The following is a 57,671-nucleotide window of genomic DNA, read 5'->3' on the forward strand; positions in this document are numbered from 1 at the left end:
TGTACGGTATGCCGATATGACGAGACAAGGACAGTACCTCGGCTTCCGCTTGATCTGGGCTTTTTGGGACAAGAACGCTTGATGGCGTCTCCCATCAAGGTCGGACCTCAAGATGTCCATAGCGGCATCGACGCCCTTCGATGTGGGATCAATCTGGAGCTCCAGGAAGGACGTTACAAGGACCCTCTCATCATCGCGTCCAAGTCGGGAACCCAGGATCGGCCGATCATACTGTCCGGGAAAAATGCCACGGTTGGGAAAGGGGAAACCTATGAACACTATCGTAAAACGGCGAACAGGCTGTCAGCCGTTCAAGAGGCCGGCGGCCAATACCCAGGCGTCTACTATGTCGCGGACAATGCAGCGCTCATCTTGCGGGATTGCCAATGGCTCGTCATTGAGGATCTAGTCTTCGACGGCTGCTGGCCGACGGCGATCTATCTCGACAATTGCCAGCATATCACTATACGCGGAGTCGACTTTCGCGGTGGCACCTTTGCGATCGGTGCAACAGGCCCAAATACCCGCCACCTACTCATCGAAGAATGTAGCTGGATTCAGGATATCAGCCGGCATGGCATGACGGACCTGGCGTCAATCCGAGCGAAAGACCGCATTGTCGACGCTGATCCACCAAGCCTGCTGCTTTGGCAGAAGATGGATTGGGAAGATGTGCATCGCAATTTTGCCGAGACGAACAAGCGTGTGAGCGTCAATCACGATGCCCGCGCTTTCGATGGAGACTTCTTCCGGGCCTGGACGATCGCTGGATATGTCATTATCCGCAATAATGTCATCATCGATGCCTTCAACGCCATTCATTTCTTCAATCAAGCGGCTGCATCGACGGTGACCAACTTCTCGCGTAATGTCCTGATCGAAAACAACTGGTTTGTGCGGATCAGGGACAATGCCGTTGAGCCCGAGGATTTTGCCTGGAACTGGACTGTGCGGCACAACAAGTTCGTCGACTGCTATGGTCTGTTTTCACTGGAGATGCAACGGTCGGGATATTTCTACATCTACGGAAATCTTGGCTGGAACCGCTACCGCCCCGGACCGCCGCGGGACGAGCACACGTCAGGTCAATTGTTCAAATTTCCCGTCGCGCATGAGGCCGATGGGCCTCACTACGTCTTCCATAATAGTTGGCTGATCCGGGCCGCGATCACGAAAAAACATCGCTTTAGAAACTTCCATCATATCAACAATGCCATCGGCTACTATGAGGAAGACGGAGAGCGACCGCCCCGAAATGCCCATCCCTTCGGGTCGAAATGGAACAAGCCCGACGAGAAGAATGCGGATGACGAGGCCACTGCAAAAGCGGAGGAGAAGCGCTTCACTCGCGAGTGGCGGAAGCTTGGCATCGAATTTGACGGCGACGTCGTTGATCATCCAGATTTCCCTGAGAACCTGCGCAACGCCGGCTACCCGCTTGGGATCTACGCGCGCCGGCAGCCACTCCTGTTTCATAACGAGAGACCTGGACGGCCGAAGGGGCTAAGATTGTCAAACGCGCCTGTGGCAATTCGCCTCGAACTTCGATTTCCCGATGGCCGTCAAACCTACGTGCGGGAAAACCGCGGCGTCGTTGGAGCCTGGCAAGACGATGGACTTATCCATGTCGAAGATCCTGCTTTCGTTGCTTCATGGCCCGTTGCAAGGGTAGGTCGCCAAAAATCGTCGCGACATGGTTTTGGCAGGAAATAGGCACCAGCGCACTCGAGGCATAGTCGTCAGTGTCGTTCGTGCCCGGCGGCATACGATGCAAAAAAACACGCACTTCCGTGTCGGACCTATTCGTATCTGGAGCAGGATGATTTTCTAATGACGTGAACGTATAGGGAACATAATGGCCGTTGTCGAGACCAAGCGTAGAGCGCACCATCAACAGTCGTGCACCGTTTATTGCCGACTACAAAGATTCCCAATCTGCTTTAACGCAGATATCGAAGGCTAGCGATTGATTGCCCAACCCTCGCCTCACTGATCATCTCGTTTATGCGGCACCGGATCTAAAGAGCGTGACGCAACGGCTCGAGTGGTCGCCGGACTCGCCCGCCTTTACCACCGGCAATGGCAATTCCGAGTTCGATTACGTCGCCCGCTTGGTTGAATAATTGCCGTGCGCTGTTTGCAAGGGCAAACTCAGATGTTCATCGTACCCTGCCCCGCAGGCGCCAACATGCTCGCAATGGTCGCCTTGATGGGAGTCGAACCGTGAGCGCGGCACTTTAATTCACAAGCTACTAAGAAATAACGACTTTCTAGTCGTACAGTTCGTTTTGGAAGTTCGGATATGCTTCAAGCCTAAACCGGCGCCTGTTCTCGTCGGGGTGCCAGAGCAAAGTGCGGTGCTTATGGAAAGATCATGTGCCGCACCGAAACACATCACGTCCGTCACCGTGGACCATTTGAACGCGTTGTCAAACAGGGCATTCCTTAAAGGGTAAATACTCAAGTTGAGTGGTCGAGGGGTCGCCATACAGTGACTGCGTTCCTGTCTTAAGGTCGAAGATCAGCACCGCTTCTTGCCTCTTAACACTCTCAGATTCCGTCACAGTTTCAATCAGTAAACCATAAGATGACGCGTTGTCGGCCAACGTAGGGCCTTGGTTGGGCGTGGCTACATCACTTGCCAACTTGAGAGTCCCGCACACGCGAGCGAAAATATTCGGGTGACCTGCCTTCTGATAAAGCCGAATCCCTGATAGCAGATTGTCGTCAGAAAGGCGCGGAATAAAGAACAGTGGTGCATCGCCGTCGCGGTTGTAGACCTGGATTCGGGCCCCTTCAAAATCGCTCTTTCTAATGCTGGCGTTGCTGAAGCGCACATTTGTCAAATCAGCATTGCGAAACGTGACAGCCGTGAGATCTGAGCCGGTAAAGCTTGCGCCAGGAAGGCGGGATCCCGTGAGGTTCACTTCGTTTAAGCGGATTCCCGAGAGAAACGCGCCGGGAATATCCGAGTAAGTAAAATCGCCCCCGGCGGTTTGGATTGCGCTTAGATCGACTCCTGCAGCGTGGAGTGAGACGAGAAGTTGACCGCGCTCGGGACTGGCCGGCGCGCAATTTAATTGCGCGGCAGTCGAAAGGCTGGTGCCCGACAGCATATCAACCCAGTGAGCAAAAGCAGCTAGCAGCCCATCCGAGGCTTTACGAGTTCCCAAGGGATGATTTGCATAAACCCCTGCGATAAGAGTTTTCGCGCTATCCGCGGGCACGCCGTCATGCGATCCTCGCGGGCCTCTTCCGATCATATTTCCGAGGAGGCTATTATATGCCTCGCTAAGCGCGGGAGATGCGGTATCCTGCGGGCATTGGCCTGGCTCTGCACCCTCAACGGTTAGATATCGATACGGGCGCAATGCTTGGGTAAGGGCCGCAATTCTGCCCAGAGTAGCCTGCGATGGCACGAAAACCGGCTGCGGTTCTTCGGCGACAGGTTGCCGAAAACAGCTTCGCTTTCGAGTATCAGAACAGTAATTGTCAGCGGTCCGTTCGGTGGCTTGCTTTTCCTTGTCAATCTGCTCGAAGATCGCGGTTATCTCGACGACCAAGCTCGCGCGACGTTGTGCCTCAGCAAGCAGATTTTGAATTTCAACTTTATCGTTTTGTATGGCAAGTAGCCGCGACTGTTGGAACGTGACCAAGAGAGTCAGAATCGCCACCAGCCCCACCGCTGCAGTGCCGCCTGAGGGGACAAGACACCAAACAAATGCGGTCAGTGCCGGTGACAATAGGCGCCACCTTTCGTCTCCGGACCGCATGAAGATGACTTCGCTTAAATTTTTCACAGATGCTACCAGCCGATGCTCCTGCCCCATCAATGCGGCTTCGTGATCAATTCGCGACTTCATTATTTCTGCTTCGATCCGGTTGAGCCGAGATTCGAGTGCAGTGTCATCTGAATGTGCGATGGTCTCAAGAGTAGAAACGGATGCTGCCTGGCTGGGATCGATGTTGGGATCGGTCAAGTTTTGCCCCCTGGGCCGACAGCTATTAGCCCCAGTATTGCGCGATATTGTTCGATCCAGTCAATAAAGAGCCTTAGACAACTGGCCAGCGTCCATTCTCTTCAGCCACAAACCCAAGCTTGGCAGCGAAACCCTTCACATAATTCCGAGTTATGTGAATTCAACTCCGTTATGGTTAGCCTAATGGCTCCAATATGCAACCGCATTTTCAGTCGGCAGCAAGGGAGTGGCATGTCACAATACGAAGCCTCGAACGATAGGGCCATACATTGCGAAATTTCCGCCTTTCCTCTCCCGAAATTGCTCATGCGATGGACGCCTTGATAACTGTCGCCGCAGCCGGGGGGGAAGGAGACGGTTCCCATATCGCAGTTCATAGCACATAACTCGGCCGGCTGCGCTGGAAGGACAGTGCTTTGCGCTGGCGCCCAGCGCCCTGGTTTCGAAGACGATGATCGAGATGCTGGCCGATAGTCCTTCTACTGGAAGGCGGGGGTTCACAATGATCTTTGGTCCCGATGGCGCACCCTTGACCTCGACCATTCCAGAGAAACAGGAGGGCATTATGTATGTCGATCTCGGCCTCGTCGGCATCGCCAAGGCTGCTTACGATCCGGTTGGCCATTATTCTCGTCCCGATGTCTTGCGTTTGATGTTCAACAAATCACGCCACGAACGCGTCCAGCAGTTCGAGCCCGACTATGCGAGCGTCGATTGATCTTTAGATCGGTGGACGGCGACGTCATAATCCCAGGCGGGCTTGATCGGCAGCAAATATTGACGTTATGGTTGTGTCGGTGCAGGCGCCGGCGGGGGCATCAAGATCGGTTCGACCGGACTTACAGGAAAATGGAATGATTTTCTTTTCTGGAATTCGAGCAACTGCTGACGCCTTCTCGTCACAATCCCGGTCAAAGGATCCTCAGGTCAATGACGCGGCCCAATTCCTGATCGAACTCGGACATGGCTCGGGCTTGGGATTTTTCGGGCGTAAGGCGACGCCCGATGCAGTCACCACTGCAATTGGACTGCTGCGCGAGCATGGACGCAAGCTCACGCATGAGCAGACCGTTGAAGTCGTCGGCCTCCTTCAAAAGCTCGATGAGACACGCGCGATCAGGCGGCGCTTCGTCGTGCAGGTTCTCGTGACGGCAGCGACCCTGGCGGTCGCCCTGTCCGTCGTGTTCAACATCGTAGACGCCTCAGATGATCTCAAGAAAGTAGGGTACGGGCTGCTGGGGACGATCATTGGATATTGGCTCAAATAGCACTATAGCGCCGGTTCCGGGACCGCCGCCTGCTGCCAGCACGTCCGGGCTGCTGCTCATGGCGCTGCTTGCGGCAGCCGCTTCGTGGTTTGTCTACCTGATGCCCTACGGAGCCTTCGGCCGCGTTTTTGGCGGGAGTGTTCTTGATACTCTCGCAACACTTGCTTCCGTGGCTGCCCCTTTCGCAATCATTGTCATCGCTGCCGCAATTCTTGGAATTCAGCGCCGCCGCGACCTCGCCCTGCTTCGCCATGCTTCGGTGCAGCCAATTGCGCCGGAGAACATTTGGCTCGCGGACCAATTCAGGCAATTCGGGGTGCAGATAGCAGTCCTTGGCGATGTGGTAAGCGTTGTAGATCCCGGTGGTCCGGTCTTGTCGTCGCCACGTCTCGTGGCCACTGGGCTGGGTCAGAACCGAGAATTTTCTATCGTGGTTCCGGCCTTGGCGTACCTGCGCCTGACCGGCGACCGCGGAGCGCTGGACGCCGTCTTGGCGCACGAATATCGCCACATCCTGGGGCGCGATCTATTTTGGTTCGTAGCCTTTGAGCGACTCCTGCAGGTCACGCTTTGGATTGTCCCCATGGTCGTTCTGCTCAACGTCGCTTCGTCGACATTGTATGACGTCGACGCTGGGCAGAAGCTGTTGTCCGCGCTCTCCGCTTCGCTCCTCGGCAAGAGTTCCATCGTCGTCTTGCCCGTTCTCGTGGCGATTTCAATTGCGGTTCTCAACGTCGCTGTCGCCTATCGCGAGGCCGCTGCCGATCACTTCGCAAGATGGGTCGGCGGGTCGGAGGCGCTTGTGCGCGCAGAGCATCTGCTTTCGGGCGGGACTGTCGTCAGCCGGCCCTGGCGCGGCATGTCTGTCGAAAAGATGCGTGCCGACTGGCGTCTGGTTGCGTTGTTCGGGTTTGCGCTTGGGTCCTTCACGAGCTTGATTTCAGGCCCTCTTGCCTATTGGCAAAGTGTCTTGCCGCAGGGTCTGCTTTCCCAAGGCTTGGCGCTTGGCTATGCGCTCGCAGCCGTAGCGATCCCATATGTGGGGGCATTCGCGGTCGGTCGCGTCGTGCTTAGACAGTCACCTAGCGGCATCCTCGGGGCCGCCTCGACGGATATCGGCGTTTTACTCCTGTTTGCCGGCATGGTCGCCGCTGGCTACACCCTGCCGCAAACAGTGCCGGGAATGCTCACGAGCATCCCCCTCCTTGACGACTACCCCAACCTCTTTCGCAGTGACCCATGGCGATTGTTGCTGTCTTCGATTGCCGAGAGCGGCATCATTGCCATCTGCACCACAAGCGCCGGCGCTCTGTTTGCGGCCGCTTCGATGGGCGGGAGGGCGGGATGGTGGTTCGCAGCGGGAACTGCGACCGTGCTTGCGGGGATCGTCGAACCTGTCGTGACGAACGGCTATTTCCTTGGGCTCGCGTGCTTCTTGCCGGGATCGATTTTTTGCCTGCTCGCCATCCGGCGGTGGCGTGCCCAGTTGCGGCCCGGGTCCTGGTCTTTGCTCAGCCGCGCTCTGGTGGCGGCAATCGCTTGTATTATAGCCGCATCCTGGTTTGGGCTGGGTGGCCCAGGTTCGATTGCAATCTCCCTGCAAGCCCGGTCGAATGCGGCTGAAGCGAATGGCGATGGGACCGGCGCTGAGAAATTTGCGCTTGCGGCGACGTATTTTGCGTCGCTGACCGGCACAAGCCATTTCAACCTGGGCAAACTTCAACTCGAGCGAGGCAAACCCTTTGGCGATGCAATTGAGAGTTTTGAGCGCGGTCTGGCTGCACCATTCCTTTCCGATTGGCTCGAGTTGTTCAGCGCCCACACATTGGCAGCTACGGGCTATCTGGAACGACGTGAAGCGGATGACTGGGACAGAGCTGATAAACATCTGGCCACTGCGCGAGAAATGTGGCGGCGCAGCGTGCGGCTGGATCTCCAGGACGCAGTGGTCGTCCAATACAACAGTGCGGTGATAGAATGCAATCGCACGTCGCCAGATGTGCTTGCAGGATTGGTTTTCGTGGCTGAGGCAGCGGCACTGGCGAGCAAGATCGCTGAGCCGCAAGCAGTTGGAGTGGCGCAGATCGCGTTGACGGACGGCGACTTGCTACCGCTCGATTTGAATGCGCCTACAAAGATTAAGGCTGAAACCTTGTCGGCTTTTGGCCAGGTTCGCGGTCGCTTTCAGGAGGCCGTGGATCAGGCTCTCGCTCGCGGAATGCCCCGCGACCAGGCAATCGACTTTCTACGGTCAATGGTCCAGCGCACCGCAGCGACTGGTCCGCATTAGCGTGACCCGAGGTGCCTGTCAGCCGTCAGTTGAAGTATGTCAGAAAGCTTTCTGTGCTGCCCGATCACTCAACCTCCGCTGACTCGGCGAAACGCCTCTTCCTGTTTGAACGAACTGGGAAAACACGGTAGGAACTATTTGCGGCCACAAACCGCGTGGGCGCTCCATTCATGCCGAAAAGCTGTCCCGTTCGGCTTTCGATCTGGTTGCGCTCATGAAGTTCTATGCGAGCCGCAAATAATTGGCCGATCTCGCCAACTGCGCCAAGGTCCGGCAGATCGAGAAGCTGACCTGACGCGGCGTCGAAAAACGTCTCCTCAAGTTCCTTGCGCTCGTTCGGAACCGCACTGACCCACGCTTTTATTGAAGCTTCAGCAATCCTACGCTCATCTTCAATCGCAGTCGCAAAGCGTTCTATCCGGGCGAAGCCAAATTCTTCTGGCAAGCTGGCTGATTTTAAGCGCGCCATCGCTTGGAGTGTGCGAGCTCTAGCGACGCGAGCCGGCCTCTCGCTCGACCTTTCGTTTTCGCAAAGTTTTTCAAGCCAGTCGCGCCAAGCTCCTTTCGCTGAGCGGGCAATCAAGCAGAGTGTTGCATCATCATTCGCCAGAAGAACCATATTGGTCATCACCCCAGCGAGCGCCGCGTCACATGGAAGCATGAATGCAGCTTCCACGAGACGTTCTGGGAGCAGCACGGCGTCATCAGCGTCGGCATTCACATCTGCAAGATGTGCGATTAACCGATCGAGCCCTGTTGCCGCAGCGGCAATGTCGCAAACTCCAATGCCGACTATGAGACCGGACAGAAACTCTATGAGCGATTCATCTCCCCAGAAGGCAGTGCGCACATCCATCAAATCCGAGAACCACTTTATCGCCAATGCAGGGTCAGCCCGTGCAATACGGTGTGCCGCCGTGATCGACATCTCCAATGTTGCGAGTGCCAAGCGGCGATCCGATCCCTTTGGATCAAGGTAATTGCCGGAAGCAGTGCGACCGGTCGGGTACCAATTTTGCGGGATGTCGTCCCTGCATTGCCCGACATGCGTATCAAAATCGTGCAAAACTGCCGGCAGATCGTTCGAGGGAACGGTGTCAATCGCGTCGCAGAGGATCGTCGCGACGATCCGGTCGCGCAGTCGATGATAACCGCCCTCGACCGAACAAAAAGGAAGAAGTGCTGTTGCGGCGTGCATGCTGACGACAGTGTTTGTTTCGAGTTCAGGCAGCCAGCCGGATTGCTCCAGCCATTGAGCGACAGCGAAACTTTTACTCCTGCCGAGGAATTGTGCGACGTCCGCCCGCAGCTCAGGTACACGATCATTGTCGACGAGAACCGCCACCAGCGCTCTTGCGGTTTGTTCTGAAAGATCGAATTTTGATAAGCCAAAATAATTCAGCCATCCGAGGGTGTTACCGAGTTGTTTCTCGTCGCCTAGCGTATTTGCGAGCAACTCGTCGATCGCACTCTCTGGCAATGCGAAACCATATCTGAGCTCATAATTGGTCGGCGATGATGGAGGAGGACTCCTTAGGAATACCGTCCGCAGAAATCCTACCCGCTTTTCCAATGGAAGTGCCACGAGCCTATTTTCCAGCAGTTCGACATGGAAAAGATGAACCTCCTGAACCTGCGGATTCCACCGGCGCTCTAAGAGACGAGGCAGATGCTCGTCAAGCCCCAACCAGTCCTCTCCCAGAGACGGCGGCATGGCAGGAACATGCCCCCGTTCCTCTGCATCCGTCCAAGGATAGTCGCCCGCTTCATCAATGTCGTCCTCGCGGTGCAACCCTCCATCGCCAGAAGAAGCGATTTCGCGATCGAGATCCTGTTTCAGCAGCGTCTCGATAGAGAGCGGATCATCATGCTCGTTGTCGAGTTCCTCGCTGTTGTCCAGAAACTCCGCATCACCGTCGATATCGAGTGGCGATACTGGCGACCGGCTCGCCTCATCGAGAAACATCAACCAAAAAGAAAGATCGGCGTAGCCATCCGGGTCTTGGCGTTCGCGCAATAGCTTTCCGAAAGGGGCGAGATTGTGCCCGGCCAGAATGTGGATCGCCGTTGTGACCAGCTCGTTCGGCGACTCGTCTCCCAGCCAGGACCTTACCGCATCAACGATGCAGGCCTGGTCCGTGCCTGCGCCGTGAGCCGTTCGCAATGCTTCGACCAGCCACGGATCGCGGTCTTCCATTTCTTCCACCGCCTCGACAAAGATCGCAGGATCGGCGCAGGCAGCCACGTAAACCATGCCCCGTACGGTCGGTGCCACATCATGGTTTCGGGCGTTGCGAAGATGGAGAAGATAAACGAGGCAGGCCACTGAAACTGAGGGATTGCGATTAGATTGCAGGCAGGAAGCGAGCAGCGCGGTCGCCACGATGACGCCGGCCGAGTCCGTGTCGGCCATCGGATCGATATCTTCGCCAAGCTGAATTTCAACCGCTTGACGGTTATCTTCTAACGACATGGCCCGGTCGGTAACCTCGACCAGGCGCCTCTGTAAGGACAGACCGAGCACATAGTTCAGCCGGTTTGACGCGATGCGCCATTCCCTGCTGTCATCGCGGTCTCCAGGACTGAAAAAGTCTGACGAGAGCACGTCCTGCAGATCGTGAACAGCATGTTCGACGCCAGCAAAGCGCGCGGCCTCTTGTGAAGCTTTGACATCGATATACAGGGTCCGCTCGCCCTTTAGGAGCCTCAGATTGCTCCATGCGTCGCGCACATGAGCTTTGAGAAGGCTTGCAAACTCATCCGTTTCGATTTGTTTGCCAGCATCTTCTTCCTGTCGATGCCGCCAGTATTCCCAGAAAATTCTCTCCCGTGTCACCGGTGCGCCAGCGAGTGCATTCAAGAGTCCCGCAGCTATTCTGAACAGACGAGGATTGCGAAGGTCCTTCGCGGTTTCCGCATCGAAGGCACTCGCATCAACCCCCTGCCGCGTGCACGCTGCCTTGAATTCGGTTTCGCTGAATCCGAAAACGTCAAAATCAGAGTAGCCGACGGCCTGTTTTTGCAAGATCCGCGCCAGCTGCGGCCAGGGCGAGGCTCTGGTTGTCACTAAAATAGGCGGGTCGCTTGAAAGCGACAGAAGGTTGCGGAGGCCGGAAATGGCAGAGCCCCAATGAGCGCCATCTCGTTCGTTAAATCCGTCGAGGATGACAATAGGGCTGAATTTGTCCGAGCGGGCTTGGCGCAAGGCCGTCAAAAGTTTAGCGACATACCGCTCGTCGCGAAGGCGCGGGTCACAGTCCTTGACGAGCGCAATGGAGCGCAACACACTTTCGACCAATAGTTTCGTGTGACCCCAGTCCCCTGTCGCCGCAAGCTGGAACATATTGCTCGAGATGAAGAGCATGGGCCTGTCCGGCCAACGCTCTACGACATAACGAACGATAGCCCAAGTCTTCCCGACGCCTTCCGGCCCGACAATTGCAAGCACATGATTGCCATTGTCTTCGGCGTTTGCGAGGCTTCGGTCCAGCCGCGTGTTCAGCTCGGGGCGTGAAATGGCGCCCGCAGACGGGGCATAGAAATCGATCCTTTGACCGAAAAGCGCCTTTGAGCTATCGCCGGACTCGTCCGAGAGAGCCGAATTCACTGCATGTACGAGCGTCCGGCGCAATGCATCCGTAAGTGCAAGACCTCGGCCCAGATCTTGAATTTCCCTGCCGACGCGTTCGAGGGTTTTTGCCTGCGATCGGACCTCGGCCAACGCGACGGAAATGTCCTTCCATGCCGCGGGGGCGTTCTCCTCAAACCAATGTAGTGCGACACTCTCATGCTGGTGGACAAGTGCCAATAACCGCGGGCAATCCGCCGGCGCCCAATCTACAATGCCAATTTCGAGCTTGGCCTGTGCGGCCACCTTTTCTAACCGCGCGACTTTCTGTTGGGCGAGTGTGTCGGTGGTTGCAAGGATCCAGAATTCAAGCTCGTGGCTGGCAGCCTTCGCCAGAACCGCTTCTCCAGCAAGTTCGCGCAGGTTCAATTTCTTCTGTCCGTAGCGTTTGGCTTCTGCGGCGACTGTTCCTGCACTCATGTCGCGGCCATCCTGTTCGCCGGAGGACGATAGTCGCAAACTCACGCCCAGGTGGGCCGACAGGAGGCGCTGGATGAATCCTTCAAATCCAGAGTCTCCGGTCTTCTCCAGGTTGACCAGAGCGTGACGCGCGTTGGCGAGAATGCTCGAACGTGAAACGACAATGCCCATTTAGCCTCCGGACCTAAGTTTCGATATATTGCCAACGCTAATAATCAGCGCAAGATTTATCTTTAAAGTTGCAATCGCAATGCTCGTTATACATGATCGAGTAACTAAGAATGGTGAGTGCGAGTTTGCGGGGCATCAGGGCTCAACTGACGGGATGAAGGAAAAGCCCGCTTACACAGGTTTTGATCTTGGGGTTGGCACTTCGGGTGAGCTGTGAGTGTGGCGGGAATGCCGGCTTCTGCAATCGACGCTATTGGTAAGGGGATGGCATGCGAACAGTGCAGAGGACATCAGCCGCGCCCCTTTCGCTGGGCGGTTCCCTGGCAATCGATAGACGACGCTCGTTCCTACAGTACCTGCGCCTGGACCCGGCAAAGCGTGAGCAGACCCGGGTTCCGATCATGGAATTCGACAACCGTGAGGTCCTGCGGGACCTGTCGCATGTCTTTCTCGGAAAATGCGCCTTCTGTGAACAGGCATCCAAGCCCATGTATGTTCATCGTTTCAGGCCGACAAACGATGCGGACCCGATCATCGGAGATGAGCAAGATGGCAGGAACCGTGACGCACATCTCTATTACGGTTGGCTCTCCGATGCATGGATAAATCTCTATCCCATATGCGGGGAATGTCGACCGAAGCGCGCCAACTATTTTCCAGTGTCCGGCCAGCGAATGCCGGTGCCCACCGCAGACGAGTATGAGCAATTTGTGGTGAGAGGCGACGGCACGTGGCCGGAACTCACAATCAACGAAAGTTCGCTCTTTCTCGATCCCTGCGGACCAGAAGAAATCTTTCGGCATCTCGTGCCGCTCGACGATGGTTCGCTGCAAGCTGCGAGCCTCATGGGCGAGGAGACGATCAGGCAATTCAACCTCAACAGGACGCGGCTGAAGAAGAAGCGAGAACAGGCTTTTGCGGACTACGCAGGGTTAAGAGGTGGCGGACCCAACGATACCAATGAATTTATTGGTCTTTGGCGAATCTTTTCGCGGCAGACCCCGGTTAGTGAGGCCGAGCAGGCCGAGATCAGCGCGTCCGCGAATATTGTCGAGGAGGACGATACGCCGACAAGACCGCGGCTGACGGAAATAACGCTGACAAATTTCAAGGCGATCGAGACATTGTCGATCAAGATGCCGGCGGCTCCCGAACCATCGGCGCGTTTGGCGCAAGCGCTGTTAATTCTCGGCGAAAACGCTGCCGGCAAGAGCTCGATCCTTGAAGCGATCGCGCTCGCTCTCGTGCACCCGGATGCCCGATCCGAGCTTGCTCCTAAACCCGATAGTTTCCGCCTGGACCCGAGCTTCATGGGTGCGCCAGAAATAAAGAAAAAGGCTACTGCTCGGGTACGGCTGCGCTACGATGGCAATCACGAATCCACGCTGACCATTCGCGGGAGCAGCTTTTCGCAGACCGGCTCTAGGCATCTCCCATTCGTATTCGGATATGGCGCCTATCGACACTATTTGAGCGATCTTCATCCATGGAGCCCATCACGCCCGGTCATAAGCCTGTTTCATTCGGACCGTCTGCTGACGAACCCGGAGGAATGGTTGTTCAGCCTATCTCCAACCGAGTTCCGGTCGGTCATGCAGGCGCTTGGCGCGATCTTTGGAGCGGGCGAGGAGGTGGACGTGATTTTCCGCGATCCGGTGACCAAGCGGTGTTTTGTCGAAATGCAGATAAATGCCGCCGGAAAGAAGAGCAGGACACCGCTCTCCAACGTGTCGTCAGGGTTTCGAACGATCCTAGCCCTTTCTTGCGACATCATGCGTTGGCTGATGGATCGAAGCGTCAATCCCCATTTCGTTTCCCTAGTCTCGTCGGAAGGGATCGTTCTCATCGACGAGGTCGAAGCCCATCTCCACCCGAGGTGGAAAATCCAGATCATGAAGGGTTTGAGAACGGCCCTCCCTTCCATGACCTTTATCGTCACCACGCATGACCCCTTATGTCTGAGAGGGATGCGAGATGGCGAGGTCGTTGTCCTGAGCAAGGTCGCCGACCAGCGGCCTGGGAGTGCCATTCCTGTCATGGTCGATCGGGTGATGAAATTGCCGGAGGTCTCGACGCTCACCATCGAGCAACTTCTGACATCCGATCTGTTCAGTCTGTTCTCCACGGACGATCCTAGATCGGAGGAAAGCATTGCGCAGCTTGGCGATTATCTCGCCAAGAATGACGGTAGGCCTCCGAGCGAGGAGGTGAAGATGGCGATGGATGCAATCCAACGAAAAGTCCTCGATGCGCTTCCGGTCGGGACCAGCGAAGTGGCTCGCCTCGTGCAGGATGCGATCTCCCTTTATCTTGCGAAGCGCGGCAAGTTGCCGGGACGTCGTCGCGAAAGCCTGCGCCAAAAAACGATCAACCGTATCCTCGCTGCGTTGGAGGGGGTGTGATGCGTCGCGTCGACCGCCTCTCCGTGCCGGCGCCGGACGTTCTTGTTGGGCCGAAAAGCCTGGGCTTGAAGGAACTCGAGAAAGCCAAGAAATTCTTCACCGCACAGGAAGTGGCAGAGGCTGCATTAAGGGCCAAGATAGCGGCAGACGCGGCAGCTGGAGTTGTACCCATAGCGCCCGTCTCGAAGAAAAAAGGCAAAAAGGATGGCTTTTCGTTCAGTGCCTATTCTGACGACGCCGTAAAATATGCGCTGGAGAAACTGTTCTTCGGCAAGTGTGCCTATTGCGAGACGCGATATGCCAGTCAGGCGCCGGTAGATGTCGAGCATTACCGGCCCAAAGGACGGATCGCTGACGTGGCGGACCACCCCGGATACTGGTGGCTGGCGATGGTGTGGGAGAACTTGCTCCCGAGCTGTATCGACTGTAATCGACGACGATGGCAACATCTCCCCGATGTGCCAAGCAGTCTGGAACAACTGTTGAAGTCTCCGTTAATCCAAGGCGGTATGATGCCGCTTGGAAAGCAGGATCTCTTTCCGGTCGCAGGAGAACGGGCGACAGCTTTACACCCGCTGATCGACGAAAAGCCGGACCTCCTCAACCCGTGTCTAGATGTGCCGGACGAACATCTGACGTTTTACATCGACCGTAAGAATCCCCTTGGCCTCGTCCTTCCCATATTGATCGACGGCGTACCCTCCAGGCGCGGCCTGACATCGATTCACGTCTATGGGCTCAATCGGTTGGCGTTGGTTCAGGAACGCACGCGGGTTTTGCGAACGCTCGAATTCCTTAGCGAACTGATCGATGAGATCGATGAAATCTCCGAGATCCTTCTCGCACGTCGTTCATCGAAGGACAAAAAGATGGGCACGCGCTTGAGCCTCCTGAGCGATCAGATCCTGGCAGAAATCAGAGGGATGGCGGAGCCTGAACGACCCTATTCGAGCCTGGTCAAAGCGTGGTCGAATATCTTGAAACCCTAGCCGACGGAGAGTGGAATGAGCACACCGGAACGAAGCTGCGATCTGGTCATGAAGGGCGGCATCACGAGTGGGGTTGTCTACCCGAAGGCGGTCGCCAGGCTGTCGAAAACCTATCGGTTTCGCAACATCGGTGGCACATCGGCCGGCGCCATCGCCGCTGTCGTCACGGCCGCCGCCGAGTACGGGCGAGACCAAGGAGGGTTCGAGAAAATCGAAGCGCTGCCGAAGGCACTGTCGGCGACGCTGCTTGAGAAGTTTCAGCCCATCCCCGAATTGCGACCGCTGTTCAATCTGCTGCTAGCCTTGCTTTCGAAGAAGCCGGCTTCAATCCTTGGCGCACTCTTCAGAGGTTATCCAATGGCGGCGTTGCTCGGCGCCGTCCCGGGGGTTTTTGTAGCACTGATGGCTCTCTTGTCTTGGCATTCCTGGTGGGCAGGGGCGTTATCCCTCAGCCTGCTGGTCTTGCTCCCGCCCCTCGCGTCCGCGATCGCGGCCGTGCTACAGGTCAGGAGTGGGCTGCCAGCAGCCGATTTCGGCATGTGCAATGGAATGACGCAACCCTACACGCCGGCCGGACACCCTGCCCTGACCGAATGGCTTGCGGACACCATCGACGCCGTCGCAGGCCGGGAGATAACCGGGTCGCCTCTCGGTGCTCAAGACCTTAAATCCCGAGAAATCATCGTGCAGACAGTGACGACGGATATCACCACCCATCGCCCCTATGTCCTTCCAATGGAAAACAATCTGCATTATTTCTCGCAGAAAGAGTTTCGGGGGCTGTTTCCGGCGCGTGTCGTCGATGCGATGCTGAGCACTCCTCGAGACGGGAGTGACGGGGATCTCCATCCGTTCAAGGTCGAAAATCTGCCGCTTGTGGTCCTGGCACGAATGAGCTTGAGTTTTCCGGGGCTGATTTCGGCCGTCCCTCTTCATCGTATGGATCACACTTTGATGGGCATTGACGAGCAGCAGCGCATGGTTCGCTGCGTGTTCTCCGACGGCGGGCTGTCCAGTAATTTTCCCGTTCATTTCTTTGACCAATTTCTCCCCTCGCGACCGACATTCGGGATTTCGCTCGGCGAATACAATCCGAAGCAGGAAAAACCAGGGACGAAAGGTGAGACCCGTGTCGTGCTTCCAACTGGCGCCGGACAGGGCCAACTTTTGCCAGTCTACAATTTCAGTGGGCTGTCTGGATTTGTTTTTGCGCTGTTCGACAGCGCCAAAGACTGGCAGGATTCGCTACAGTCTATTCTTGCCGGCTACCGGGAACGCATTGTCACTGTCAATCTGAAGAAGGAAGAAGGTGGGCTGAACCTCGAAATGCCGCCCGCGCGCATTACGCAGCTCACGGAGTTCGGGGATCAGGCCGGCGAACTCATCGCAGACCAGTTCTGCCTCAACGAACATAAATGGCGGCGATACCTGGTCGAGGTGCGCGCCCTTGACGAAATGCTGCAGGGTTTTGCCGATGCCTATGGCGAGCCTCCGGAACCGGGGTCACTCGACTATGCGACAATCGGGACCTCCTATCAGCCTCTTTCTTACGCGCAACTTTCAGCCAGGGAGCGGCAGGTGTTGGTTGAGCGCGCGGAAGCAATTGCTGCACTTGGACGCTCTTTCAAAGCCTTGCAGCAGCTCGACACCTTTCAGGCTCGCCTTCCGAAGAGCCGCAGCAGGATCCGCTCTGTGGCACGGATGGACTGAGGACACCGAACAGAAGGTCTCTGGACATGCATTGATGGCAGAACGGCGTGAGCGACCTGATGCCTGCACAACTCCAGTCGAGTACCTGCTTGGTGATGCGGCAACAGCCGCACCGGCAGCGAACTGGGCAGGTAATTCGCATCTCAAATTCACAATGAGATGCGACGAAAACTTACGTCTTCAACATTACACAAAAGCATACTACCATTAATTGCACGGCTTATCGCACGTCTTGGGGGATTGGCATGCGGAATTCTCTCTCCAAAAATGGTCTAACGGTCCTGGCCGTCGCCGGCACCTATGTGGTTTTGCTGGGCTTTGACCTGAAAAAGCGAGATTGCGCCGGCCTTCTCGGCTTCTCGATTCACCGCACCGACCCTGAAGGAAGAGACGCTCGTTTTCTCGAGGGGATGAAGACGTTTACAGAGACGGATCCCGGCTTCCCGCCGGGCTCGACCTATTCTTCGGAAAAGCAACCGTTTCAGAGCTTTCAATGGGCGGATTATTCCGCCGAGCCCGGCAAGACATATATTTATACGGTCACGGCGCTGAAGGGCACGCCGAGCACGCTGGTGCCGTTCAAAGCCGTTTCCGTGAAGGTGACGACCGAGAGCCCGCAAAGCGGCAACCACGACATCTATTTCAATCGCGGTGTGGCGGCTTCCCAAGAATATGTCCGTCGCTTTGGTGACCGGCTTCCCAAAGACGTGCAAAACGGGCAAGCCTTTATTTGGCTTTCCCGTGGTCTATACGAAGCGATGAAGTCGTTTGTCGAAGATTGCGTTCCCGGCAAGCATCAGCTCCGGATCTCCGCCTACGAGTTGAACTACGAGCCATTTTTGATGGTTTTGAGACAAGCGGCAAGCCGCGGGATCGACATCAAAATCATATTTGACGCCCGCAAGGCGCAGCCCCAGAAGGCAAACCGCGAAGCGATCGCCGCGGTGGATGCCGAGAGACCTGATCTCACTGTCAAGCTCACCGATATCTGTATCGAACGGAAGGCCAATCCATCCTATATCTCGCACAATAAGTTCATGGTGAAGATCGAGAACGGACAGGCGTCCTCCGTCTGGACCGGCGGTGCCAACTTCTCTGACGGCGGAATTTTCGGGCATTCAAATGTTGCCCATGTCGTCGAGGAACCGGCTATCGCCGACCTCTACCTAAAGTATTGGACTGCCATGGCCACGGACGATCCCGGGGTTCGTGAACTCGTGCCGATTGTCGAGCAGTTGACCCCACTTCCTTCGTCGCCACGGCAATCGGGAACAGGTGCGATCTTCAGCCCCCGGAAAACACTGGCCGCCCTCTCCTGGTATGCCGGCCTCGGCAAAGCTGCGAACGAAGGTCTGTTCATGACGTTCGCATTCGGTATCAACGATCTCTTCAAGGATGTATATCGGACTGCGAAGGCACCATTCCGGCTCGCTTTGCTGGAGGCGGCGACACGTCCCATGAAGAAGGGGTCGCCGGAACTGAAGGCGGAACAGGAAGCCGTCCAGGCGCTGCGCAATATGCCGGAGAATACCTTTGCGATCGGATCGATGATTGCCACGAACAAGATCGACGGATGGGTGAAGGAGCAACTCAGCGGCCTCAACGGCAATGTCGACTACATCCACAACAAGTTTATGCTCGTCGATCCACTGTCCGACAATCCAATCGTGGTCGCCGGCTCTGCAAACTTCAGCGATGCATCGACGAAACAGAACGATGAGAACATGATCGTTGTGGTCGGCAACAAACGGGTAGCCGACATTTACCTGGGCGAATTCATGCGGCTTTACACCCATCACGCGTTTCGCGAGTCTTTGGCGTGGCGCAAGCCGAACGATCCGCCCAAGCCTTTAAGAACCGACGATTGGTGGCAGACGTATTTCGGAAACACCGCCCAATCGGCACGCCGGCAGTTTTTTGCGCGATCGAGCCAGGTCTAGGACAACCTGTCTGCAGATATCACCGTTGGGGGAAACATGAATTATCTTAAAATAGCTGTTATCACTCTGCTCTGCGCGGTTGGAAGCTCCGCAACCGCTGCCGATGTGAAGTTGGGCAATTGGAATATTCAGACCCTTACCTTTGCCGGCGATCCGCATACCGTTTTCCCGGACGACTATGTGCGCAAAACCGCCGATTTTTCTGACCTGCGGCTCTGGCGAGATCAAGCGGGCGGGGACGTGTTTTTTCTGCAGGAAGTGACAAGCCCTGCGGCCATCGACGCAGTTTTTCCGGTTTCCGAAGGCTGGCAGCATTGCATCAGTGGCCAATATGCGCTGGATCAAGGCGCCGTCTCGATGCCGGCATGTACCCGCTCCGACGAAACTGCCTCTAAACCTTTAGGTGATTCCCGAAGCCAATATACCGCGGTTGCTTGGCGTAATCAGGCAGGCGTCAATGTTGGTCCGGTTGCGGACTATGCGACCCTGAATGTCAAGTCGGCAGATGGCGACGGAACGATCCGTGATCTCCGTTGGGGGCTCGACGTTACCGTCGTCGCTGGAGCCGCACGTCTGCGTGTTCTGGTCGTGCACATGAAGTCCGGCTGCTTTGACGACCGGATCAATTTTCGCCTGTTTACTGTCGATCCGGCAACTACAGCGCCTCAAAAGGACGCTTGTGACACGCTTGGACGGCAGATGTTTCCGCTCCATGCATGGATCGCGGCGCGAGAGGCAGGAGGCGATGCATGGATGGTTGTCGGAGACTTTAATCGCCGCCTGGATGCTGGGGCAGGACGTAACCAAGACGAGGTCTGGCAAGCGATCACTGCGTATTCTCCGGGATTCGACGGCCACGACCGCGACAGTCGACAAGATATTGTCGTCTATCGCGCCCCGTATAAGGTCGCCGCCACTTGCTGGGCCGATACGTCAAATAGCCTCCCCGCGACCCTGTCGGATAGTGACGACTACAACATGCTTCCGATCGAATTTTTCCTGTTCGGCAGCATAGCGCGCGCAAATCTCGATCCAGCGTCCGAGAGGCAATTCGCTTGGACACCCTCAATCCCGGAAGATCTTAAGCGACTGTCCGATCACTGCCCGAGTACAATCAATTTCCGTGCCCACTAGTTTAGGTCTAGGAATTTCATGCACGATGGATTTCGCCCGTGGCCATCTTCCCCTGTAAAGGAATGCGCGATGAGGAATCGGAAAGAGGGCTGGCGGCGGCATTTGAGAGCGGGGAGCACAAGAGGGTGACGCGGCTGTATCGTAGCGATGACCTGCCAACCTAGCAATGTTGGGTTCGCGGTCCCGGACGTGCCCCGCCTATGCTTAGGCAGCAAGCTCGCAATCATACCGTCGTAGAAACGCTAAATCTGCGGAGATCTTCTGATTTCATGCTGCAGCCGGACGCTGATCCTGCTCTCTACGGTGCGATTATTCAGGGCATGTCCGCACAGGCCTGCGACGGCGCCTGCAATGCGCGACTGAAGCGGCTGATGGATCTCGCACTCACGGCTTGGCCTGGCAAGCGTAGCAGCTAACGGAGAGATCGGCCCTAAGACACGTGAACTGCTCGTGCTGATAATATATAGAAGTGACCTCCCGGTATCAATCATCGCACCAGATCGAGCCTCCAGTGGCAAAATTTGTGATTTGGCCAGCGGCAAGATCAATGACGCTGCAGATGCCGATGGCTGCAGCGATCGGCGGGTAACGTCCCGCAGCTTGCTCTCTACGGTTCTCCGACAATGACAACCGAGGATCGAGGTACTTGGGTAGCGCCATCACCCGGAAAACGTCCACCGCAAAAGGTCTCCAGGTCTTTCAGCATTGCAATGACGCGGCGCACGCTATCATCCGGGTCAATGTCCATATCCGCTTCCTCGAGATCCTTGGTCAGATTGATGCAGCCCACGCTTCTGAGAAAGCCGATACCCGGATGGATAAGAATCTCCGTGCGGTCACCCGTACCGGCAAGGCCGAGCGCCGGCTTTGGCGTTACCGAGAAATCGCAGCTATCGTCGTAGCCAAATGTGGAATAGGCCGCGCCGACATGGGTGACAATTGCATACTCACCTTCTGCAAGCCTGCGACCGTTGCCTTCGGGTGCGTTGGCCCCTGGACCACCGCATTCCACACAAGTGCCGGTCAGATGTGCTCGCGTCACCCCACCGACCGAGACCCAATAGTGCCCTATCGTCCGCACTCTCTTGCCACGGCGATGCATTGAATGACGCAGAATGTTCAGCCGCCAGCCCTCCACTGGACCTTTCACCTCGTCGCTCATGAAACCTTGCCTAGAACAAGAGAGCTTGAAGCCTGGCAAGGACCTGGCCCCTGTCATCGGGATGGTCCTCCAGCCAGGTATGGATTTGATGGCCGGCGTGCGGAATGCGTAGAACTTCGCGATGACGCGCGTGCGGAGCGCAGTCATAATATGTTGAAACAACTTCCTCAGGTATCACGGCGTCCTCGCTGCCCACAACGACGAGCAGGTTTCCTCGAAATTCCCCGAGGCTCGAAAACGCGAGAGAGTCTGAATATGAGCCAGGCTTTCGAATGAATGCGGAGAACGTGTCGTCAAACTTCAGATCCTCCGAGCCTTTCCCATAGGCAGCAGGGCAAAAAAGGATGAGGTTCTTTATAGCTTTGACAGAAGCTAGTTGAGCGGCAACATGGGCACCCATGCTACTCGCAATGATCGTGTCTGGACACGCATCAGAAAAAAATTCACAGGCCGCGTTGGCTTCCGCAAGGCGTGTTTGGAGGCTGGAGCCGGAGAGCAGACCGGTGCTATCGCCGTGGCCCGAGAAATCAAAACACATTGATGACAAACCTTGCGAAGCCAAAACGTCCAGCACATACATAATGCGTTTTCGACTGGCCTTCCCGGCCCCGTGCAGGGACAGGACCGAGACTGGTTTGTCCGGCACAGCAATCAGTCGAGTCGCAGCCAGAGTGTTGCCGTCGACTACAAATGAAAAGTCTTCAACCTTGGTCATGCTTCCTCTCCCTCGACTATCCTTGATCGGGCCTCCGCACGTAGTTTACGGGACCGCCTTATACTTCCGCTGATGTAAATTCGTTTGAGCCACCGCCCGGTTCCATCATATTTCGCCTCATAGGGCGCGCGCCCATGCAGTGTTCGGTAGTTGTCGATGTAAAGAGCGTCGCCTCGCTCCAGGATCACGTCCTGCTTGACTTCATTCAGCTGCCAAACAAGAGCCGCGAGCGCATCGGCGTGCTCATGATCGGTCGTCCCACCCTCCAGGTAATTGAGATTTGCCTTGATGTAGGGCTGACTTTTCGACCCAAACAGAATGCCCTGAAGCACCTTTTCTTCAACGACCGAATGCGCGATATTCGGCGCGATCCTGAAGCTGGGTGAGAAAAGCAGCGGCAAATGCTCGGCCGCTATATCGATGTCGTCGATGAAGCTCAAAATCGTCGAGGCTCGCTCATCGTTGCGCAGACAGTAGAGACCGAAATACTCCCCCGCATTTTCATGGAAAGCATCCTCGGTATGGAGATCGAACAGGTTTTTCGATCCCGAACTGATCGGGAGGGCCTCGTTGCCTTTGATAGGCAAAACATTGTTGATCAGATTGCCGAACTGAATGGTCCGCCAAGTGAATGCGTCTCCAAGCAAGGAGCCGTAGAGCAGATGGAGGATCTCGTCAGCTGACAGGCGCTCTGAGTTGAGATCGGGCAAGATCTGCGGCGGGGTGGGCTTCTCTTCAAATTGCGGGTTGCCTCGGACGATAATCGCCGGATCCTTTTCACTGGTCCGGAATTCGGCAAAAAACTCGCGAACTGGGAACGGCAAGGAGCCAGCGTAAAGCGCAGCCCTTACGGCGAAGTCGAGCGGCAGTAGGCTCTCGTTAGACTTCTGGATCGTTTCGACCAGATCCAAGATGATGTCCCGCTCGGTATCGGCGAGCACAAGAATATTCGGTTCCTTCATCGCTCTTCCTTCGATTGTTTCACTTTGCGGCTTAGCCAAAGGGGCTCTCAAAATCATGCTTGACGGTGTCCAGAGTGAGCTGAGGCATGGCCTCGAGCTCCCTGCGAATAGACTTCATGACCGGGACGGTCGTGCCGTCCGAGGTCAGTTCCTGGAGTAGCCGCTCGGCTTCGGGATAAGACAGCGGATAGCGCGAAAGGATCACCTTCAACTGGTAGATATTGTTCGCATTGGAAATGCCGGTCATGGCGCCGCACATCCCCAGGTTAACCGGGTTCGGCGACGGCACCGCCGGGTCGGTTTTTAGGCGCCGAACGTTGCGCGTCATTGAGGCGTAGACCTTGGACGCAACGCCCTTGGACGAATGCGGGAAATACGTTCGGTAAAGGGTCAAATATTTGACATTACCGGTATATCTGTCCATGACGCCGACAGCAGCGATGTAGACGAACTCCTTCTTGAAGGTGATGTCACCCTTGTAACCGACAGTATCGGTGCCGATACACTCATGCTGGCTAACAGAGATTGATCGAAGATGAACCTTGATTTTCATCTTTGACAGCCGGATCTTCGCCGTTAGATTCTTGCGTTGTGTCAACTCCGGCATGATTGGGAGGTGGTATAGGTAGTATTCGCCGGAGATCCTCCGGATGTCACCGAATTGTTCAGAAAAAAGATACTTCACTGCAAAAACTATGGGATTCAATAAAACCCAACGAAACGGCCACAATATTACAAGCCAAAAATACTTTATAAAATTTATTTTTAGAGCTTCGTTAAATTCTGGGCTGCTTACTATTGAAGCGACGTAACCGGAAATGTCATGCAAAAACTCCATTAACATCTCCTCAAATAGGTTGTCGCTGTCTCGTTGTTGATAATTCCTTACGAATTAATCTAGAAATGCTACGTCGTCCGATGCAAATCGCGGCACGATTTGTTCGTTCTCAAGCCAAGCAGACTGGTAAAACTTGAGGTAATGTTGAAACTCTATTTACACAAGGCGTCGAGGAAAAAATAAATCGCCGCTTACGTGTAGAAACGCTGGGGCCGCCGCAACCCGCGAACATCTCGACCGTCATCATTAGGCTGCAACGACTGACCGATCGGTTATCGATCGATCTAGGCGTTTCGCTATCCGATATTAGGGAAAACCCGTCGTCCGCAAAATACTATCGCAACGGTACCGAGGTCGAGCAGTTCGCGCGAGCTCATGCGGCCAAGTTCGGTAACGGTCTGACGATACTTGCGCCAGTTGTTGAAAGAGCGTGCTACGTTCATGACGTTCCCTTTTCGTGAGGTCTCTTGACGCCAGCAACCATGCTTTGGTTCCAACGTCGTTTCGATGATTGGAATATGGGCTCTTGTCCTCACTTCGATAAGGCCAAGGTCTCAGGTCGGCCATGCACTCAAAGCATGGGTCAAATCAGGCATGGGCTGGAAGGGAGCTATCATGGCCCCGAAGCGGTCGACAATGACCGTCTATACAGGCACGTAATATGGTTTAAGAGCCAAGATGTAAGTCTGGTGTTGCTTTTAACCGATTTACAAGAACGGCAAAGCAAGCTGGACCACATGCGAGTCGACCAGTCCGCGAATTTCAACTTGCTGGACGTGTGCAGGATGCGCAAATGGATTGTCAGCGCAGGCGAGAGATTTAAGCAAGAATTGGACAGGTGACTGATGAACTACGCGAGGCTGCTGTGTGAGGGTGTTGGATCGTGGTTGCAGTTCGAGCACGCCTGTGACCGATCCGGCCTGTTTAGCGAGAAATACCTGACCCAACCCATTGGGCAGATCTTGAGCGCCAGGTCAGGAAATCGTGTCAGGGCGGAATACGTTCATCCGGTCTTGAGCGAGCTTGCAAAAGGGCCGGGGAGGCGTCCAGAAATTGATTTTGTCGTTTGCGATCCCTATCCCTCAATCACGATCGCTGTCGAATCGAAATGGATCGGAAAAACCAAGCCGAGCGTCGACAAAATATTCTGGGACCTGATCCGACTCGAGATGCTTGCCCATCATTCAAAGGCGCGATGTTTTTTCGTTTTAGGAGGAATGCGTTCCGACCTAAATAGCTACTTCAAGCATAAGCTTTTCTCTGGAATAGAGCCCGGCGAGCAGACCCGGCCGCTCTTGCGGACAGATATCAATAATGCACACAGGACTGCTTTGGTGCCGACGCGCGATCATTGCGGTCGAGAACCAACTGGTGCGAGAGGAAGACTGGGCTCATTTCTATCAAAGTGAAATTGATCTGCTGGATGATGCTGCGGAGCGCCTGTTTCCACAACTCCGTCCGTAGTGCGCTGATCAGCCGGGCATCTCAGGGATTGACGGTCTTCAATGCCAGGCTGGATTTGAACTGCCCGCGATATCCAGAGCTTAACGGTGGGCGGGGGGCAGCTGGCTGGCTCTCAGAATGGGCGTCTGGTTTATAACAGACCCCATGCTCGAAACCTCCCCCTCCCCGTCATCTCGCGCAAGCCAAGTTCCAAAACGATCCGCCGCGCCGCTTGCGGCGTGACGTCCAGCGTTTTCGCCACCATGCCGGCCGACACCAACGGCCTAGCCATAACCAGCTCGACCAGCTCCGGCAGTTTCGAAGACGTCCGTCGCCCATCGAGCTTTCGGTCCATCAGTGTTTTCGCCAGCGCCAGACGATCGTGCTCCTTCAGCCCGATCTCGGCGGCCGCGATAAGACCTTGGACGATGGCGAGCAGCCGGGTTTGCCGGTCGCGATGCCTGCGCCGATCGACCGGAATGGTTTTCAGGCCGAGATTGATAGGGGCGAGATGGGCACCAGTGGTAACGCCGGCCTGGCGCAGGATCGACGCCGCCAACAATCGCCCGAGCCAAGGCGCGTGCTGCAGCACCGTCAACTCGTTCCAGGCATCGAGGGCGATGATCGCCTGCAGCACCGCCGGTAGGTTTTCGGTCTGGCGCAGCACGCTGCGCCATTCGTCGAGCCGTTCGTCCTCGTCCCAGTCGAGATCATAGATCATCGGATCTTTGTCTTGGCCACCTCCGCGGCCGGGCCGGCTTGCGTTCTCGATCGCCGCCTTCGATCGGGCGAGCACCGCATCGATGGCAGCATAGTCGACGCCAGGGAGATTCTCGATGTCGTCGATATCTTCCCCCTCCCCTTCCGGATCTGACGCGTCCGCGCGCCGGATGCCGCCGGCCATCTCTCCCTCCTCGGCGTCGCCGGACGTGATCTCTGCGGTTTTTCGCAGTGTCCGAAGTCCGTCGGCGGAAAACGCCCAGCCGGGTGGTTGGGCAGCAACGCGCCGACGCGTGCGCAACACGTCGCGGGCGATTGTCAGCTCATGGGTCGGTGTGCGAATATCCCGCGTGGCATCATGGAGGACGAGGTCTTCGAGATGGACGAGTTCGCCGTCGATCCACAACGAGGCGCAGGCGTCGGCAAAGTGAGTGCGCTCAATAAAGCCCTGGCCGACCGGCGAACGGGCGATGCGCTCGTCGAGACGCGTGAGTACGGTAGCGGTGTGGCTTTTACTTCCAGATTTCAATCCGGGGAATGTCATACGCCAGTTGGGTTCTGGCGCTAAACTGGCGACGATTTTCCGCTAATGATTTCAGCGAGGCCCTTTGCCAAAGCCATTTCACGATCGAAGTTCGCCGGCGGCGCGCCCGGTCTCGGACGAGCACTGGTTGATGGCGCGTCGAATGGCCCGCGAGCTGGACAAAATCCTGGATGGCGGCAATCCAAGGCGGGCTGCCATCAAACGCGCTGCGGCTGAACTGCGGCTCACCACCCGGCAAATCTACAATCTCCTCGCCCGCTATCGCGCCGATCGGACAGTGACCAGCTTGCTTCCTCGCACTGCGACCAGTCGGCGCAAGCGGCTGCCGGAACACGTGGAGGCGATCATCGCCGCCACACTTCGCGAGAAGTGGCTGACGCTCGAGCCGACCCCACTTGCTCCCGTGGTCGACGAGATCCGCGCGCGCTGCGAGGAAGCCGGTCTTGCCGTTCCCTCATATGTGACGGTCGCTCGGCGCATCCCGATGTTGTTTTCGCCTGAAGAGATCGCGAAGAAGCGATCGGCCAATCCAAAGCACTTGCTGCGGCTGAAGCCGCGACCCGGCTATATCCATGCGCCGCACCCGCTCGCCGTGTGCCAAATCGACCATACGCCGACCGACATCAATTTCGTGGAGGTGGTCGATGGCGCCGGTGTGTTCGTCGGCCGACCCTATTTGACTGTCATCACCGACGTGGCGACGCGATCCATTCTCGGCTTCTGCCTCACCTTGGAAAAGCCGTCGGCTCTATCCGTTGCGCTTTGTCTCGCCCAAGCCATGTGTCCGAAAGATACATGGCTTGCAGCGCGCAATCTCAATCACGCCTGGCCGATGTTCGGTCGACCGCAGCTGCTCGTCACGGACTCGGCAATGGAGTTCAAGGGACACGCCTTCCAGCGAGGATGTGACGATTATGGGATCAGGATCCGGTATCGCGATCGAGGCCGTGTCCATCAAGGCGGGGTCGTTGAGCGGCTGCTGGGAAAGCTCAATGCGGTCCTCGCCACCTACCCGGGCTCTTCGGGCCGTTCGGTGGCCCACCGCGACGAATATCCATCCGAGCGGCGCGCCTGCCTGAGCTTCGCCGATCTGGAGCGCTGCGTTGCGCTGGCCGTGATCGATCACAACCTGCAGGAAAATTCCAAGACCCTGAAGGTCCCCATGACGGAATGGCGGCGCAACGCAGCCGCCCTGCCTCGGTTCGACGATGACCCGCAGCGCGTGCTGTTGTCGTTCTTGCCGGGAACGGAAAGGCAATTGTCACCGCAAGGGATCAACATGTTCGCCATGCACTATTATTCGCCGTGGCTGAGCGCCGTCGTTCCCGAGCGTGACCGGCTCGGAAGGCTTGAGGTGCGATACGACCCCCGTGACATCAGCCATGTTTACATCCGCGACCCGGAAAACCGACAGTTTCGGCCGGTCGAGCGACGCAACGGCCAACTGACGTCAGTGACGATGTGGGAGCATGCGGCGGAACGCACCCGTCGGCGTGCGGCAAACCACCGCTCAAGCACTGAGAAGGTGGCGCTCCGCCGCGAGATCGCAGCCATTGTGCAATCGGCGAAACCCTCCAGGCGCCAGTTGCGTGATGCTGTCCGCAAGGCCCATGCCGCCGCGGCGGAAAAGCCTTATGCCATTATGCAGCAGCCGGCACTTCCTCCCGCCGAGCATCCCACGCGTCAGAAGAGCCGGTTGCCGGTGGAGGATTGGTAGCAACAGTGGATCATTTGATCGAGCATGTCCGGCCGTATCTTGATCGTGATCATGAGGCAAGGATCGCTTATATCCGCGCGCCACGGTGGATCGGGCATCATGCCGCCCAGGATAGCCATCGGCGACTTGCCGAGCTTCTGTTACGGCCTCCGTCTTTGCGAACCCAGGGGCTGATGTTGGTCGGCCCGTACGCCAACGGTAAGACGATGATTGCCGAGCGGTTCGCCGTCGAGCACCTGAGAACCTCGCCCAAGCAAAGGGTATGGATAGCCCAGACACGCGAAGGCGCTGGCCTTGGCCATTTCTATGCCAGTATTCTGCAGGCGCTGCGGGCGCCCGGCGCCGATATGTGGAACCTTGGCCGCAAGGCCGAACAACTCGACCATTTGCTGTTCAGCCTCAAACCGAAGGTGCTGATTTTCGACGAGTTTCATAATGCGTTGCGGGGTCGTCCGCGCGACGTCGAAGCCGTTTTTGCATTCCTGCGGCGGATTGGCCGCCAGTACGACATCTCGCCGGTGCTGATTGGCGAGGTGGCCGTCTGCGATTTTATCAACGCCACCAGCGAGATGGCGAGCCGCTTCGACCTGGTCGCAGTTCCACGCTGGCAATATGACGAGAACTATCTCATGCTGCTCGACAGTCTCGAAGCCGCTTTGCCGCTGGCCAAAAGCTCGGATTTGTCGACCGAACCGTTGGCCCGGCTAATATTCAGCCTGTCGGAAGGCTTGATTGGCGAGATAGTCACCATCGTCGCGAAGGCGGCGATCGCGGCAATCACATCCGGGACCGAACGCATCAGCAAAGCCAACATCGACGCGCTGCGCTATGTGCCGATCTCACAGCGGCGCAACTCCCCTCTGCGTCAGAGCCTTCTATGATGGTCATCGATGCTCCCGGCCTGGCAATCGGCATCCGCGAGCGATACCGCGATGTCGTTTCGGAAAAGTGGCCCGTCATCGTCACGCCGCAGGCCGACGAATTGCTATCGAGCTGGTTGCACCGGCTTGCATTTGCGAACGGCATTGCGCCTCGACCGTTCGCCCGCGTACTCGGGCTTAATGCAGGGATGTGGTCGGCCGCCCTGGACCTCAAGCTCCCGGCCGACATTGCAACCCTTCTCCAAGCCCACACCGGGATTTCGGAACACCAACTCTCGGCGATGTCGCTAGCTGGATCGCCGCTGAAGCCGCTCTTGCTGCCATTGCGAAACAACGGACGTCGCGACAGTTCGCGGTGGCTGCAGTTCTGTTCTCGATGCCTGGCTGAGGATGCACAGCCATACTTTCGGCGACGATGGCGGTTGGCAACCAAAGCTTGCTGTTCAAAACATGGTTGCGGGTTGCGCGATCGATGCCCATCGTGCCGCAGCCGTGTTGCGGCTTTCGATCAGACTGAACTCGTTCCGCAACATCATTGCGCCCGCTGCGGCTATGACCTGCGTCGGGCATCGATTGTCGGTGTCGGTCCAGAGGTAAGACGGCTTGACCGCTGCATCGACGATATCTGCCGACTGGAAGCGATAACAGGCTCACGGGCCAGCGTTACCGTCGTTCAGCGCCTACTTGGCATGCCAAATGTTGCCGGCCTCTATGCGACATCGCCCCTGACGAGCCTGTCCACGTCGACGCGAATTCGCTGCGTCGAACGGCTCGCAATAAGATCCAGTGATTGGTTGACGGTCGATGATGATGTTGTGGTCACACATTGGCGACGGCTGATCCTCTCCGCGGGTGGTCACCTTCCTTTGATCACGCTGCTTGCGGATGCCCTCAAACGGCTTGGGCAGCAACCTTCCATCACACGCCCTCCTCCGGCTGCAGACCTCTCAGCGCTATTGTGTGCCTACGCGAGTATCACGAGAAGCCCTCATCGTCGGTGGGCTCGAACTCACCACCAGCCCGGCGATCACCAAGCGGCGGGCGGACAGCGGGGTTAGCGGTGGTCCGGATGCGCGGTTTGGGACTTAAGCGCGAGCTGTCTTTGGTCTATGTTGACGCATGACAGGACTTTGGAAAGTGGACTGCGGCGTTGGCAGGTTGGGACGACACTTCTGAAGAGATTGCGCGGATTCGGCGGCGCTTGGCTGATCTCGATGCTGAGCGTCTGGAGCTCGAGCGTATGTTAGAAATGCTGGAGAAAATGGTCACATCCGATAGCTGCGCGCCGGAACGACCGTCGTCTGTCGATGCCCCTGTTACCAACAGTTCACCGTCAGCCGAGAAAATCGAGTTGTTCCGACGCCTGTTCGCGGGGCGCCCCGATGTTTTCCCAGTTCGTTGGGAAAACAGGAAGGCCGCGCGCTCCGGCTATTCGCCTGCCTGCTCCAACGAGTGGGCAAAGGGGATCTGCGGTAAGCCGAAGGTCAAATGCGGGGAATGTTCGCATCAGGCTTTCATTCCGCCCTCCGAGGATATCATCGAAAAGCATCTTCGCGGCGGCGATTTTCGGTCTGGCGATTTTCGGTCTGGCGATTTTGTTGCCGGGGTGTATCCGTTGCTGCAAGACGAAACGTGCTGGTTCCTCGCAGCGGATTTCGACAAGGAAAGCTGGGCTGATGACACCAGAGCATTGCTGGCTACCTGTCGTGCAAAGGGAATTGCCGCAGCTCTTGAACGGTCGAGATCTGGGAACGGCGGTCATGTCTGGATATTCTTCTCCGAACCCATTCCGGCCCGGATCGCCCGGCAACTGGGCGCTGCCCTGATCACGGAGACGATGGAGAACCGTCCCGAGATTGGCTTCACATCTTATGATCGTTTCTTTCCCAATCAGGATACGATGCCGCTTGGCGGTTTCGGTAATCTGATCGCGCTTCCTCTGCAAAGGAGAGCTCGCGAAAACGGCAACAGCGTTTTTGTCGATGACGACTTGCGGCCTTACGACGACCAGTGGGCCTACCTCTCGTCCCTGACCAGGCTATCGGCGGACATTGTCTTCAGGATCGCCGATGAAGCTGAATTGTCGGGGCGGGTCTTGGGCGTCCGGATGCCAGTCGATGACGAACATGCCGATGAGCCGTGGAAGATGTTGCCGTCGCGGCGTAGCGAGCCGCGGCGAATTGAGGCTGCGATCCCGCAAAGCATCAAGGTCGTGATCGCCGACCAGGTGTACATCGATAGGACCGAGCTTCCGTCCGCGCTGATTGCGCAGTTCGTGCGCCTGGCGGCATTCCAGAACCCGGAATTCTATCGTACGCAAGCAATGCGTTTGCCGACCTTCGGCAAACCTCGGATCATCTCCTGTGCCGAGCTTCACCCACGCCATGTCGCGCTGCCACGAGGCTGCTTCGACGAAACTGTAGAGCTGATCAAGAGCCATGGCGCCATCGCCATTTTGGAGGATCTCCGCGAAGATGGGGAGGCTCTACCCGCCGGCGTTTCGTTCCAAGGGGAACTGCGACGGCCACAATCGCGGGCCTTTGATGCTCTTGTCGCCAACGATAACGGCGTGCTCGCCGCCACGACCGCGTTCGGCAAGACAGTTGTCGCAGCTGCACTCATAGCACATCGCGGCCGCAACACGCTGGTTCTCGTTCACCGGAGGGAGCTTCTCACCCAATGGGTAGAGCGTCTGACTTCCTTCCTGAGCATCGAACCAAAGCAGATCGGCGTCATCGGTGGCGGGAAAAGGAAGCCAACGGGGGTCATCGATGTGGCGCTGATCCAAAGCCTGGTTCGGAATGGCGAGGTCGATGACATCGTGGGAAATTACGGTCATCTGATTGTCGACGAGTGCCACCATCTGTCCGCTGCAAGTTTTGAACTTGTCGCTCGCAGATCCAAAGCGCGGTATGTCGTAGGCTTATCTGCCACCGTTGCGCGAAAAGACGGTCATCATCCGATCATCTTCATGCAATGCGGCCCCGTTCGTCACCGGGTCGATGCAAGGGTTCAAGCTGCCGAGCGTGGTATTCGCCACCGTGCCCGCGACCGTTCGACGAAGTTTGAGTTGCCAGCGTCACTCGTCTCGGCCGAGCGCCCGTCAATGCCAGCGATCTATGCGGCCCTTGCGCAGGACCAAGGCCGAAATGACCTGATTTTCGATGACGTGCTGAAATCCCTCGAGGCCAGACGTTCGCCCATCCTGCTGACTGAGCGTAAGGATCACCTCGATTATCTCCAGCAAAAATTCTCGCCGTTCGTGAAGAATCTGGTGGTGCTGCGCGGCGGCATGTCGGCGAAGGATCGCAAGCAAGCCAACGCGGCGTTGAATGTCGCAGACGATGATGAGCGCCTGATACTTGCGATAGGCCGCTACATCGGGGAAGGCTTCGATGATGCCCGTCTCGACACGTTGTTCCTGACCATGCCGATCGCCTGGAGAGGCACTTTGGCGCAGTATGTCGGCCGTCTGCATCGCCAACATGATGGCAAGAGAGACGTTTTGGTGGTCGACTATGTCGATAACACCGTTCCGGTTCTGGCTCGGATGGCAGCGAAACGACGCGTGGGTTATCGGGCGCTCGGCTATGTGATAGAGTAGCTGGCGCGGCTTAAGGGAAGTGGAGCGGCCCATGGCAGTCCGTCATGCCCACCAAATGCGCTTACAGCTGATCCTGCTCGTCGCCATCGGCGCCTTCTTTCGCCAACTCTTCCCGCACAAGCGCCTGTCGGCTAAGCAGCCCGTCATCCTCAAGCCGCTCCAGATCGGGCAGGTCACGCAGTGTCTCAAGGCCGAACGCCGATAGGAAATGCTTCGTCGTTACATAGGTGTAGGGCGCGCCGGGTGTCGGGCTGCGCGGGCCAGAGCCGAGAAACCCGGCATCGCGCAAACTGGCGATCGTGTCGCGGCTTATCTCCTTGCCGAACATGGTGGACAGCTCGCTGCGGGTCACCGGCTGTAGGTAGGCGATTGCCGCCAGCACCGCAGCCTCATGCTCCGACAGATACGCCGGGGCCGACCGCGTTGGCGCCTGCGATGCCCGGATCGCAGATGCGTAGGCCGAACGGCTTCGATGCTGCCAACCGCCGGCGACCGCGACGATATCATAGGGACGGGACCGCAGTTCCTCACGCAAATCGTCGATGAGGAGATCGATGCTACAGCTCTTTCCGACCACGCGCGCCAAAATCTCGCGGCTGACCGGCTCGGTGGCAGAAAAGATCACCGCCTCGACGCGCAGCATCCACTCGCGCCAGCGCAGTTCCGGCGGTAAATCCTCAAGCTCTCTATCGAAGAGGATTTCATCCTTCGACTTCGGTCTGCGGCCTCGAACTGCTTTGGCTGCATTTGATCCAGCCATCGTCAAAGCCCAAAAATCCGAAACGAGGTGCGGCCGGAGAGTTCACGCACCGCGCCAAAACTTTCCAGCCGCTCGAACAATCGCGTCGCCGCCCAACGGGAGAGATGGCTGTCGGGTGCGGAGGCGGGCACGGCATCCTCGTTGAGCAACTTTTCGATGATGCCGCCGGCGCCTTTGGTTCGCACCTTCGGCGCCACCGCCAACAATTTTTCGGCGCGGCGGCCAATGTCATTGGCCTGCCGCAAGGCCTCGACCGTGGCGGACACGAGCGCCAGGCACACCGCCCGCGGGAAAGCGGGCTCCCCCGGCCGCACCCGCCCGCGGCCACCGATGGTCTTGAACGCTGCGCCATGACGCTCGCCCATCGTGAGCGGCACGCCACACGCCCAGGCGAGTTTTTCCGCGAGCAGGCGGTCGGCCAGCCACCAGGCCAAAATTTCGGCATCTGGCCGGGCGGCGCAGATGTTGGTGACCAGGTCGGCGACGACGAAGGGCACAGCACGACCGGACTGAAGCGCGCCGTCAAATAAATCGGCAATTTCGCTCAGGCCCTCGCGACGCATCCCCATCAGCGCCGCCAGTTCTTCCAGACCTTTGCTGCTGATCGGCCGCTTCTTTGCCGCCAGTTTCTGGAATGCCAAATACATCGCTCCGGCCGGTCCGGGATCGTTGCCAGGCGCGGTGAGCAGCACCACATCGCGCAAGCCCGCCGCGCCTTCGTTTCGGCCAATCATCTGCACGGCTGAATGCGAGGCCCTGAGCGCAAGGCGCTGGCGCCAGCAGCCCGCCCACGGCAGGTCGGCGCGAACCAGATCGTCGAGCGATTTCAGAGCGATGCCGGCGGCGAAGGCGACGTCTGTATCGCTCGGATCTTTGCCGCGCAAGGTCACCCAGCCCGGCATAGGTGGCACGGTCGATGGCGGTATCGGGGCGGCGGAAGGTGAGCGGAGGCGCGAATCCATGCTGTCGAGCATAATCGATGCGCGCTCTTTTAGCCACATTTTTCGGTTAAAACCGCACAGTATGTCAGCGCTAGATTATGTCCGATAAGATTGCATTATCGGACGTTTTGCTCTTTATAGAGAGAATGGCCCAAATCATCGAGCAGAACAGCGAAAATCACGCCGATATGAGCGCTGCGCCGTCTGACAGCATGGCGCATTCTAGTGATGTTTCCGCGCCAAAGTCGTCGGCCGGGAACAGCGGTCTCCCCTCCCCTCTACCAGCGCCGGGCACCAGCCTGCCGTCGCACCTGGAACAACTGGCCGATCGCGCCCGCGCCTATGTCGAGGCCGCCAGTTCCACCAATACCCGCCGCGCCTACGCTTCCGACTGGAAGCATTTCGCTGCTTGGTGTCGGCGCCAGAATGTTGCGCCCCTCCCCCCGGATCCGCAGGTCGTCGGTCTCTACATCACCGCCTGCGCGTCAGGGACCGCAGAACGCGGCATGAAGGCGAACACGGTGTCCACCATCGAACGGCGCCTGTCGGCCATCGGCTGGAACTGCGCCCAGCGCGGCACGCCGCTTGATCGCAAGGACCGCGCCATCGCCACCGTGATGGCCGGCATTCGCAACACCCACGCGTCCCCTCCCCGGCAGAAGGAAGCCATTCTGCCGGAAGATCTGATCGCCATGCTGGAGACGCTGGACAGGGGAACCCTGCGCGGCTTGCGCGACCGCGCGATGCTGCTGATCGGCTTTGCCGGCGGCCTACGCCGCTCGGAGATTGTTGGGCTCGACCTCGGCCGCGACCAGACAGAGGATTCTTCGGGCTGGATCGAAATCCTCGACAAGGGCATGCTCGTCACCCTTCGGGGCAAAACCGGCTGGCGCGAGGTCGAGATCGGCCGCGGCTCGTCGGATGCGACCTGCCCCATCGTCGCCGTCGAGACTTGGATCCGCTTCGCAAAGCTTGCCAAAGGCCCCCTATTCCGCCGCGTCACCGGCAAAGGCAAAGACGTTGGACCAGATCGTCTCAATGACAAGGAGGTCGCCCGCCTGGTCAAGTCGGCGGTGCTTGCCGCCGGTGTTCGCGGCGATCTTTCCGAGAGCGAACGCGGGGAGAAATTCTCCGGCCATTCGCTACGCGCCGGCCTTGCCTCCTCGGCCGAGGTCGACGAACGCTACGTGCAGAAGCAGCTCGGTCACGCGTCCGCCGAGATGACCCGAAAATATCAGCGGCGCCGAGACCGGTTCCGTGTGAATCTCACCAAGGCATCCGGGCTTTGACATGCCCCTCCCCTGCTCGATGTGAAGCCGGGGGTGGAACAAGCTCTGTTCCCCAGACACGCTAAGCTCGAACGATCGAAGAACCTATTTGCCGGTACGGTAGTAGACCGTATCCAGCGGCGTGGTCGGCGCTTGTTCAGGAGACGTGGTTGTCCACTTGACGGGAAAGGCACCAAAACGTAGCTCATTCCCTTTGATCCAGACGGTGTCAAAGAGGCGGATGCCCTCGGCGGCGAAGGTAAAGGGACCGCACTTTTTGCCAGCAACGGAGAACGGAACGTTTTCCTCCCAGCCTTTTAACCCGCACCCTGCCTGATCGGCAGTCTCTCTATTATAGTGGTCGACAACGTCGCTTATATTGGGCGTAGTGGTAATGGAGCGCACGACATATTCAATCCGGGCGTGATTGCCATCGGCATCCTCGGTGAGAAGCTCTCCCTTGAAGTTGACCTGCACCGTAGGCCTCTGGCACGTATTCATGGCGTAGACCTGCGAAGTGGCGGTCACATCCTTGCCGCTGACGACGATGCGCGTGACGTAGCCGTGCCTGTCGTTTTTCCCGATCGAAAGGCAGTCGGACGTCCACTCACCATTCAGATTTGAAGGCTTATCCTGAGCAAATGCAGCAGCCGGAGCGGCCAAAGCGAGCAAACATGTTCCGGCAACAAGATAGCGAACGACAGTCATAACAACCTCTCCGATATTGGTGGAAGTTCTATGGAATAAAAAATACAGGCTCAATTATGATCGGTTGCCCCTTCCTACGCTGCTCTGAGGAGGTTGCTGGGAAGTGGCAGGGGCGTGAAGCCATCCGGTATCTGCTGCGCGGTATCCCACGAATAGCTGCCGATGAGATTTAGATGCCCCCAACTGGGTGGCGAGGTGTGTTTCGGCAACTCATTCGGAATGTTGCGTCCTCGCTGACGCAGGTGCGCCGTAACCCGTCCGAGAGCGCGCAGGAACACGATGCGTTCCTCCAACCAGATCAGGTTGAAGCCGCTAGGTCAAAAATGGGGGTCGAATCTCTAGCTTACCGCTTCAATTGAAATCGGGAAATAAAAGCCACAGCCGGCATCAAAAGCTGGCCGCAACAGTACCTGGAGCATTTTTGGTGGCAGAAGGGATTCCTGTTTTTTGTAAATCATGATTCACTTCCTTTATGACGAAGCGCCGCCTTCCCATGGTCGAGCATGCCGATACGCTGTCGCTGAAAGCGCTGCGTGAGCTTGTGACGGGTCTGGTTGCACGGGCCGATCGGGCAGACATCCGGATCGAAAAGCTCGAGGCCGAAAACCACAAGCTTAGCGACGAGAACGACCAGCTCAGGATCGAAAACACCCGGCTGAAGGTCGACAACCAGCTTCTGCGCGACGAGATTGCGCGGCTGAAGAACCTGCCGCCACGCCCGCCGTTCAGACCCTCGGGCATGGAACAGGCAACCGGCGACAAGACGGTTGCTGGCAAAGAGAAGCCTGCGAGCCGCCGCGGGCCGAAAGGCGACACGGGCAAGGTCACGCGCGAAGAGGTGCTGCCTGCCAGCGTTCCACCTGGATCGCGCTTCAAGGGCTACAAGGATTGCGTCGTGAGGGATCTGGTCATGCGGGTCGAGGTGGTGCGCTATCGCCGCGAATGCTGGGTGACGCCGGATGGCAGAACGATCATCGCGCCGCTGCCGGCAGGAATCCGAGCCGGCTATGGCGCCAATCTGCGACGCTTCTGCCTGATGCTTCACGCCCATGGGCAGGTCACGACGCAGCGGCTGACGACCTTGCTCAACGATGTCGGTGTCGAGATTTCCAAACGCCAGGTCATCCGGGTTTTGACGGAGCGACTGGATGGCTTTCATGCCGAGGATGCCGCCGTTCTGCATGCCGGCCTGGTTTCGGCTCCCTTTGTGACGGTCGACGACACAGGCGCCCGCCATGCCAACCGCAATTTTCATACCACGCATATCGGGGGCGAGCATTTCACTGTGTTTCGCACAGGGCCGTCGAAGTCGCGGCTGAACTTTCTGGCCCTGCTGCGCGGCAACTATCAGGACTATGTCCTCAACGATGCTGCCTTCACCTTTCTGGAAGACCGGCAGGTGGACCCTGCCCTTCTGGCGCGGTTGAACACCCGCGAGCCGCGGCGGTTTGCCAATCAGGTTCCGTTTCTCGCGTATCTGGCTGAACATGGCATCGATATCTTCGACAGGGACATCATCCGACCATTTGCCGAGGCCGGCATCTGGGGTGCCATCCGCCATCATGGTCTGGTCGGCAATGCGGTGATCGTCTCCGACGACGCCGGACAGTTCCGGGTCGGCACCCATGCGCTCTGCTGGGTCCATACCGAAAGGCTGCTGCACAAGCTGATGCCGGCGACGCCGCGCCAGGTGAAGCATGTCGAGACCCTGCGCGAACTTATCTGGCTCTTCTACAAGGCTCTGAAAGATTTTTCGCGAAGTCCGAGTCGACGTGCTGCCCAAGGCCTTGAGGTCCGGTTCGATCGAATTTTCTCCATTCGAACCGGATATGGCGATCTCGACAAACTGCTGTCTCGGCTGAAGCGCCGCAAGTCCGAACTGCTGCGGGTTCTGGAGCGGCCTGAAACCCCGCTCCATACCAATGCGTCGGAAAGAGATCTGCGCGGCTTTGTCATCAAGCGGAAGATCTCGGGTGGCACGGTCAGTCGCAATGGTCGGCAGGCGCGCGACAGCATGCTCGGCCTGATGAAGACCTGCCAGAAGCTCGGCCTTTCGTTCTGGCACTATCTTGGCGATCGGCTGGGCATTGGCGTCGACCATCATCTTATTCCGCCACTCCCATCCATGATTGCGGCACGCGCTTAACGACCTTCGGCCCTTTCACAGCCAGCACATGGCCCATCAAACCTGCAAAGTTTATCGGCATTGCCACCAAATCAGCCCCGCTTACGCCGCAACAGGGCTGTCATGCTGATTTTCGCGACATCGTAAGCCATTGAAATCATGGTAAATGATTTGCTAAAGGAACTCTATCTGAATATTACGGTTCCTAACATGGTATGATCGAGGGTTGAGGCTATAACCATCGATAAGTACTGGTTATCGATGGTTGTTGATCTGGAGTCGCAAATCAGCAAGAATCGGGGCAAATCGCGGCCCTCAAGGCCGCCGAATACAGCGATTTTGGAGCGTTCGTGGCCAAATCCAAGACATCCCTCACCGCCGTCGAGCGACGGGCCGAAGAACTCGACACCATCGCCGCCGTGCTGCCGATCGAGCGCCGCGACGAACTGGCCGAACTGCTCACCGACCAGGATGTCGAGACGCTGCGCCATCTCGTCAACCAGGGCATGGGCGACAACACACTGCGCGCCCTGACATCGGATCTCACTTACCTCGAAGCCTGGGGGCTGGCCGCCACCGGAAAATCGCTGCCCTGGCCGGCGCCCGAGGCGCTGCTTTTGAAATTCGTTGCGCATCACCTCTGGGACCCGCAACGCCGCGACACCGATCCCGACCACGGCATGCCTGTAGACGTCGACGAGAACCTTCGAAGCCAAGGTTTCCTCAAATCCGTCGGTCCGCACGCGCCCGCAACGGTGCGCCGGCGGCTGGCGAACTGGTCGACACTGACCAAATGGCGCGGTTTTGACGGGGCCTTCGCCTCCCCTGCCCTCAAGTCCGCCATCCGCCTTGCCGTGCGTGCCGTCCCCCGGACGCGGGGTCGCAAAAGCGCCAAGGCGGTCACAGGTGACGTGCTGGCAAAGCTTCTGGCTACCTGTGGGACCGACAGCCTGCGCGATCTGCGTGACCGGGCGGTCCTCATGGTCGCCTTTGCCTCCGGCGGCCGAAGGCGCAGCGAGATCGCCGGACTGCGACGTGAGCAACTGACCGTCGAGCCGCCGATCCCGGTCGAGAATGGCCCTCCCCTCCCCTCACTCGCCATTCATCTCGGTCGTACCAAGACCAGCAGTGGCGAGCAGGACGACGTCGTCTATCTCACAGGTCGGCCGGTGGAGGCGCTGAATGCCTGGATGGCGGTTGCGAAGATCGAGAGCGGGAGCGTGTTTCGGGGGATCGGACGTTGGGGGACGGTTTCGAAGCGGGCGCTCGATCCGCAGTCGGTCAATGCCATTCTCAAGCAGCGGGCGGTGATGGCCGGATTGGACAGCGGGGAGTTTTCGGCGCATGGACTGCGGTCGGGCTATCTGACCGAGGCCGCCAACCGGGGCATTCCCTTGCCCGAGGCTATGGAACAGTCGCGTCATCGTTCCGTGCAGCAAGCATCTGGCTATTACAACAGCGCCACGAGACGAAGCGGCCGCGCTGCTCGGATGCTGTAGGCTGTTCCATCTAAATGTCTGATGATATTAGATTATCTGTCGAAACGCTGCAGCACGGCGAGAATGCTGATATCATCGCGCAGAAGCCTAAAAACAGCGTTTATGAGGCGCCGCCCGATCATCCAAGGCGGATTCCTGATAGAAGGTGGTCTCGCCTTTCGGCGCACCTCCCAGTAGGGACAGAAATTCGTGAGTAAGAGGAGATTATCGCTATCCAACGATCAAGGCACATCGGCAGTCAACTTGCGTTGACGGGAGGCTTGCCACCCGCAATTTCCCGCTCGAATGTCCGCCCAAGCTTTGACCTCAGAGGCTACTGCGCTTACAGGTCCGACGACGCCGGCAATTAAGGAATCTCTATAGCTCACTACCAGGTCACCGTTAGCATGATCGTCGAGGCAAACGACCAGAAGGACGCTGCGATGCGGGCCTACAGCGTGATACATGACGTTACGCCGGATACCTTTGAAGTGAGGGATGGCGATGCGCCGTCACAGCGCGTGTTGCTGTCTGAAGAGGACCAGGACGAGGCCCTTCGGAGAACTCTTCATAGCGCAAAACGGTGATAGATATCACTCCGACCCATCTGTTTCTCTTGGTCCTGGCTCCGCTGAATTGGCCTAGATTGTCTCATTGTGTGGCAGACGAGCGGCACGTGTAATCCTGGCGGGAAACGGGGCTGACGGAGGTCACAAGTGGACGTCTCCCCGCGTTCGCAAGAAATACTGAACTTTAGAGTCCGGGCGATGCTGAGACGCTTGAGATAGGCTCAATCCAGGCGATGCCTGTTCCTCCGGTAACCGTACGCCAATCTATTTCTGATTATTGAGGCTCCTACAATTCCAGGAGCGCGCGCCATGCAACTTTCCCATTTTCTTAAACATCCAGAACGGGTGGTCGCAATTGCCGCGATCGTCACCTGGATCGCCTCGATTCTGCAAGCAATCGCGGTATCATGATCAGCGGGTACCCCGCCTTCTTGTACGGATGTTATTAGAACGACAATTCAAAAAAGACCTCGCAATCGCATGGTCAATATTGGCTCCACGCGCGGCAAGAGAGCTGCCCTTTCTGAGGCAGTTGTTGTGTCCTCCCCTCCCCTCCCCCGCATCCGAAGACAGCGAACCCTGATCGAGCCTACGCATCCGGAATGCTGTCGTGTAGCGACGCATAGCGCAAGCAAGCCGCTAGATCACATACGCGGCGGGTGCCTATATCCGAACTTCCCTTGCCCGTCGGCCGGTCGGAGGCCCCTCTGCGCGCAACGTCCTTAAGCGTCCAGCTATCGGGTGTCGTGCGGTGAAGAGTGAAAACAGCGTGCGAGCAGTATAAGAACGAGACCGTTCAATCTGGACATTGCCGCCGCATTGGCTGACATACTCAAGGTCCTCGCTCGTCACAATCCCGGTCTGTCCAAGACAGCTCTGATGGCGACAGGAAAGGTCGTGGTCGCTATCTCGGCCGCCACCGCGCAACTGACAACCGAGCAGCAACAGAATATCGTATCGCGCGAGGACAAGCTGGCGGAGGCACTTGGAGCAGTCGTTGCAGATCTTGCAGCCCGGGATACGCCCCCGCTAGCTGTTCTGACGGTAGAACGGCCGGTGGAGGTGAGCAAGGGGCCAGGGCTCGGTAAACTGCTTGAATTGGATGAAGGGCGGCGGCGGCTTTCAACCTATTCCACGCCGGCCCGGATCGAAGATTGGGCGGGTGCCGTTGCCGGTCCCGCCGAGATAGAGAAGGCCTTCGGCACGAAACGGTCAACCTTGCACCACTGGCAGAAGCGGGGCGCGGTCATTGGACTCTTGAAAGGGGAACGCAAGCATGTATTCCCACTGGCACAATTCGTGGATGGCCGCCCGGTGAAGGGAATGTCGGATGTGAACCGGATCATCGGCAACCCGCGCACAGCCTGGCAATGGCTCACTCAGCCAAAACCAAGCATTGGCGGGGCTCCAATTGATCGGCTCAAGGCTGGTAAGATTGGCGAGGTTATCGCCGCCGCCGAGCAGGACTTTGGATGAAACGTGAAGCTTGATCCACAGATCGTCTCCGACCTGGCGCTCAGGTTCCAGCCCCAAACCTATCTTCGCGTGATGCCCGTGGCTCATATGGCGACCCCACTTGTAATGGGTTTCGGGCAAACGCGGTTTTCCAGCCCAGGCAGGCTATTTCAGCTCATTTATAGCGCGCGAGCTGTGGCAACAGCAATTGCTGAAACCATTATCAGGGACCGTTTCGAGGGCGCGACCGAACGGGTGCTGGATGAAAGCGAGATCGAGGAATGGGCAATTTCCGAGGTAACGGCTTTGGCACCTCTGCTGGTCATCGACTTGCGCACGACCGGGTTGCTAAGACTGGGTGTGAGTACTGATGCTGCCCGTTCCAAGGAACATCGAGAAGGCCAGAAGTTGAGCAAAACTCTCTACTGCTCTTTCGCTGTCGACGGCCTACTCTATTCGCCGAGACTGACATCAGCTGAATGCGTCGCTGTTTACGACCGCGCCGTCTCAATCAAGCTTGAGGCAACACCCGCAGTGCACCTTATCCGGCATCCCGACCTCATTCCAGCGCTGAAGTCCATCGGTGTCAGCATCCGGAAAGCGTAGACAACGCTTGCTCTATCAGTATCTCATTTACGCTTGGATCACCCGCGTTTCCTAGGCATACGCACAGGGGTCGTACCGACCATCGTTCGACCGGCCACCGATGGCATAAAATTTCGTTCGCGAGTACCGATCGGTGATCGACGCGATCTCAAATCGCGCCGATCGCTGAAAACTGCGATAAAGGCGCAGGGAGATCATTTGACGTTGAACCGGCATTCGACCTCCGTTTCCCCTGGCTGCAGCCTTCTCAGCCCGTTTTCTGCTCAACTCCGCCATTGGCTCGAACCAGCGCCATCAGCATCGGCCCGAGTGAAAACTCTCCCTTCTCGGCTCGCCTCGTCAGATCCCGCAAGTACCCTCCGGCGGAATTGATGTGCCCTCCCCGCTCCAGAATGCAGGCCATCGCTGCGGCCGCCATTTCAGGGCCCAAGGTGTCACAGGCATCCTGATACGCCGACGGGCTTACCCCGAGCATTGATCGGACCGTAATCGCCGCTGACATCAACTCGCGCCAACTGCCGATGGCCCCGTTAGGTCCATACATAGTCACTTCCGGGCAGGCCCTCAGCACTAGACCAAGTGGAAACGCCTTGATCGGCTCATTCGACTGCCTGATGGCTTGGCTGGATTTTCCGCCATGCTCTTTTCGAGAGCTAGGTTCAGATTCATTGATGGATTCGGTATTTGAATTTTGTATGTGCTGACGCTCTACGTCATCATTGGTGTCGGATTTTTCTGAAATTAACTGGTTTTCCAGCGCGTTGAGTGTTTCCTCCAGCAACATCGACAATTCATCGAGAATGCCGCTCAGAGCGTCAGCGGTTCGCGCCTTCGAGATTTGAGACACAACTCCAACATAATGGGCTTCAATCTTCCCCCAGTCGCCTGATGCGCCCTCTTCCATTGCAGCGGTGAGTATCTTGCGGATATCGCGCCGGCACAGCGAGATCTTCTCCTTGATGACTTTCAAGTGTTGCCGATCCGCAGCCGCCTGCTGAGCCAAGCGAGCCAGTTCCTCTGACCGGGCCAAGAGGGGCGCCAGGCTGAACCCAAAGGCATCTTGAAGGTCGCCTGCGCGATCCTTCCGGGCGTATCTCTTGCCGTTCGGACTATCCTTGCGATGGATCATGCCGGCATTCACGAGAACCGCCAGGTTTTCGCGAAGCGTCGTCCCCGCGATCCCATTGGCCCGCGTCGCGAGCTGCGCATTCGATGGAAAAACCACAAGCTTCTTTCCGTCAACAAGATTGGTCTCTGGATAAAAGGACAGAAGCGCGTTGAGGACTGACAAGGCGCGGTCCCTCAACCCCAGGTCTGCACGCGCGTCACAGACGTCGCGATAGACCTTCCACTTATCAACTGATTTGCCTGGCTTGATTTCGGCCGATTCGATTTGGCCTTTTATCAAGGCAAGCGACATCGGCCGCCGCCCAAAGGGCGTCGTCACACTTCCCGTCTGCATTTTTCTTCACCTTTCAGAAGGCAAAAGAAGTCCGCTCGCTCAAAAGACGCCAAAGACTCTTGACTGTGATTCGGGGAAATGCGATTCTCATGTTGCTACACGATGAGGAAGGCTTCCACGACGGCGACGTTTGGGGGCCTTTTTCTTTTGCGGTTCAGTCTCCTGTTCGCTGGGTTTCATTTCGTTGGAAGTCCTCGTAGAGATCTTCCAACCGTTCAGATAAAAAGGCACCGAAGCGCGACGCGTCCTTCGACTTGAGAGACAGCGTAAAAGCCCGGCCCCCATCCTTGGTCGAAACCACCACGGCCTTTTCCGCTAGACCCCAGGATTTCTCCAAAGGTTTGCTAGACTTTGATTTGGGTCTTTTGAACTGCTTCAAATGCGCAAGGAGCGCGTTGAAGCGTCCTTCAGCTGCAATCCCTTTGAATGTATCGCTGGCGACATACTCGATCGCCCAATTGGCGCGGGCAGGATCCGTGACCAGTTTTTTGACATCTTCCCACCGATCACGACCGACGCCTTTTGCCGAGCCCACTGCGTCCAAAATGGCTTCGGGAACGGTGTCTGCAACGGACAACATGCGCGACAACAGGGTATCGTCGATCGTCAATGCAGTCTTGATGGTGTCTTTTTTCATACCGCTATTGCCGAGCTTTCTGGCAAACAGCGATTTCTCAATAAACGAGAGATTGGCGCGGGCGGTGTTTTCCTGTCCCTGCGCGATGACATGAGCAATGTCTTCAAGCGGTTTGACGACTGCGCGGACCTTGATGCCGAGCTCTTTCGCTGCACGAGCCCGTCGATGGCCGTACACGATCATGTATCGGTTCGGCTCATCCGGGTGAGGGCGGACCAGGATAGGTGATGACTGACCTGCCTGCCTGATCGCTTCCATCAGGCCTGCGAACTCTTCCTCGTTGTCGCTGATCCTGTCGGCAAAGGCCGAGGCGTCGAGCATGTCAGGATCCAACTTGACGATCGTCTCTCCCTCGAGAACGCGCATCGAGTTCTCTGCCATCTCATCGAGAGATTGCATCATAGAACGCGAAGCACCGCGCCTGGCATAGTCGGCCCGTGCTTCCGAGGGGCTACCATCGATCGTTTTTTGGGTCGGCGAAGAGCTAACGCTCGTCAGCAAATGCTTCCTAGCCATTATCACCTCTCAACTTCGGCTCATCATCCTGATTTCTATGTGAAAATTGCCATTCTGCACGGCTGTCAAGAAAACCGATCATTTTCGCCCCCACGCTTTATGCACAAGAGCGGTGATTTCCTTGTTCACGCCGTTCAAACACTCCATCGCACGATCGTAGGTTGACCGGGTGAATTGGCTCCGCTCTACTTCGTAGAGGGTTTGCTTGGTGATGCCGGCGTCGGAAACTGCCGTCGACTTCACCATCTGGTTCTGAAGCATCCGTTTGTTAAACATGGCCTGCATAAACCCGACCATTTGCGCTTGCGGGCCATCGGTTGGCTCATAGCGCGTAACGAGGTAGCGGAACCACTTGAGGCGAACAATCGCCCCAGCGCTTTTGATGGACTGCAGAATCCCGCCGAGCATCAGCAGAAACTGGCTCATCGACATGATATCGAGCATCTGCGGGTGGACAGTGATCAGTACCGAGGTCGATGCGGTCAACGCGGTAAGGGTGAGATACCCCAGTTGTGGCGGACAATCGATCACCACGATATCGTAGCGGTCATCAACCTCCCTGAGAGCCATCGAGATGCGGGTGAAAAACATCCGGCCTTCAGGCGAACTTTTGTCCGAGGCAGCGAGCGGCGTCTCATACTCATATTCCTGGAGCTCAAGGTTGGCTGGAATAATGTCCAGGCCAGGGAAATTCGTGGGCTGAATAACCTCCTTGATCGACTTGCGCTGATCGTCATAGCGCAACGCCTCGAAGAGGGAGGGGTTCTTGTCAAGCTCCGGCTGTATCCCATGCAAGGCTGTTAGTGACGCCTGGGGATCGAGGTCGATGGCGAGTACGCGATGGCCTGTCAGCGCAAGATACTGCGCAAGATGCGCCGCCGTTGTCGTCTTGCCGCTACCACCCTTGAAATTCACAACGGATATGACCTGCAGCGCTTCACCCGGTCGACGGTGAGGGACATAGCGCTTAAAATCGGATCTGCCATGCTTGTCGAGAAACTGCCTCAGTTCCAGCATTTGCTCCGCGGTGTAGGAGCGTCGGCCCGACCCCGTCACCTCAGGCACAGGGCCCTTGCCTTCGAGGTGGAGCTTCTTAATGTGATTTTGTGATACACCGATGTAGTCGGCGACTTCCACCGAGGAAAAAAGGCGTAGGCCCTTCTCCGCGTTGGGCGGATATTGCTCAAGGCGGAGCATGTTGAGCTTGTCGGAAATGAGCTCGCCCTGCTCAAGGATCTCCTCGTCGAAGTCCTTGTCATCGCTGATGTTCACGTTCGCCATCACGTTCAATTTCGCTGCCACCTTAAGAATAACGCTTTTCCGAGGCACTTCACCTCTAAAGCGTGATTACTATGGGCGATTCTCTCGACCCGGCAAGGGCTTTTTGGTTAACGGTCGGTTAGCAACTTCAGGCAATCGATCGACGGGCGCCCTTACGAATTCACATATTATTCTGTCTTTTCAAATAGATGAAGAGCGTGAACGCTTGACTTTCCACTGCACTTTCACTCCCAAATTTGGGAGCCCTCTCCACATGAATCATCGTCGAGGCTCCCCGAGCGAGATGGGGAAACCGCTGTGAACCCCGAATCGCAGTCCTAAATTTGGGACTATTCCTCGTTCGCACCGGCATGCAGTTCTGCTTCACCTGACACCAAGTGGAGTTGCCACATGAAGGTCATTGCCCTTAGCAAAGCTTTGTCCTGCGAAGACGTTTTGCTGCTGAACGACATGCACAGGCTCCGGTCGGAGATTTTCGGATCCCGCCTTTCCTGGAATGTCACGGTGCGAGATGGTCGTGAATATGACGAGTTCGATGATCTTCAACCGACCTACATCCTGACTGTCGCCGGAAGCTCTCGCGTCGTTGGCTGCGCACGGCTGCTCCCGGCAATCGGGCCTACAATGCTGGAGCGGACCTTCCCCCAGCTTCTCGCGTCTGGAACCCTCAACGCTCATCCAGCCATGGTGGAGAGCTCTCGCTTCTGTGTGGACACGACGTTACGCGAGAGGAGAGGGGAGGGGTCACTTCACTACATTACCTTGATGATGTTCGCCGGCATCATCGAGTGGTCCTTGCTCTACGGCTATCGCGAGATCGCGACAGCAACCGACGTCCGATTTGAGCGACTGCTCCTCCGTGCCGGATGGCCCATGTGCCGTCTCGGTAAGCCAAAAATGATCAACGAGACGAACAGCGTCGCCGGCCTCCTGGCGGCCGACCAGGCGAGTTTCGACCGCGTCAGGCCGCCGAGCTATCGCTCCGATTTCCACCTCCAAGGTAAGTGCAGCTTAGGAAAACGCCCATGAGCCAATTACTCTCGCTTCCCCGTCTGATCCGTAAACTTCAGGACGCCCTCGGGGAGAGGTTATGCGTTGCGCTCGATGATCCAACCGTTGTTGAGATTATGCTCAATCCGGATGGCAGGCTCTATATCGAGCGGCTGGGGCACGGTATCGCGCCTGCTGGCGAGATGAGCAGAGGTGCTGCCGAGATCGTCATCGGGAGCGTGGCGCATGTGCTCAATTCCCAGGTCGATGACGTCCGCCCGATCGTCTCTGGAGAAATCCCGATAGGAGGACACCGCTTCGAGGGTCTTCTTCCGCCCATCGTTTCTGCCCCATCCTTCACCATCCGACGCCGGGCCTCCCGGCTTATACCTCTCGATGACTACGTCAGCAGCAACGTGATGACGTCCCATCAAGCCTCAGTCATTCGTAACGCCATCAGTTCCCGGCTCAACATCGTCGTGTCCGGTGGAACCGGTTCGGGAAAGACGACGCTCGCGAACGCGGTGATTGCTCAAATCGTGGAATCAGCTCCAGAAGACCGGCTTGTCATCCTCGAAGACACAGCCGAGATCCAATGCGCTGCAGATAACGCCGTAGCGCTTCGTACCAGCGATACCGTTGATATGGCCAAGCTGCTCAAGAGCACGATGCGGTTGAGACCGGATCGCATCATCGTTGGCGAGGTGCGGGATGGCGCGGCCTTGACCCTCCTGAAAGCGTGGAACACCGGCCATCCCGGCGGGGTGACGACGATTCATTCCAACTCCGCGCGATCAGCGTTGCAGCGCCTCGAGCAGCTGACGGCCGAAGCCAGCCACCAGCCGATGCAAGCAGTCATCGGCGACGCCGTCGATCTCATCATCTCGATCGAGCGAACGGGGAAGGGACGGCGGGTAACCGACATCCTGCATGTCGAGCGATTCAGTGCGGGCCAGTACCAGATCCAATCCTACGCCCAGGAGGCAGAACAAAATGCAGCATGACACGGCACCCAAGATCATTGGCATCTTGCTCCTGTGGATTTTGGCGTCGGTATCACCGGCGTTGGCAAGTTCGGGGGGCGGCCTTCCGTGGGAGGGACCGCTCCAGCAGATCCAGGAATCGATCACCGGACCAGTTGCTGGCTTCATCGCTCTGGCCGCCGTCGCGATTGCCGGCGGGATGTTGATCTTCGGTGGCGAACTCAACGATTTCGCGCGGCGCCTCATGTACGTCGTCCTCGTCGCCGGCATCTTGCTCGGAGCGACACAGATCGTCGGACTGTTTGGTGCAACGGGGGCTTCGATTGGTTCCGTCACAGAACCAACGCCAAATTTTCGTGCCGAGAGGGGAGGGGAGGCGGACCATGGCTGATCCTGTTTCCAATCTGCAGCGAAATCGCATTCACCGGGCGCTGTCGCGACCCAACCTGTTGATGGGCGCCGACCGCGAACTGGTGCTGATCACCGGGCTTGCGGCGATCATCCTGATCTTCGTGGTGCTCACTGTCTATTCGGCGTTGTTTGGCATCGCCGTGTGGATCGTTGTCGTGGCTGCTTTGCGGATGATGGCCAAGGCCGATCCGATGATGCGGCGCATCTACATCCGCCACATCTCCTACAAGCCGACCTATCGGGTGACCTCCACCCCGTGGCGTAGATACTGAGGAGACTTTGATGGTCGCACTTCGCGCCTTCAGGCGATCGGGACCGTCCTTTGCGGATCTGGTTCCATATGCCGGTCTGGTCGACAACGGTATCATCCTGCTGAAGGATGGTTCACTCATGGCTGGGTGGTACTTTGCCGGTCCCGACTCGGAAAGCTCGACGGATATCGAGCGCAACGAGATCTCTCGGCAGATCAACGCCATCCTCTCGCGTCTCGGTTCCGGCTGGATGATCCAGGTCGAAGCGGTGCGGGTCTCGACAGTCGACTACACGTCGGCGGGCGGATCGCACTTCCCCGATGCAGTCACCCGCGCTATCGATCTGGAGCGGCGGATCCACTTCGAGCGGGAGCAGGGCCATTTCGAAAGCCGCCATGCGGTCATTCTCACCTACCGCCCCGCCGAACAACGCCGGTCCAGTCTCAGCAAATACATCTATTCCGACGAGAAGAGCCGGACGCAGTCCTATGCCGATACCGTGCTGTTCACCTTCCGCAACGCGATCCGGGAGGTCGAGCAATATCTGGGCAACACGATCTCCATCCGGCGGATGGCGACACGAGAAATCGAAGAACGGGGCGGCACGAGGATCGCCCGATACGACGAACTGATGCAGTTCATCCGTTTCTGCATCACCGGTGACAACCATCCTGTGCGGCTGCCCGATATCCCGATGTACCTTGACTGGGTCGCCACCGCCGAACTGCAGCATGGCGTGACACCGATCATCGAAAACAAATTCCTCGGAGTCGTTGCCATCGATGGACTACCGGCGGAAAGCTGGCCTGGCATTCTGGGCAGTCTCGATCTTATGCCGATGAGCTATCGCTGGTCGTCCAGGTTCATCTTCCTCGACGCCGAGGAAGCGAAGGCCAGCCTCGAGCGAACGCGCAAGAAGTGGCAGCAGAAGGTGCGGCCATTCTTCGATCAACTTTTCCAGACGCAGAGTCGGTCCGTCGATCAGGATGCAATGACGATGGTGGCCGAAACCGAGGATGCTATCGCTGAGGCATCCTCGCAGCTGGTCGCCTATGGCTACTACACTCCGGTCGTGGTGCTGTTCGACGAGGATAGCGAACGTCTGAAAGAGAAGACCGAGGCAATCCGGCGACTGATCCAGGCGGAAGGTTTCGGCGCACGCATCGAGACGCTTAATGCCACCGACGCCTACCTTGGAAGCCTTCCTGGCAACTGGTACTGCAATGTCCGCGAGCCGCTGATCAACACCCGCAACCTTTCCGATCTGGTTCCGTTGAACTCCGTCTGGTCCGGCAGCCAGAATGCGCCGTGCCCTTTCTATCCGCCAACATCGCCGCCTTTGATGCAGGTCGCGTCCGGATCGACCCCATTTCGACTGAATCTCCATGTCGACGACGTCGGCCACACGCTCGTGTTCGGCCCGACCGGTTCGGGCAAGTCGACCTTACTGGCGCTGATTGCCGCCCAGTTTCGCCGTTATGAAAACGCCCAGATCTTTGCCTTCGACAAGGGACGGTCGATGCTGCCGCTAACGCTTGCGGCAGGCGGCGATCACTACGATGTCGGCGGCGAGGAAGGGGAGGGGGCACCACTTTCTTTCTGCCCCCTGGCCGATCTCACGACCGAGGGAGATCGGGCTTGGGCTTCGGAATGGATCGAGACGCTCGTCGCCCTTCAGGGCGTCACCATTACTCCGGACCAACGCAATGCAATCTCCCGGCAAATCGGCCTGATGGCAAGCGCGCCCGGCCGCTCGATGTCCGATTTCGTCAGTGGCGTGCAGCTTCGCGAGATCAAAGACGCGCTGCATCATTACACAGTCGATGGACCGATGGGCCAGTTACTCGACGCTGAAACGGACGGCCTCGCGCTTGGGTCGTTTCAGACGTTCGAGATGGAGCACCTGATGAACATGGGGGAGCGCAATCTCGTGCCGGTGCTCACCTACCTGTTCCGTCGGATCGAAAAGCGCCTCACCGGCGCCCCAAGCCTGATCATCCTCGACGAGGCCTGGCTGATGCTCGGCCATCCGGTGTTTCGCGATAAGATCAGGGAATGGTTGAAGGTGTTGCGCAAAGCCAATTGCGCCGTACTCCTCGCGACCCAGTCCATCTCCGACGCCGAGCGTTCCGGAATCGTCGACGTGCTGAAGGAAAGCTGCCCGACGAAAATCTGCTTGCCGAACGGCGCCGCACGAGAGCCGGGCACGCGGGAGTTCTACGAGCGGATCGGATTCAATGAGCGGCAGATCGAGATCGTCGCAACCGCCATCCCTAAGCGGGAGTATTACGTCGCATCTCCCGAAGGCCGGCGCCTGTTCGACATGGCACTCGGACCGCTGACGCTCTCGTTCGTCGGAGCAACCGGAAAAGACGATCTCAAGCGCATTCGCACCCTTCAATCCGAATACGGTCCTGAATGGCCCGTCCACTGGCTTCAGACGAGAGGAATTCATGATGCCGCATCCCTTCTCACGCAAGACTAGGCTGCTCACAGCGGCATTGACCGCGACGGCAGCCATGCTACCTGACATTTCCATTGCGGGAGGTGTGACCGGTGAAGCCACGGAATTCACGCAGCTCGCCAACAATGCCGAGTTGATCAATCTCCTGGAAAAGTCCGGCGTTCAGGTCGAAAACCAGCTCACCCAAATCAGTCAACTGGCCGAGCAGATCCAGAACCAGCTGAAAATCTACGACAACATGCTGCAGAACACCGCGCAGCTTCCCAGTCACATTTGGGGTCAGGTTGAGGGCGACCTGAAGCAGTTGCAGAACGTTGTGTCGCAAGGCGAAGGGATCGCCTTCTCCATGGGTAATGCGGACGACGTATTGAGGCAGCGCTTCCAGAGCTTTGCCGACCTGAGATCGAACCTTCCCAACGGCGAAACCTTCTCGTCCGGCTATCAAAGCTGGTCCGACACCAATCGAGATACGATTACCGGCACGTTGAAGGCTGCCAGTCTCACGGCGGATCAGTTTTCGAGCGAGGAATCCACCATGAGTTCGCTCCGATCGATATCCGAGACATCCGACGGCCAGATGAAGGCGTTACAGGTCGGCCATCAGATTGCCGCCCAGCAGGTCGCGCAGATGCAGAAGCTCCGCGGTCTCGTCTCCCAGCAAATGACCATGATGGGAACCTGGTATCAGTCAGAGCAAACCGACAAGGATCTGGCTCAGGCGCGGCGTGAAAAGTTCTTTGCTCCAACCGGGAGGGGCATCCCGGACGGTCAGAAAATGGAGCCACGCTGGTGAGCAAATTCACGATCATTGTCCTGGTCGTAGGAGCCATAGTCACATCGGCCGCAGCACTTGGGTTCCTCGCTGGTGGTGGATACCGTCCATATCTTTCCTCCAACGAGCAGCACCAAAAAACGAAGGATTTTTTTAAACCCGCCCCGAAGCGGGACCTGCGTAGCGGCCAGGAGATGCGTCCGCGATGGTAGGCAAGAAGAACATATTCAGTCACACCTTTATCGCGAGCGGCTTGGTCCTGATTACCTGCTTTCCGGCACTCGCCCAACAAGGCAACGTCCTTACTACGCTGGAGAATCAGGTGGTTACTGCCGCGCGCGGATGGGAGTCCACTGTCGCAGATGCTGCACGGTCGCTGTTCTGGATCCTTGCCGGGATTGAGATCGGCATCGCGGCGGTTTGGCTTGCACTGCAGGCGGCGGCGCTCGACAGCTGGTTTGCCGAGCTCGTGCGGCGGATCATGTTCATTGGCCTGTTCGCCTTCATTCTCGATCAGGGGCCGACATTCGCGAAAGCAATCGTCGACAGCCTATTCCAGCTTGGAGCCGAGGGCGGGTCAGCATCTCCGGCGGCCATCTTTGATGCTGGGATCGAAGTTGCTTCAAAGATGTCCCAACAAGTCCAATTCGGCTTGTTCGAGGATAACTCATTGGCGGTTGCAGCAGTGTTCGCGATGGTCGTTGTCGTCATCGCGTTCTCCCTTGTGGCGGCAATCTTCGTCGCTGTCATGGTCGAGATGTATGTGGGGCTGCTGGCTGGCATGATCATGCTCGGACTTGGCGGTTCATCTTTCACAAAAGACTTTGCCATTCGATATCTCGTCTATGCGTTCTCGGTCGGGATGAAGATGATGTCATTGGTCATGATCTCGCGCATCGGATCGGAGGTGTTAATTGGCTTGGCCGAGGCTCCGACAGCAGAGGATCAACAATTCATAACAAGCCTAGCGATCGCGGGTATCTCCGTGGTTGTCTTCATTATTGCAATGTATGTGCCAAACATTATGCAAGGTGTCGTCCAGGGCGCCTCCGTTAGCGGCGGCATGGAGGCAATCCGCCACGGCGGACAGGCTGCGTCTTTCGCAGCCGGGGTAGGCTTCCTGGCTGCTGGTGGAGCGGCGGCCGGCGTGGCAGCCGCTAGCGCCGCACGCGCGGCCGGCTCTTCGGCTATTGGGTCCGCGTTGAAGGGTGTGACATCCGGCGGCTGGGCAACCGGCACGGCAGCCGGATCCGCAGCCAAGGAAAAGGCGATCGGCTCTCCTGGCGCCTATGCCGGGTCAATCATGGGCCTTGCGAACGCAAAGTTGGATCAGGCCTCCGGTAGCGGCAGCAGGAAAGCGCATTCGCCGCTTCGCGACGACAACAAATGACATATAGGGATTTGACGAATGGCAGTGCGACATCCGCCTGACAATCCGTACCTTGCCGCCCGGCAGGAATGGAACGAACGATACGGCTCCTATGTCAGGGCCGCAGCAGCCTGGCGGATCGTGGGCATGACCAGCCTCACCATGGCGGTCATCGGTTTTTCCTACGCACTTTATCAGAGCTCGCAAGTCAAGCTCGTCCCCTACATCGTGGAGGTCGACAAGCTGGGTACCTCGGTCAGTTCGGGTTTTCCTCAACAGATCGAGTATGCCGACCCGCGCGTCGTGCGTGCCACGCTGGGCAGTTTCGTGACGAGCTTCCGGTCTGTCAGCCCGGATGCCGTGGTGCAGAAGCAATATATCGATCGGACCTATGCGCTGTTGCGCACATCGGATCCCTCGACCGAAAAGGTGAACGCCTGGTTCCGCGGAAACTCGCCGTTCGAGAAGGCAAAAACCGCGACGGTCGCGATCGAGGTCAACAATATCGTCGCCCTGTCTAACCAATCCTATCAGATCGACTGGACCGAGTTCGAGCGCGATCGAAAGGGCAAGGAAACGGCTTTGCGGCGATTCCGCGGGATCGCGACTGTCACACTGACGGCACCGCAGGACGAAAGCGTCATCCGCCTCAATCCAATCGGTCTTTACCTTCGAGACTTCGACTGGACGGCACAGCTTTGAGGAGCCCGAAGCACCACATGAAGAAAACATTCAATTCGGTTTGGGCAAGGGGCCTCGCCCCGTGCGCCCTACTCGCCGCCGCCTTGTCGAGTGGAACGGTCTTCGCGCAAGGCATGACGCCCAATGAAGCCAAGGGCACCGGTATTTCCGGCAAATGGCGCGGCAGCGCCGGCCTTGTGACCAAAGGGGCGGACGGAAAGGTGATCTTTCTGTTTGGAGAAATCCAGCCTTCCGTCGTGTGCTCGCCTTTGCAGGTCTGCGATATCGAGCTGCAGGGTGGTGAGGTCGTCCGCGACGTCCTTGTGGGAGACACGGTTCGATGGAAGGTGGAGCCGGCCACATCGGGCGCCGCGGGCGGCCAGGCGATCCACCTGATCGTGAAGCCGTCCGAACCGGGTCTGGTCACCTCTATGGTAGTGACAACGTCCCGCCGGACCTATCATATTCAGCTGAAATCGCATCCCAGCCAGTATATGGCCCGCGTCGGCTTCGAGTATCCGGAGGATGTTTCGACGAAGCTGGCTGACATCAATGCCCGGCTGGAGGCAAGCACGATACCGGGTGCCGGCGTTCCCGCAGAGGGGTTGAATTTCTCGTATTCGGTCAGTGGTCGCGCATCGTGGCGGCCGACCCGGGTCTATTCCGACGGTCAGAAAACCTACATCCAATTTCCACGCTCGATTTCCGGACAGGATGCGCCGGTACTTTTCGTCGTCTCCGGGGGCCAGAACCGGGTCGTCAACTATCGCATGAAGAACAACATGATGGTGGTCGACTACAATGTGGACCGCGCGGTTCTTGTCTCCGGCGTCGGCTGGCGAAAAGAAAAAATCAGCATTCGCAGGGGAGGGTGATCATGCGAAGGCCGTTCATGATTGCCCTAATCGCGACGGCGCTGTCCGCTTGCCAGACTGGCGCTGACGGCCTGACGACGAGCGCCGCCCCACCCGAGATCACACCTGCTGCATCGAGCGCCATTGCCGGAGACATGGTCAGCCGGTTTGCGGAACAGGTGGGACCCGGAACAGGCACAATTGTTCTGAAGGAAGACGCGTCACCATCAGGGCAGGCGCTGGCAGCAGCTCTCAAGGGCTGGGGTTATGCCGTTGCCACGGATCAAAAGACCGATGACAAAAAGTCGTCGATCGAGCTGGCCTATGTGGTCGACGACTTCGAGGGACAAACCCTCGTACGGCTATCGACACGGAAGGTCGAACTCACGCGGGCTTACAGGACGACAGCGGCCGGCGCCGTGCCTGCCAGTCCATTGTCGGTCATGCAGCGTAACTAGGGGAGGGCGGACACCATGGTGCAATCCTTGCAGCTGGGCGGAGCATCCTCCCAGGACGAGCCACAGCGCAGCATTCGGCGGATCAACCGCCTGCCGATCATCATCGTCATCATCCTCGTCGTCCTCTTCTTCGCGGTGATCATCTACGGGCTGTCGTCACGCGGCCTGTACTTCCGGGGCGGCCCGGGCGTCGATGCCGCGTCGAACACGCCCGCCTCGACCTATGCCGACCAGCTGAAACGCGGCGTCTCCGACGGGATCATCGGCGAGCCTGCGCAAACGCAGGTCTTCCAGCCGGCACCTGTCGTGCAAACGCGCACGGATCGGGACGAGATCCAGCCGACTGTCGCAAGACCGGATCAACGTTTCGAGAGAGAGAGCCGCCTTGAGCCGGAAGAAGAATGGCTGGCTCGCCTCGAGCGCGGACAGAAGGAACAGTATCTGCGGGAGCAGCACCGGCAGCAGATGGCAAGATTGCAGGCGAGGGGCGCCGCGCTGGATTCGCCTCTCACAGTCGACGTCCGAGATGCCGATGCCGGGAGCATCAGTTCCGGCACGCTAGCCACTGCCAATGGGGGACGGGGACCGGCGTCGCGGAGTGCCGTCGATCTTTACTCCGCGGCAATGCAGGCTGGATTCGGGGGACAGAACATGGATCCCAATGGCCAGATGAAGAAAGCCGATTTTTTCAACCAGGACATCAAGGAGCTGGGATATCTTCCCAATAGCGTCGTCCCTCAGCTTTCCCCCTACGAACTGAAGCGCGGATCGATCATACCCGCGACACTGATCACCGGCATCAATTCCGACCTTCCCGGACGCGTCACCGCTCAGGTCAGCCAGCATGTCTTTGACAGTGCCACCGGCCACAGACTGCTTATTCCGCAGGGAGCGAAACTGTTTGGTCGTTACGACTCCGAGGTTTCGTTCGGTCAGTCGCGTGTGTTGGTTGTCTGGACCGACATCATTTTCCCGAACGGGTCGACGCTGCAGATCGGAGGCATGGCCGGAACCGATCCACAAGGCTATGGGGGTTTCGTTGACAAGGTCAATCGGCATTATCTGCGGACCTTCGGGTCAGCGGCTCTTCTGGCCGTCATCGGAACCGGCATCGATATGTCCGTTCCCGAAAGCTCTACGCTGGCGACGCAGGATACGGCGTCTGATGCCGCGCGGCGCAATTTCGCCGAGACATTTGGGCGGGTGGCCGAGCGCACGATCAACAGGAACCTCGATGTTCAGCCCACTCTCGAGATTCGCCCCGGATACAAATTCAATGTGGTCGTCGACCAGGACATCGTTTTCCCGCCCTACAAGGCAGGGTAAAAGGCGGCCCTGGTGGGGTGGCAAAGCCAGATCACAAAAAAGTTAGGTGGGAAAGGAGACAGTATATTAGAAGTTGCACTTTTTCGCAGATATCGACTTCTCACGCAAAATCAAATTGATAGTTTTGAACGCCCATTCATTGGCAATTGATATCAATTGCAGCTTCGAATGGTTCTAAATCATAACAGTTGCGAGACACATTTGTGACAGCTATCGATTGTCATGCACAGGCATGCAACTGATCGCGTCGTTGTCTCCATCGATACTGAATGATCCCGAGATGACGTCGAAAGGAGATTTTCGCGAAAGCTTATCGCGGACGGAAACGGCATCGAAAGGAGCTCTGAATTGGATCGGTGGTTCGAAAAGCTGATTGACGCGTGTGTGATTGCATCGAATGAACTCTCTCTGAAGGACGCCCTTCAAACCCTGACCAATGAGCTCGGTTTCGATTGTTATGCCTATCTGAACCTTCACCCCAATGAGACCTATGCGATCTCGAACTACCCGGCCGAATGGCAGGAACGTTATTTGTCGCGACTATATGCGACCGTCGATCCGGTGGTGACAACGGCAAAGCGAAAGATGCGGGCTTTCAGCTGGACGGAAAACCAAAGCCGGAACCTCTCGAAAGAGACCCGACAATTCTATACTGAAGCCCGCGAATTCGGAATTCGGTCCGGGGTGTCGATCCCGGTGATGTCCGGCTTTGGAAATGTCGCGATGTTGACATTGGCCTCCAACAAGCTCGAGCGCTATTCGGAGGAAGACTTCGACCCTGTCGTCGC

Annotated in this window: 47 protein-coding genes and 2 pseudogenes (2 of these 49 only partly in view); 34 read left to right on the forward strand and 15 right to left on the reverse strand. The window is 57.6% G+C overall.

Annotated features, from left to right (window positions below; genetic code table 11):
• Both J2Z75_RS25110 and J2Z75_RS25115 read left to right on the forward strand, forming a co-directional pair.
• On the forward strand, nucleotides 1-20 hold the 3' end of the coding sequence (locus tag J2Z75_RS25110) for a hypothetical protein (protein ID WP_209856002.1). 628 nt of this gene lie to the left of the window's left edge; only the last 20 of its 648 coding nucleotides appear in the window; its start codon lies beyond the left edge, outside the window; its stop codon occupies nucleotides 18-20.
• A 61-nt stretch (nucleotides 21-81) separates the two neighbouring features.
• Nucleotides 82-1,713, forward strand: coding sequence for a right-handed parallel beta-helix repeat-containing protein (locus J2Z75_RS25115; RefSeq protein ID WP_209856003.1), 1,632 nt, complete (start codon nucleotides 82-84; stop codon nucleotides 1,711-1,713).
• A gap of 716 nt (nucleotides 1,714-2,429) precedes the next feature.
• Here J2Z75_RS25115 and J2Z75_RS25120 read toward each other — a convergent pair.
• Nucleotides 2,430-3,980: a pentapeptide repeat-containing protein gene (locus tag J2Z75_RS25120; protein WP_209856007.1), complete on the reverse strand. Its 1,551-nt coding sequence runs from the start codon at nucleotides 3,978-3,980 to the stop codon at nucleotides 2,430-2,432.
• A gap of 502 nt (nucleotides 3,981-4,482) precedes the next feature.
• On the opposite strand from J2Z75_RS25120, the gene J2Z75_RS25125 reads away from it, so the two are divergent.
• The 3 genes from J2Z75_RS25125 (at nucleotide 4,483) to J2Z75_RS25135 (ending at nucleotide 7,538) form a co-directional block, all read left to right on the forward strand.
• A complete protein-coding gene (locus J2Z75_RS25125; RefSeq protein ID WP_209856010.1) occupies nucleotides 4,483-4,698 on the forward strand; it encodes a hypothetical protein in 216 nt (71 codons plus the stop codon).
• A gap of 136 nt (nucleotides 4,699-4,834) precedes the next feature.
• Nucleotides 4,835-5,248, forward strand: a complete 414-nt coding sequence (locus J2Z75_RS25130; RefSeq protein WP_209856013.1) for a hypothetical protein — start codon at nucleotides 4,835-4,837, stop codon at nucleotides 5,246-5,248.
• A 58-nt stretch (nucleotides 5,249-5,306) separates the two neighbouring features.
• On the forward strand, nucleotides 5,307-7,538 hold the full coding sequence (locus tag J2Z75_RS25135) for a hypothetical protein (protein ID WP_209856016.1): 2,232 nt from the start codon (nucleotides 5,307-5,309) through the stop codon (nucleotides 7,536-7,538).
• 64 nt (nucleotides 7,539-7,602) lie between these two features.
• Here the strand turns inward: J2Z75_RS25135 and J2Z75_RS25140 are convergent, their stop codons facing one another.
• Complete coding sequence (locus J2Z75_RS25140; RefSeq protein ID WP_209856019.1) at nucleotides 7,603-11,757, reverse strand: hypothetical protein; 4,155 nt, start codon at nucleotides 11,755-11,757, stop codon at nucleotides 7,603-7,605.
• 269 nt (nucleotides 11,758-12,026) lie between these two features.
• Between J2Z75_RS25140 and J2Z75_RS25145 the strand changes: the two genes are divergently transcribed.
• The 6 genes and pseudogenes from J2Z75_RS25145 to J2Z75_RS29375 form a co-directional block, all read left to right on the forward strand.
• Nucleotides 12,027-14,159, forward strand: coding sequence for an AAA family ATPase (locus tag J2Z75_RS25145; protein WP_209856022.1), 2,133 nt, complete (start codon nucleotides 12,027-12,029; stop codon nucleotides 14,157-14,159).
• A complete protein-coding gene (locus J2Z75_RS25150; RefSeq protein WP_209856025.1) occupies nucleotides 14,159-15,148 on the forward strand; it encodes an HNH endonuclease family protein in 990 nt (329 codons plus the stop codon). Before J2Z75_RS25145 ends, J2Z75_RS25150 begins: the two co-directional genes overlap by 1 nt.
• 15 nt (nucleotides 15,149-15,163) lie before the next feature.
• A complete protein-coding gene (locus J2Z75_RS25155; protein WP_209856029.1) occupies nucleotides 15,164-16,858 on the forward strand; it encodes a patatin-like phospholipase family protein in 1,695 nt (564 codons plus the stop codon).
• 245 nt (nucleotides 16,859-17,103) lie between these two features.
• Nucleotides 17,104-18,798 (forward strand): phospholipase D-like domain-containing protein, encoded by a 1,695-nt coding sequence (locus J2Z75_RS25160; RefSeq protein ID WP_209856030.1) that lies wholly within the window; start codon nucleotides 17,104-17,106, stop codon nucleotides 18,796-18,798.
• A gap of 36 nt (nucleotides 18,799-18,834) precedes the next feature.
• Complete coding sequence (locus J2Z75_RS25165; protein ID WP_209856033.1) at nucleotides 18,835-19,932, forward strand: hypothetical protein; 1,098 nt, start codon at nucleotides 18,835-18,837, stop codon at nucleotides 19,930-19,932.
• Between the two features lie 299 nt (nucleotides 19,933-20,231).
• Nucleotides 20,232-20,348 (forward strand): annotated as a pseudogene (locus tag J2Z75_RS29375) (TetR/AcrR family transcriptional regulator); the annotation flags it as partial.
• A gap of 191 nt (nucleotides 20,349-20,539) precedes the next feature.
• Here the strand turns inward: J2Z75_RS29375 and J2Z75_RS25170 are convergent.
• The 5 genes and pseudogenes from J2Z75_RS25170 to J2Z75_RS25190 form a co-directional block, all read right to left on the reverse strand.
• Nucleotides 20,540-21,094 carry a hypothetical protein gene (locus J2Z75_RS25170; RefSeq protein ID WP_209856036.1) on the reverse strand — a complete coding sequence of 185 codons (555 nt, stop codon included), beginning with the start codon at nucleotides 21,092-21,094 and terminating at the stop codon, nucleotides 20,540-20,542.
• A gap of 10 nt (nucleotides 21,095-21,104) precedes the next feature.
• Nucleotides 21,105-21,809, reverse strand: a complete 705-nt coding sequence (locus J2Z75_RS25175; RefSeq protein ID WP_209856039.1) for an alpha/beta hydrolase — start codon at nucleotides 21,807-21,809, stop codon at nucleotides 21,105-21,107.
• Nucleotides 21,806-22,771, reverse strand: a complete 966-nt coding sequence (locus J2Z75_RS25180; RefSeq protein WP_209856042.1) for a TauD/TfdA family dioxygenase — start codon at nucleotides 22,769-22,771, stop codon at nucleotides 21,806-21,808. Before J2Z75_RS25180 ends, J2Z75_RS25175 begins: the two co-directional genes overlap by 4 nt.
• Before the next feature lie 31 nt (nucleotides 22,772-22,802).
• A complete protein-coding gene (locus J2Z75_RS25185; protein WP_209856045.1) occupies nucleotides 22,803-23,609 on the reverse strand; it encodes a hypothetical protein in 807 nt (268 codons plus the stop codon).
• 347 nt (nucleotides 23,610-23,956) lie between these two features.
• A pseudogene (locus J2Z75_RS25190) lies at nucleotides 23,957-24,052 on the reverse strand (DUF1127 domain-containing protein); the annotation flags it as partial.
• 402 nt (nucleotides 24,053-24,454) lie between these two features.
• Here J2Z75_RS25190 and J2Z75_RS25195 point away from each other — a divergent pair.
• Nucleotides 24,455-25,018: a hypothetical protein gene (locus J2Z75_RS25195; RefSeq protein WP_209856051.1), complete on the forward strand. Its 564-nt coding sequence runs from the start codon at nucleotides 24,455-24,457 to the stop codon at nucleotides 25,016-25,018.
• Between the two features lie 185 nt (nucleotides 25,019-25,203).
• On the opposite strand, the gene J2Z75_RS25200 is transcribed toward J2Z75_RS25195, so the two are convergent.
• Nucleotides 25,204-26,316 carry an RHE_PE00001 family protein gene (locus J2Z75_RS25200; RefSeq protein ID WP_209856054.1) on the reverse strand — a complete coding sequence of 371 codons (1,113 nt, stop codon included), beginning with the start codon at nucleotides 26,314-26,316 and terminating at the stop codon, nucleotides 25,204-25,206.
• Nucleotides 26,285-26,554, reverse strand: a complete 270-nt coding sequence (locus J2Z75_RS29380) for a hypothetical protein (protein WP_234937583.1) — start codon at nucleotides 26,552-26,554, stop codon at nucleotides 26,285-26,287. Before J2Z75_RS29380 ends, J2Z75_RS25200 begins: the two co-directional genes overlap by 32 nt.
• Here J2Z75_RS29380 and J2Z75_RS25205 point away from each other — a divergent pair.
• From J2Z75_RS25205 to J2Z75_RS25220, 4 genes are all read left to right on the forward strand, one after another.
• Nucleotides 26,447-28,033: a transposase family protein gene (locus J2Z75_RS25205; protein ID WP_234937557.1), complete on the forward strand. Its 1,587-nt coding sequence runs from the start codon at nucleotides 26,447-26,449 to the stop codon at nucleotides 28,031-28,033. The genes J2Z75_RS29380 and J2Z75_RS25205 overlap by 108 nt on opposite strands.
• Before the next feature lie 5 nt (nucleotides 28,034-28,038).
• Entirely contained in the window at nucleotides 28,039-28,914 is an 876-nt protein-coding gene (locus tag J2Z75_RS25210) for a TniB family NTP-binding protein (RefSeq protein WP_327791292.1), read from the forward strand.
• Nucleotides 28,911-29,972: a TniQ family protein gene (locus J2Z75_RS25215; protein WP_209856062.1), complete on the forward strand. Its 1,062-nt coding sequence runs from the start codon at nucleotides 28,911-28,913 to the stop codon at nucleotides 29,970-29,972. Before J2Z75_RS25210 ends, J2Z75_RS25215 begins: the two co-directional genes overlap by 4 nt.
• A gap of 143 nt (nucleotides 29,973-30,115) precedes the next feature.
• Nucleotides 30,116-32,518, forward strand: a complete 2,403-nt coding sequence (locus J2Z75_RS25220; protein WP_209856064.1) for a TOTE conflict system archaeo-eukaryotic primase domain-containing protein — start codon at nucleotides 30,116-30,118, stop codon at nucleotides 32,516-32,518.
• 61 nt (nucleotides 32,519-32,579) lie between these two features.
• Here J2Z75_RS25220 and scpB read toward each other — a convergent pair whose 3' ends face one another.
• Both scpB and J2Z75_RS25230 read right to left on the reverse strand, forming a co-directional pair.
• Nucleotides 32,580-33,278: an SMC-Scp complex subunit ScpB gene (scpB, locus tag J2Z75_RS25225; RefSeq protein ID WP_209856067.1), complete on the reverse strand. Its 699-nt coding sequence runs from the start codon at nucleotides 33,276-33,278 to the stop codon at nucleotides 32,580-32,582.
• 2 nt (nucleotides 33,279-33,280) lie between these two features.
• A complete protein-coding gene (locus J2Z75_RS25230) occupies nucleotides 33,281-34,252 on the reverse strand; it encodes a DUF1403 family protein (protein ID WP_407692818.1) in 972 nt (323 codons plus the stop codon).
• A 113-nt stretch (nucleotides 34,253-34,365) separates the two neighbouring features.
• Between J2Z75_RS25230 and J2Z75_RS25235 the strand changes: the two genes are divergently transcribed.
• Complete coding sequence (locus J2Z75_RS25235) at nucleotides 34,366-35,508, forward strand: site-specific integrase (RefSeq protein ID WP_209856070.1); 1,143 nt, start codon at nucleotides 34,366-34,368, stop codon at nucleotides 35,506-35,508.
• Nucleotides 35,509-35,592: 84 nt separating this feature from the next.
• Here J2Z75_RS25235 and J2Z75_RS25240 read toward each other — a convergent pair whose 3' ends face one another.
• On the reverse strand, nucleotides 35,593-36,195 hold the full coding sequence (locus J2Z75_RS25240) for a hypothetical protein (protein WP_209856073.1): 603 nt from the start codon (nucleotides 36,193-36,195) through the stop codon (nucleotides 35,593-35,595).
• A 472-nt stretch (nucleotides 36,196-36,667) separates the two neighbouring features.
• On the opposite strand from J2Z75_RS25240, the gene J2Z75_RS25245 reads away from it, so the two are divergent.
• From J2Z75_RS25245 to J2Z75_RS25260, 4 genes are all read left to right on the forward strand, one after another.
• The gene (locus tag J2Z75_RS25245; RefSeq protein ID WP_209856075.1) at nucleotides 36,668-38,341 is read left to right on the forward strand and encodes an IS66 family transposase; all 1,674 of its coding nucleotides are present in this window, start codon (nucleotides 36,668-36,670) and stop codon (nucleotides 38,339-38,341) included.
• 329 nt (nucleotides 38,342-38,670) lie between these two features.
• Nucleotides 38,671-39,819 carry a site-specific integrase gene (locus J2Z75_RS25250; protein ID WP_209856078.1) on the forward strand — a complete coding sequence of 383 codons (1,149 nt, stop codon included), beginning with the start codon at nucleotides 38,671-38,673 and terminating at the stop codon, nucleotides 39,817-39,819.
• Between the two features lie 1,367 nt (nucleotides 39,820-41,186).
• Nucleotides 41,187-41,843 carry an antitoxin Xre/MbcA/ParS-like domain-containing protein gene (locus J2Z75_RS25255; RefSeq protein WP_234937558.1) on the forward strand — a complete coding sequence of 219 codons (657 nt, stop codon included), beginning with the start codon at nucleotides 41,187-41,189 and terminating at the stop codon, nucleotides 41,841-41,843.
• Nucleotides 41,844-41,846: 3 nt separating this feature from the next.
• On the forward strand, nucleotides 41,847-42,428 hold the full coding sequence (locus J2Z75_RS25260) for an RES family NAD+ phosphorylase (RefSeq protein ID WP_209856081.1): 582 nt from the start codon (nucleotides 41,847-41,849) through the stop codon (nucleotides 42,426-42,428).
• Nucleotides 42,429-42,675: 247 nt separating this feature from the next.
• On the opposite strand, the gene repC is transcribed toward J2Z75_RS25260, so the two are convergent.
• The 3 genes from repC to repA form a co-directional block, all read right to left on the reverse strand.
• Nucleotides 42,676-43,890 (reverse strand): plasmid replication protein RepC, encoded by a 1,215-nt coding sequence (gene repC / locus J2Z75_RS25265; protein ID WP_209856083.1) that lies wholly within the window; start codon nucleotides 43,888-43,890, stop codon nucleotides 42,676-42,678.
• Between the two features lie 154 nt (nucleotides 43,891-44,044).
• Nucleotides 44,045-45,043 (reverse strand): plasmid partitioning protein RepB, encoded by a 999-nt coding sequence (gene repB / locus J2Z75_RS25270; protein ID WP_209856087.1) that lies wholly within the window; start codon nucleotides 45,041-45,043, stop codon nucleotides 44,045-44,047.
• A 78-nt stretch (nucleotides 45,044-45,121) separates the two neighbouring features.
• Nucleotides 45,122-46,324, reverse strand: a complete 1,203-nt coding sequence (repA, locus tag J2Z75_RS25275) for a plasmid partitioning protein RepA (RefSeq protein WP_209856090.1) — start codon at nucleotides 46,322-46,324, stop codon at nucleotides 45,122-45,124.
• A gap of 390 nt (nucleotides 46,325-46,714) precedes the next feature.
• Here repA and traI point away from each other — a divergent pair, with 390 nt between their 5' ends.
• From traI to J2Z75_RS25340, 13 genes are all read left to right on the forward strand, one after another.
• On the forward strand, nucleotides 46,715-47,353 hold the full coding sequence (traI, locus tag J2Z75_RS25280) for an acyl-homoserine-lactone synthase (RefSeq protein ID WP_209856093.1): 639 nt from the start codon (nucleotides 46,715-46,717) through the stop codon (nucleotides 47,351-47,353).
• Entirely contained in the window at nucleotides 47,350-48,318 is a 969-nt protein-coding gene (gene trbB, locus J2Z75_RS25285; RefSeq protein ID WP_209856096.1) for a P-type conjugative transfer ATPase TrbB, read from the forward strand. The genes traI and trbB overlap by 4 nt, the downstream gene beginning before the upstream one ends.
• On the forward strand, nucleotides 48,308-48,688 hold the full coding sequence (locus tag J2Z75_RS25290; protein ID WP_209856099.1) for a TrbC/VirB2 family protein: 381 nt from the start codon (nucleotides 48,308-48,310) through the stop codon (nucleotides 48,686-48,688). Before trbB ends, J2Z75_RS25290 begins: the two co-directional genes overlap by 11 nt.
• Complete coding sequence (locus tag J2Z75_RS25295; protein ID WP_209856102.1) at nucleotides 48,681-48,980, forward strand: conjugal transfer protein TrbD; 300 nt, start codon at nucleotides 48,681-48,683, stop codon at nucleotides 48,978-48,980. Before J2Z75_RS25290 ends, J2Z75_RS25295 begins: the two co-directional genes overlap by 8 nt.
• 10 nt (nucleotides 48,981-48,990) lie before the next feature.
• Entirely contained in the window at nucleotides 48,991-51,444 is a 2,454-nt protein-coding gene (locus tag J2Z75_RS25300; RefSeq protein WP_209856105.1) for a conjugal transfer protein TrbE, read from the forward strand.
• The gene (trbJ, locus tag J2Z75_RS25305; protein ID WP_209856429.1) at nucleotides 51,416-52,216 is read left to right on the forward strand and encodes a P-type conjugative transfer protein TrbJ; all 801 of its coding nucleotides are present in this window, start codon (nucleotides 51,416-51,418) and stop codon (nucleotides 52,214-52,216) included. Before J2Z75_RS25300 ends, trbJ begins: the two co-directional genes overlap by 29 nt.
• Nucleotides 52,213-52,407, forward strand: coding sequence for an entry exclusion protein TrbK (trbK, locus tag J2Z75_RS29740; RefSeq protein WP_209856108.1), 195 nt, complete (start codon nucleotides 52,213-52,215; stop codon nucleotides 52,405-52,407). The genes trbJ and trbK overlap by 4 nt, the downstream gene beginning before the upstream one ends.
• Nucleotides 52,401-53,585 (forward strand): P-type conjugative transfer protein TrbL, encoded by a 1,185-nt coding sequence (gene trbL / locus J2Z75_RS25315; protein WP_209856111.1) that lies wholly within the window; start codon nucleotides 52,401-52,403, stop codon nucleotides 53,583-53,585. The genes trbK and trbL overlap by 7 nt, the downstream gene beginning before the upstream one ends.
• 18 nt (nucleotides 53,586-53,603) lie before the next feature.
• Entirely contained in the window at nucleotides 53,604-54,266 is a 663-nt protein-coding gene (locus tag J2Z75_RS25320; protein WP_209856113.1) for a conjugal transfer protein TrbF, read from the forward strand.
• Nucleotides 54,267-54,283: 17 nt separating this feature from the next.
• Nucleotides 54,284-55,120: a P-type conjugative transfer protein TrbG gene (gene trbG / locus J2Z75_RS25325; RefSeq protein ID WP_209856116.1), complete on the forward strand. Its 837-nt coding sequence runs from the start codon at nucleotides 54,284-54,286 to the stop codon at nucleotides 55,118-55,120.
• A gap of 2 nt (nucleotides 55,121-55,122) precedes the next feature.
• Nucleotides 55,123-55,557, forward strand: a complete 435-nt coding sequence (gene trbH / locus J2Z75_RS25330; protein WP_209856119.1) for a conjugal transfer protein TrbH — start codon at nucleotides 55,123-55,125, stop codon at nucleotides 55,555-55,557.
• 15 nt (nucleotides 55,558-55,572) lie between these two features.
• On the forward strand, nucleotides 55,573-56,883 hold the full coding sequence (trbI, locus tag J2Z75_RS25335; protein ID WP_209856122.1) for an IncP-type conjugal transfer protein TrbI: 1,311 nt from the start codon (nucleotides 55,573-55,575) through the stop codon (nucleotides 56,881-56,883).
• 384 nt (nucleotides 56,884-57,267) lie between these two features.
• Nucleotides 57,268-57,671: the 5' portion of an autoinducer binding domain-containing protein gene (locus J2Z75_RS25340; RefSeq protein ID WP_327791301.1), read on the forward strand. Its footprint extends 265 nt past the window's final position; the window shows 404 of its 669 coding nt (coding positions 1-404); its start codon is at nucleotides 57,268-57,270; its stop codon lies beyond the right edge, outside the window.

The sequence above is a fragment of the Rhizobium herbae genome (assembly GCF_017873135.1).
Taxonomy (GTDB): domain Bacteria; phylum Pseudomonadota; class Alphaproteobacteria; order Rhizobiales; family Rhizobiaceae; genus Pararhizobium; species Pararhizobium herbae.

What these genes read in the sequence shown, in the direction of transcription:
- J2Z75_RS25115 (WP_209856003.1), top strand. Translation starts at nt 82, where the DNA reads ATGGCGTCTCCCATCAAGGTCGGACCTCAAGATGTCCATAGCGGCATC.
- J2Z75_RS25125 (WP_209856010.1), top strand. Translation starts at nt 4,483, where the DNA reads ATGATCTTTGGTCCCGATGGCGCACCCTTGACCTCGACCATTCCAGAG.
- J2Z75_RS25130 (WP_209856013.1), top strand. Translation starts at nt 4,835, where the DNA reads ATGATTTTCTTTTCTGGAATTCGAGCAACTGCTGACGCCTTCTCGTCA.
- J2Z75_RS25135 (WP_209856016.1), top strand. Translation starts at nt 5,307, where the DNA reads ATGGCGCTGCTTGCGGCAGCCGCTTCGTGGTTTGTCTACCTGATGCCC.
- J2Z75_RS25140 (WP_209856019.1), bottom strand. Translation starts at nt 11,757, where the DNA reads ATGGGCATTGTCGTTTCACGTTCGAGCATTCTCGCCAACGCGCGTCAC.
- J2Z75_RS25145 (WP_209856022.1), top strand. Translation starts at nt 12,027, where the DNA reads ATGCGAACAGTGCAGAGGACATCAGCCGCGCCCCTTTCGCTGGGCGGT.
- J2Z75_RS25150 (WP_209856025.1), top strand. Translation starts at nt 14,159, where the DNA reads ATGCGTCGCGTCGACCGCCTCTCCGTGCCGGCGCCGGACGTTCTTGTT.
- J2Z75_RS25155 (WP_209856029.1), top strand. Translation starts at nt 15,164, where the DNA reads ATGAGCACACCGGAACGAAGCTGCGATCTGGTCATGAAGGGCGGCATC.
- J2Z75_RS25160 (WP_209856030.1), top strand. Translation starts at nt 17,104, where the DNA reads ATGCGGAATTCTCTCTCCAAAAATGGTCTAACGGTCCTGGCCGTCGCC.
- J2Z75_RS25165 (WP_209856033.1), top strand. Translation starts at nt 18,835, where the DNA reads ATGAATTATCTTAAAATAGCTGTTATCACTCTGCTCTGCGCGGTTGGA.
- J2Z75_RS25170 (WP_209856036.1), bottom strand. Translation starts at nt 21,094, where the DNA reads ATGAGCGACGAGGTGAAAGGTCCAGTGGAGGGCTGGCGGCTGAACATT.
- J2Z75_RS25175 (WP_209856039.1), bottom strand. Translation starts at nt 21,809, where the DNA reads ATGACCAAGGTTGAAGACTTTTCATTTGTAGTCGACGGCAACACTCTG.
- J2Z75_RS25180 (WP_209856042.1), bottom strand. Translation starts at nt 22,771, where the DNA reads ATGAAGGAACCGAATATTCTTGTGCTCGCCGATACCGAGCGGGACATC.
- J2Z75_RS25185 (WP_209856045.1), bottom strand. Translation starts at nt 23,609, where the DNA reads ATGGAGTTTTTGCATGACATTTCCGGTTACGTCGCTTCAATAGTAAGC.
- J2Z75_RS25195 (WP_209856051.1), top strand. Translation starts at nt 24,455, where the DNA reads ATGAACTACGCGAGGCTGCTGTGTGAGGGTGTTGGATCGTGGTTGCAG.
- J2Z75_RS25200 (WP_209856054.1), bottom strand. Translation starts at nt 26,316, where the DNA reads ATGACATTCCCCGGATTGAAATCTGGAAGTAAAAGCCACACCGCTACC.
- J2Z75_RS25205 (WP_234937557.1), top strand. Translation starts at nt 26,447, where the DNA reads ATGGCGCGTCGAATGGCCCGCGAGCTGGACAAAATCCTGGATGGCGGC.
- J2Z75_RS25215 (WP_209856062.1), top strand. Translation starts at nt 28,911, where the DNA reads ATGATGGTCATCGATGCTCCCGGCCTGGCAATCGGCATCCGCGAGCGA.
- scpB (WP_209856067.1), bottom strand. Translation starts at nt 33,278, where the DNA reads ATGGCTGGATCAAATGCAGCCAAAGCAGTTCGAGGCCGCAGACCGAAG.
- J2Z75_RS25230 (WP_407692818.1), bottom strand. Translation starts at nt 34,252, where the DNA reads ATGCTCGACAGCATGGATTCGCGCCTCCGCTCACCTTCCGCCGCCCCG.
- J2Z75_RS25235 (WP_209856070.1), top strand. Translation starts at nt 34,366, where the DNA reads ATGGCCCAAATCATCGAGCAGAACAGCGAAAATCACGCCGATATGAGC.
- J2Z75_RS25240 (WP_209856073.1), bottom strand. Translation starts at nt 36,195, where the DNA reads ATGACTGTCGTTCGCTATCTTGTTGCCGGAACATGTTTGCTCGCTTTG.
- J2Z75_RS25245 (WP_209856075.1), top strand. Translation starts at nt 36,668, where the DNA reads ATGACGAAGCGCCGCCTTCCCATGGTCGAGCATGCCGATACGCTGTCG.
- repC (WP_209856083.1), bottom strand. Translation starts at nt 43,890, where the DNA reads ATGCAGACGGGAAGTGTGACGACGCCCTTTGGGCGGCGGCCGATGTCG.
- repB (WP_209856087.1), bottom strand. Translation starts at nt 45,043, where the DNA reads ATGGCTAGGAAGCATTTGCTGACGAGCGTTAGCTCTTCGCCGACCCAA.
- repA (WP_209856090.1), bottom strand. Translation starts at nt 46,324, where the DNA reads ATGGCGAACGTGAACATCAGCGATGACAAGGACTTCGACGAGGAGATC.
- traI (WP_209856093.1), top strand. Translation starts at nt 46,715, where the DNA reads ATGAAGGTCATTGCCCTTAGCAAAGCTTTGTCCTGCGAAGACGTTTTG.
- trbB (WP_209856096.1), top strand. Translation starts at nt 47,350, where the DNA reads ATGAGCCAATTACTCTCGCTTCCCCGTCTGATCCGTAAACTTCAGGAC.
- J2Z75_RS25290 (WP_209856099.1), top strand. Translation starts at nt 48,308, where the DNA reads ATGCAGCATGACACGGCACCCAAGATCATTGGCATCTTGCTCCTGTGG.
- J2Z75_RS25295 (WP_209856102.1), top strand. Translation starts at nt 48,681, where the DNA reads ATGGCTGATCCTGTTTCCAATCTGCAGCGAAATCGCATTCACCGGGCG.
- J2Z75_RS25300 (WP_209856105.1), top strand. Translation starts at nt 48,991, where the DNA reads ATGGTCGCACTTCGCGCCTTCAGGCGATCGGGACCGTCCTTTGCGGAT.
- trbJ (WP_209856429.1), top strand. Translation starts at nt 51,416, where the DNA reads ATGCCGCATCCCTTCTCACGCAAGACTAGGCTGCTCACAGCGGCATTG.
- trbL (WP_209856111.1), top strand. Translation starts at nt 52,401, where the DNA reads ATGGTAGGCAAGAAGAACATATTCAGTCACACCTTTATCGCGAGCGGC.
- J2Z75_RS25320 (WP_209856113.1), top strand. Translation starts at nt 53,604, where the DNA reads ATGGCAGTGCGACATCCGCCTGACAATCCGTACCTTGCCGCCCGGCAG.
- trbG (WP_209856116.1), top strand. Translation starts at nt 54,284, where the DNA reads ATGAAGAAAACATTCAATTCGGTTTGGGCAAGGGGCCTCGCCCCGTGC.
- trbH (WP_209856119.1), top strand. Translation starts at nt 55,123, where the DNA reads ATGCGAAGGCCGTTCATGATTGCCCTAATCGCGACGGCGCTGTCCGCT.
- trbI (WP_209856122.1), top strand. Translation starts at nt 55,573, where the DNA reads ATGGTGCAATCCTTGCAGCTGGGCGGAGCATCCTCCCAGGACGAGCCA.